Genomic DNA, 45,142 nt, shown 5'->3' with positions numbered 1-45,142 from the left:
AAGCATCCACCGTAAGCGGATCACATGATGCCAACGGCCACCATCAAACCTTCACGCTAAATTGTGTATCTACCCCAACAAATATTTTAGAGCCTGAAAAAAGAGCCTACCCTTAATAAAGGATAGACTATATGTTAAGCATTCGTTAATAACTCAATAATGCGATCTAGGTCATCTCGATCAAAATATTCAATTTCGATTTTCCCTTTTCGCTTTCCTTGTTGAATGTTCACACCTGTACCAAGCCGTTCTTGCAGCTCAGATTCTTTGGACGAAATAAAAACATCTTTTTTCTCTTTCGTTTTCTTTTTAGGTTTATTATTTAATTTCGTAATTAATTCTTCAGTTTGTCGGACATTTAAACCTTCTTTACGAATTTTTTCTGTCACTAACATCAACTGTTCTTCGTCCTTAATTGATAAGAGTGCACGCGCATGCCCCATTGATAGTTCTTTACTATTAACTAGGGCTCTCACCCGTTCTGGCAAGGATAATAAACGAACCATATTCGCAATATGTGGCCGACTTTTACCAAGACGCTTCGCTAAATCATCTTGTCTAATTTTCAACTCATTGATTAAACGGTCAAATGCTTCCGCTTCTTCTATCGGGCTTAAGTCTTCACGCTGTAGATTTTCAAGTAATGCCATCTCCATCATTTGTTCATCTGTCAGTTCACGAACAACTGCTGGAATAGTCGTTAAGCCGGCTTCTTTAGACGCACGGAAACGTCTTTCACCAACCACAATTTCATATCCCTTAATCGCTTGACGGACAATGATAGGTTGCAAAACGCCGTGTTCTAAAATTGAATCTTTTAATTCTTCAATAGCCTCTGTATCAAATACTTTCCGGGGCTGATATGGGTTCGCCCGACATTGACTCATATCGACTTCTTGAACCGACTCAGCATGGTAATCGACATCTTGAAAAATAGAATTTAGTCCTTTACCCAACCCTTTGGCCATTGGCAATCACTTCCTTCGCTAAGTCACTATAAACTTCTGCACCTTTTGATTTTGAATCATACTGAATAATAGGTTCACCATGACTTGGTGCCTCACCTAAACGAACATTTCTTGGTACAACTGAATCAAACACTTTGTCTTGGAAGTATTTCTTTACTTCTTCAATGACTTGTATGCCTAAATTTGTACGTGCATCAAGCATTGTTAGCAACACACCTTCGATTTGCAAATGTTGATTCAATCTTCTTTGAACTAAACGAACTGTGTTAAGTAATTGGCTTAAACCTTCTAATGCGTAATATTCGCATTGGACTGGAATAATCACGCTATCTGAAGCCGTTAAAGCATTTAAAGTTAATAATCCAAGTGATGGTGGGCAATCAATGATCACAAAATCATAATCATGACGTATTGATTCTAATGCCTTGCGTAACCGTAACTCTCTTGAAATTGTCGGTACAAGTTCAATTTCAGATCCTGCTAATTGTATCGTTGCAGGAATTGCATCTAAATTAGGTACTTTCGATGCTACACAGACAGAATGTGCATCCTCTTCTTCTATCAAAATATCATAAATACATGAATCTAAATCGCCTTTGTTGATCCCGACACCACTTGTTGCATTACCCTGTGGGTCAATATCAACTAGTAATACTTTATAATTCAAGTTTGCTAAGCAAGCACTTAAATTCACTGCTGATGTTGTCTTTCCAACGCCACCTTTTTGGTTAGCCATGGAGATTACTTTGCCCATAATGTCACCTGCCTAAATTTAAACATCGATATTAGTATTCTATCACGAAAAGATCATTACGAGTATAATTACCTTAAGTCTTTTCTTATAAGCTTTGTTAAAGTTCGTTGTTGATATTGTGATCCGCTTCCGGTGGACGCTTTCCGCGGGCACGGCTCAAGCCTCCTCGGCCTAAAGGCATGGCCTTCGGGGTCTTGAGACTCGTGCTATTCCCGCAGGAGTCGCCACCTTCGCTTCTCACAATTCAACAACTATGAGTTTATAACAGTAATCATTGAATAAACATCAAAATTTAACATAGCCTTCTTATTAAAAATAGTCTTATATTCAATCCTTCACTAAAATCAATCTTGTATGAAGTGAAAAAAGTCCCATCTTTACATTAAAGATGGGAAAAACAAACTTTGTTCTTTATTTCTTTGGTAATTTAATCGTAATTTGGTAATAATCTTCGTCATCTTCTTCTTTAGTCTCTACATCCATGCCAGTATCTTGCACCATACTAAGCGACTGACGAATCGTATTAAGCGCAATTCTTATGTCTTTGTTAACGCCTTGAACTTTGGGTTTTGATTTTTTCTTTTCGTCAGCCTTTTCTTCCGGATTGAGAATCGAGTCAACTCGATCCTCCGCTTGTTTAACGCTTAATTGTTCTTCAATAATCTGAGATAAAACTTGCTCCTGCAACGTTTCATCTTGAAGTTGAATCAGCGCTCTGGCATGTCGCTCAGAAATTTGTTTATTTAATAAAGCTTGTTGAACCACACTAGGTAATTTTAACAGGCGCATCTTATTTGCAATCGTTGACTGACTTTTACCTAAGCGCTGCGCTAATGCTTCCTGTGTTAGTCCATGTGAATGAAGTAATTGATCATAAGCAATTGCTTCCTCTATGACGGTCAATTCCTCACGCTGTAAATTTTCAATTAAAGCAACTGATGCTGTTTCAGTATCAGTCATATTCTTAATAATAGCAGGTATTGTTTTCCAATCTAAAGTTGATACAGCACGCCACCTGCGTTCACCAGCGATCAATTCATATGATTCACCGTCTTCTAATTGACGAACGACGATCGGCTGAATCATTCCGTGGGTATGAATTGTTTGGGCCAATTCAGCAATTTTATCTTCATCAAAAATCGTTCTTGGTTGATATTGGTTTGGCTCAATACGTTCAATCTCTAAATCAACCACTTCATTCGTCTGAATTTCATTTTGCGAATCGTCTTTCGTTTCCCCTTTGCCAAACAATCTACTTAGCGAACTCATCCTGTTGGCACCTACCTTCTACAACTCTCTTAAGCTATGTAAAAAATGAAATGTTTCACGTGAAACATTTCATTTCTATTACTACTCAACAACTTATTTAAAACCGCTTCAATCTATGCACTCTATTATTATAATACCATAGAATGAATCGAAATATAAAGAAAAACTTCTAAATTATCAATCGCCACTATCCGCCAAAAACTGCATAAATCATTTAAGATTCGATCGGGTCTTTGTTTGGTGTGCCAGGTTTTCTAGGATATTTATTAGATGTTTTTCGCTTCTTGTTGACCAGGACAATATGACGTTCGCTTTGTTCAATTGGTAGTTGAAATTCAGACGTTTCAACTAATTCACCACCTAAAGCTTTAATCGCCATACCACCTTGCTCAAGCTCTTTACTTATATCGGCACCTTTCATCATCATGAATGTTCCACCTGTTCGAACGAGTGGTAAACATAATTCACTTAATACTGATGTTCTTGCAACAGCTCGTGCAATAACAAGGTCAAATGTTTCACGAAATTTGGTGTTTTTACCAAATGATTCAGCGCGGTCATGATAAAATGCAACATCAGATAGGTTTAATTGATCAGCTAAATGATTTAAGAAAGTAATCCGTTTTTTTAGCGAATCGACGATCGTGATTTGTAAATGTGGAAACACAATTTTGAGTGGAATCGATGGAAAACCAGCTCCTGCCCCTACATCACAGATTGATAATGGTTCTGAAGCAAAATCGGTATAAAAAGCAGCTGAAATGGAATCGAAAAAATGTTTTAGATAAACATCTTCTCGATTAGTGATGCCTGTCAGGTTCATCTTTTCATTCCATTCAACTAACACGTCATAATACGTTCGAAATTGCTGTAATTGTGTTTCAGTTAACGAAATACCTTGCGCTTGCAAGGCTTCTTGGAATTGATTTTCGTCCATAAGCACCCTCTATTCATTCGCTGCTACTTTAGCATGCTTACCTTGCTCAAGATAAACGAGTAAAATGGAAACATCCGCTGGGTTAACACCTGATACGCGTGAAGCTTGCCCTACTGATAATGGGCGTACACGCTTCAAACGTTCTCGCGCTTCAGTAGCTAAATTATCGACATCATCATAATCAAGATTTTCTGGAATCTTCTTATTCTCCATTTTACGCATCTTATCGACTTGTTGGTTAGACTTCTTAATATAACCTTCATATTTAACTTGAATTTCAACTTGTTCTTCTACTTCTACTGGTAATTCATGATCACGTGGTGCCAATTGCACGATCGTTTCATAAGTCATTTCAGGTCGACGTAGAAGATCAACAGCTAATACACCATCTTTGAGTGGTGAACCGCCTTTATCTTGGATCGTTTGTTGTACATCATCTGTTGGTTTCAAACGAACCTCTGATAAGCGTTTGATTTCCGCTTCAATTAGTTCTTGCTTGTGATTAAATCGTTCATGACGTTCGTCTGGAATTAATTCCATATCATAACCGATGTCTGTTAAGCGTAAATCGGCGTTGTCATGACGTAACAACAAACGATATTCAGCACGTGATGTTAATAGACGGTAAGGTTCATCCGTCCCTTTAGTTACGAGGTCATCAATCATAACCCCAATGTAGGCCTGTGAACGATCTAAAATAAGCGTTTCTTTATCAAGTGCTTTAGCCGCTGCATTCACACCAGCCATTAAACCTTGACCTGCCGCTTCTTCATAACCACTTGTGCCGTTAATTTGACCAGCCGTAAATAAACCATCGACTTTCTTCGTTTCAAGTGTTGGCCATAACTGTGTCGGTACAACAGCATCATATTCAATCGCATAGCCTGCACGCATGATTTCAGCGTTTTCTAAGCCTGGAACTGTTTCAAGCATTTCTTTTTGAACATACTCAGGTAGTGATGTCGATAAGCCTTGCACATACACTTCGTCTGTTTGACGTCCTTCAGGTTCTAAGAAAACTTGGTGACGTGGCTTATCATTAAAACGTACGATTTTATCTTCGATTGATGGGCAATATCTTGGTCCAGTTCCACGTTCAGCACCTGAATACATCGCAGATTTTGCTAAGTTATCATCGATGATTTGGTGAGTCACTTCACCTGTATACGTGAGCCAGCATGGAATTTGATCTAAGATATACTCCGTTGTTTCATAAGAAAACGCACGTGGTACTTCGTCTCCTGGCTGGATTTCTGTTTTAGAATAATCAATACTATGAGAATTCACACGCATTGGCGTTCCTGTTTTGAAACGAACAATATCAAAGCCCAGATCATCTAACTGTTCAGATAGTGTAATGGTTGGTCGTTGATTGTTTGGACCACTTTGATACTCAATGTCACCAATCAACACTTTACCGCGCATAAACGTACCTGTCGTCACAATGACTTGGTCGGCGTAATAACAAGCTTTCGTTTCTGTTTTAACGCCTTTAACAGCTCCATCTTCAACGAGTAATTCTTCAACCATTCCTTGTCTTAAGGTTAAGTTTTCTTGATTTTCAAGCACGCGTTTCATTTCTTGTTGATATAATACTTTATCAGCTTGAGCTCGCAATGCGCGAACAGCTGGGCCTTTACTTGTATTGAGTAAACGCATTTGAATATGGGTTTTATCAATTGTTTTCCCCATTTGTCCACCTAGCGCGTCGATTTCACGAACAACAACGCCTTTAGCTGGACCGCCAACCGATGGGTTACATGGCATAAAGGCTATCAAATCAAGGTTTAGTGTGAGCATTAGCGTTTTTGCTCCGCGTTTTGCTGCCGCTAAACCTGCTTCGACGCCTGCATGACCCGCACCGATGACAATAACATCGTAACGTCCTGCTTCATACATGACGATAACCTCCTTTAATTATTTTCCTAAACAGAACTGGGAGAATAACTGATCAATGAGTGATTCACTGACATCTTCACCGATGATTTCACCGAGTAATTCCCACGTCCTTGTAATATCTATTTGAACGAGATCTAATGGCATTCCCATTTCCATTGACTCTAGAGCATCATCTAATGCTTCATTCGCTTGCTCGAGTAATTGAATATGACGCACATTCGATACATAAGTCAGATCACCTTGGTCAACTTCACCATCGAAGAACGTATCAGCTATCGCTTGTTCTAATTCGTCAATGCCTTGTTCTTCAATCAGTGATGTTGTAATCACAGGTGAACCTTGGGCTACTTCTCTTACTTCATCCATATTAATTTGTTGGTTTAAGTCTGTTTTATTCACAATCGCAATTGCGTCAAGATCTTTGGCCGCTTCGAACAAGGCTCGATCCTCTTCAGTTAATGGTTCATTGCCATTTAAGACAAGCAAAATTAAGTCCGCATCTTGAAGTGCCTGGCGAGACCGTTCTACCCCGATCTTCTCAACAATATCCTCTGTTTCACGGATCCCTGCTGTATCAATCAGGCGTAACGGAACTCCGCGCACATTGACGTATTCTTCAATGACATCACGCGTTGTCCCAGGTACCTCAGTCACAATTGCTTTATCATCATGAGCTAATATATTCATTAAGGAAGATTTTCCGACGTTCGGCTTACCAATAATGGCTGTACCGATTCCTTCACGCAAAATTTTCCCTTGCTTTGCGGTTCGTAATAGCGTGTGAACTTCATTTTTGACATTTTGTGCCCGCTCTTTTAATAACTCATTCGTCATTTCTTCAACGTCATCATATTCTGGATAATCGATATTCACTTCAACATGCGCAACCGTTTCGATTAGTTGTTGGCGTAAGTCACGGATTAATTGTGATAAACGACCATCCATTTGTTTCAAAGCAAGCGACATCGCACGGTCTGTTTTAGAACGAATTAAGTCCATGACCGCTTCAGCCTGCGATAAATCAATTCGACCATTTAAAAAGGCGCGCTTGGTAAATTCGCCTGGTTCCGCTAAGCGAGCACCGTAACGTAGCACAAGTTGTAAGACACGGTTAACCGAAACCATACCACCGTGACAATTGATCTCAACAATATCTTCACGGGTGAAGGTTTTAGGTGCCTTCATCACGGAAGCCATCACTTCTTCAACTTTTTCATCGGTTTTCGGATCGACTAATGTGCCATATTGAATGGTATGACTATCTACTTGTGTTAAATCTTTATTTGAAAAAACATGATTCGCGATGGCTAACGCTTCATCACCACTTAAACGAACAATCGCAATTGCCCCTTCACCAAGCGGTGTCGAGATAGCTGCTATCGTATCTTGTTCCATAACCTTCACCCCTTTCGCATCAATTTCCTAACTTAAAACAATAACACAAAACAAGTCAAAAGAAAAGAATTATACCGGTTGGTAAATACTGAATAACTCACTTGTTAAAGACTAAACTTGCACCACTTTTTTAATTGCTTGAATCAAACACAGTTTTCTTTGAATCAAATAAACCAAATCTTGCACCAAATCCCAAAAAAATAGCTAACCTCTTGGTCAGAGGCTAGCTACTTTGGTTTTAGTCGTCTAATTCACGTGGACGAATGACAACTCTTCGATTAGGATCTTGTCCGTCTGAGTAAGTTGAAACATCGCTGTGGTCATGAAGAGCCGTATGAATGATTTTCCGTTCATAAGATGGCATTGGTTCGATGAATACGTCTTCTTGATTGCGTGTCGCTTTTTTCGCCAGATTATGCGCTAATTGTTCTAATGTTTCCTTACGACGTTCACGATAACCTTCTGCATCAACAACGACCGTATAATGAATACCTCGATGTTGGTTAACGACTAAACTCGTTAGATACTGTAAAGCATTTAATGTTTGACCGCGTTTACCAATGAGTTTTCCGATTTCATCGCCTGTTAACTCATATTTAATTTCATCATCATCCTGGTGAACATTAATATCGACATTCGAAGTGCCCATTTGTTCAACCATTTGTTGTAAATACGTTTTGCCATCACTGACTAAGTCTTCTCGTTCTTGTACTTTAACGTAAGCACGTTTCGTACCAAATACGCCGAATAAACCTTTCTTACCTTCGTCAATCACTTCAACGGTCACTTGATCTTCATTCAAATCCAATTGATCAAGTGCATTTAGTTTTGCCTCTTCAACTGTTAGACCACTCGCCGTTATTTCTCTCACTTTTTCGATCCTCCATTATTTTTTTCGAATTCACGCATCATTGGTTTACGAATTAATAATGTTTGAGCAATCATAAAGAAGTTACCTACAACCCAGTACAGTGCTAATGCTGATGGGAAGAAGAATGCGAATACACCAATCATGACAGGTAAAACATACAGCATGACTTTCATCTGCGGATTATCGCCAGCTGATGAGCCTGACATCATAATCTTCTGCTGCGCAAATGTTGTTGCGGATGTAATAATCGCTAATATCGGGCTCGGATCACCTAATTGGAACCACAAGAAGCCATAATTACTAATTGCTTCTGTTCTGGAGATCGCATGATAGAATGCGATTAAAATCGGCATCTGTGCAAAGATCGGTAAACAACCTGCTAACGGGTTTACGCCGTGACGTTGGAATAACGACATCGTTTCTTGCTGTAATTTTTGCTGTGTTTCAGCGTCTTTAGATGAATACTTTTCACGAATTTCTTGTAATTCAGGTTGAATCATCTGCATCGCTTGTGTTGATTTCAATTGCTTAATGTTCAATGGTAAGATTAATGTTCTTAATAAAATCGTTACAATCACAATCGCTAAACCGAAGCCATGATTGAAAATATCTTCAGCAATATATGTGATGAGAAACGATAAAGGATAAACAAAGAAACTATTCCAAATTCCTTCGCTTTCTGATGTGATCGGTTCATCAATATTAAAACAACCCGATAGTAAGGTTGTCATGGCAATTAATACACCGATGAGTAATAATCTTTTACTCACTTTCATGTTCCTCCTATCTTTCTAAACAAAGAAAAGCTATTTTACTAAACGTATTTTAGCATTATTCCATAAGTGATACTACAATTTATTAGACTTTTTAGTGACGAATTTTTTTCGTTTTCTTCAATAAATGTTGTAAACTACTTTTAATATCATGATAGCCCATCTCTCGTGTCGGCATTCTGGCAATAATAATATAATCGTATCCTACTTCAATATAAGGTCCTAATTCATGGAATGCCTCACGTAAATATCGTTTAATTTGATTACGCATTACAGCATTGCCGATTTTCTTACCAACAGAAAAACCGACACGAAAATGAGATTGGCCTTCTTTTTTTAATGAATAAATGACGAGTTGACGATTCGCAAAAGAATCACCTTTTTTGAAAATCTCTTGAAACTCTTCATTCTTCTTCACCCGATAAGCTTTTTTCAACCATCATCATCCCAACTGTAATACAATCACTGCTCTATGTTTTAAATCGAGACTTTCGATTAACATGTCACAAAACTAAACTAAAACTAGAAAAAAGACCACTGATCAAGCTTCAGTGGTCTAGACAGATAGAACTTTTCTACCTTTGCGACGACGACGCGCTAGTGTCTTACGGCCATTTTTTGTAGCCATACGTGCGCGGAAGCCGTGCACTTTGTTGCGTTTACGTTTATTTGGTTGGTACGTACGTTTCATATTCTACACCTCCTAGGCGACAAACTTAAACGTTCAATAAGCAGTCCAAAATAGTATATAAAAAGTTTCCCTTGAATGTCAATAGACAAACCAAGTTACATTATAACGTAAGTCTCTGGATAACTCAAATAGAGATTCATTTAAAATATGCACATGTTAATAGTCCTCTAACACTTCAATAAAACTATCCACAGTTAAGCAACAGCTTGTCCAACTTAGATAAAACTATAATATCTGTTAAACAAGATCAGGCAACGCCACTAACTTAACTTTTATATGGAAAATTAAATAACGTAGTACCTATTTCAAAATCTTATTTTCTCTCTTTTAAATACTGCTTTCTAAAAGCTTAGTGTTGATTTTAAACATTCTAGCACATAGTTGTTGAATTGTGAGGAGCGAAGGTGGCGACTCCTGCGGAAACAGCACGTGTCTCGAGACCCCACAGGCCACGCTTTTAGGCCGAGGGATGCACCTGCGTCCTTTAGTAACGCTTCGAAGTAGGCTTCCTCGGTGCAAGTTCCAAAGAAGCTTATTCGATGTAGTTGCCTGGCTCGAGCCGTGCCCGCGGAAAGCGTCCACCGGTAGCGGATCACAATATCAACAACGGACTTAAACTAAATATTAAGTATAAGCAAATTCTCTTTTCACCTAAATCCAGCTCTATATCCACAGCACCTAAAATCAAGCTCCTAACTTTTATCCACACCCCCTGTTTTTAAACTAATTTCTTTTTTTATTATATCCACATTTCTAAACAACAAAACCCACAACATTCACGGTTGTGGATAATATTTATAAAGAGGTATGTTTTTAATGTGGATAAGTTGTTATAACCATTGCAACATCTGGTTTAGTTTGATATGATTATAGTGTTTTTCTAGTGGATAAATGAATAACCAAACATACGTTTTCCACAGACTGTGGACACGTTGTGAATAAATTTACACAGGCTGTTTTTATGGTTATGCACAACAGTGTGGATGTTGTCGATAAATGTTATCATTTGGCATATAATCATAGTTAAACCATCCACAGACTTAATCGATCCATTAAAACATCTTAGAAAGGATGTGAAACTAGCTTGGAAAACATCTCCGACCTCTGGAATCAGACTCTAAACGAACTAGAGAAAAAGGTCAGTAAACCCAGTTTCGACACCTGGTTAAAATCAACAGAAGCAAGATCCATTGAAGGTGATGCAATCTACATTGTAGCCCCTAATGAATTTGCTCGTGATTGGTTAGAAAACAGTTATGCTGAGTTAATTTCTGAAACAGTTTATGACATAACAGGTTCACAATTAACGCCTAAATTTGTCATACCTGAATCTAGCCAATCTAAGGACGAAGATTCTCAACCTATGAAAAAAGTGAATCAAGCAAAATCAAATGAGCAAGATTCCAAAACCATGCTTAATTCCAAATATACCTTTGAAACCTTTGTCATAGGCTCTGGAAACCGCTTCGCACACGCTGCTTCACTAGCTGTTGCAGAAGCACCCGCAAAAGCTTATAACCCACTCTTTATTTATGGTGGCGTTGGTTTAGGTAAAACCCACTTAATGCACGCGATTGGTCATTATGTCATTGAGCATAATCCAGATGCTAAGGTTGTCTATCTGTCATCTGAAAAATTCACTAACGAGTTTATTAACTCGATTCGTGATAATCGCACGATTGATTTTCGTAATAAATATCGGAATGTCGATGTGCTCCTAATTGATGATATTCAGTTTTTAGCTGGAAAAGAACAAACACAGGAAGAATTCTTCCATACCTTTAATTCCTTACATGAGGATAATAAGCAAATCGTCATTTCAAGTGACCGGCCTCCAAAAGAAATACCGACGCTTGAAGATCGACTGCGCTCACGGTTCGAGTGGGGGTTAATTACAGATATTACACCACCCGATTTAGAAACACGGATTGCTATTTTACGCAAGAAAGCAAAAGCAGATGGCTTAGATATTCCCAATGAGGTCATGCTCTATATAGCTAATCAAATTGACACAAACATTAGAGAATTAGAGGGTGCACTTATACGTGTGGTTGCATACTCATCGCTAGTCAATGAAGAGATTGACGCCTCACTTGCCGCAAATGCACTTAAAGATATCGTGCCGCATGCTAGACCAAAAGAAATTACGATTAAGGGCATCCAAGAAGTGATCGCGAATCGATTTAATATCTATTTAGAAGATTTCGCAGCGAAAAAACGGACAAAATCAGTCGCTTTTCCTCGTCAAATTGCGATGTACTTAACACGCGAATTAACGGATTTTTCACTACCTAAAATTGGTGAAGAATTCGGGGGACGTGATCATACGACAGTGATTCATGCTCACGAAAAAATCTCTAAAATGATGGCTGATGATATTCAACTGCAAAGAGAAATAGATGAATTAACCGAACAAATTAAATCAAGTTAATCACATTAAAGTTGTGAATAATGTGGACAACAGTAACAACCTTAAGCACAAGTTATGCACATGTGGATAATCAAGCAATTAGCGATGTTTCGACAGTTTTCCACAAATCCACATGCCCTACTAGTATTATGACTGAAATTATTAAAACAAAATAAATAATATAACACGTATTTATGGGGAGGCACTTATGAAAATCGTCATTAACCGTGACCAATTAATGAAAAGCATTCAAGACGTGATGAAAGCTATTTCACCGAAAACAACAATTCCTATCCTATCTGGAATGAAAATCGAAGCGACAGAAGATGAAGTGACGTTAACAGGTAGCGATTCTGATGTAACGATCGAATCCATTATTCCTAAAGAAGAAGATGGGATCATTCATATTCATGATATAAACCCAGGTAAAATTGTCGTTCAAGCGAAATTCCTACCAGACATCATTAAAAAGTTACCTGATGAAACAGTTGAAATAGAATCGGATGGTGACTTGAATATTTTAATTCGTTCAGGTCAGGCAGAGTTCAAACTAAACGGACAAGACCCAGAAGAATATCCACAACTCCCAATGTTAGAAACCGAAAATAGTTTTCATATGCCAATTGATTTATTAAAAACATTAATTCGCCAAACAAATTTTGCGGTTTCAACATCAGAAACTCGTCCAATCTTAACGGGTGTGCATTTTAAATTAGAAAATGGTGAACTAGAACTTGTTGCAACAGACAGTCACCGTTTAGCTTCACGTCGGGTCTCAATGGAAGAGGACGTAAGCCAATTAGAATTCAAAAACACTGTGATCCCCGGTAAAAGTTTAAGTGAATTAAATAAAATACTGGATGAATCACAAGAATCTATTCAGATTAGCGTAGCGGATAATCAGATTCTATTTAGAACGAAGCATTTATTCTTCTTATCTCGTTTATTAGACGGTAATTATCCAGAAACATCGCGTTTAATTCCAGATCAAAGTAAAACGGAAGTGCATGTCAACGCTAAAGAGCTAATGCAAACGATTGATCGTGCTAGTTTACTTGCAAAAGATAATCGAAATAACATCGTTAAATTAGTGACCCAAGAACAAAACACCGTAGAAATCTCAAGTAATTCACCAGAAATCGGAACAGCAGAAGAAATGCTAAAGACAAATGATATTTCTGGTGAAGAATTAAAGATTTCGTTTAATGCTAAATACATGATTGATGCTTTAAGAGCAATTGATGCTGAAGAAGTTAAAATCAGTTTCACAGGTGCCATGCGTCCATTTATTATTCAACCGACTGATGAATCCGAACACATTTTACAACTCATCACACCAGTTAGAACGTACTAAATAACTTCCAAGTCAACTGAGCCTAAAGAGAACTTTTTAACTCTACGGCTCAGTTTTCTTTTCTTATCGGCAAATTTTTAGTAAAATATATAGTTAGGGAAATTCTAAGCGTAATTCATTAAATGAGGTGACAACATGGCTGAACCAATTGAAATCCAAACAGAAGAAATCACTCTAGGACAGTTTATTAAGCTCGCTAATATCGTTGAATCTGGCGGAATGGTGAAATTGTTCTTACAAGACTTCAATGTCTATGTAAATGGTGAACAAGATCAACGTCGTGGACGGAAACTGTATCTTAATGATGAAGTAGAGATAGAGGACGTTGGCACGTTTATCGTTGCTCGAGAAGATTAAAGACTTAGGGGTCTCATGATGCATATTGAAAATATAACAATTGAACAATATCGTAATTACGATTCATTATCTTTAGAATTTGATAACCAAATCAATGTCATGATTGGGGAGAACGCCCAAGGTAAGACAAATTTGATGGAAGCTATTTATGTTTTAGCTTTTACGAAATCTCACCGAACGTCAAAAGATAAAGAATTAATAAAATGGGACTCAGAGTATGGTAAAATAAAAGGGAGCATCTTTAAAAGAAATCGTACTTTCCCACTCGAAGTGATTTTTTCAGGAAAAGGGAAGAAAGCTAAGTTCAATCATATTGAACAAAAACGATTAAGCGATTATATTGGATCACTTAATGTTGTCATGTTTGCGCCAGAAGATTTGAATTTAGTCAAGGGAAGCCCGCAGGAACGTCGTAAATTTATTGATATGGAATTGGGGCAAGTTCAACCCGTTTACATTTATCATCTCGGTCAGTACCAAAAAATCCTGAAACAGCGGAATGCACTATTAAAAGATTTACAAAGACAATCAAAACAAGATCGCACTATGTTACATATTTTAACTGAGCAATTAATTGAACACGGTAGTATTGTCTTAACTAGAAGACTGCAATTCTTACAAAAGTTAAGAGAATGGGCAGTTCCAATCCATCATGGTATAAGTCGCGGTTTAGAAGAACTCACTATTAATTACGAACCAACCATTGACGTATCAGAGGATACAGATTTGGAAACAATAATAGAAATATATAAAGCCCATTTCACATCGATTGAAGATCGTGAAGTGGAACGCGGGACAACATTAGCTGGTCCCCATCGTGATGATTTAATGTTTGAAGTGAATGGTCGTAATGTTCAAACATATGGTTCTCAAGGGCAACAACGAACAACGGCATTATCTTTAAAATTAGCAGAAATTGAACTCATTGAACAAGAAGTTGGTGAGTATCCCGTGCTATTGCTTGATGATGTATTAAGTGAACTGGATGATCACAGGCAATCGCATTTACTTAATACCATTCAGGGCAAAGTCCAAACGTTTGTCACAACAACGAGTGTTGATGGCATTCATCATGATACGTTGAAGCAAGCTAAAATGTTTAATATTCATAACGGATATTTGAAATAAGAAAGGTGAGGTTTCAGGTTGTTTATTCATATCGGTGATGAACACGTTATACGTTCAAGCGAAGTTGTTTCGATCATTGATTATAACCTCTATCATTCTTCTTCGATTGTTGAAGAGATGATTTTTAATCAACGAAAAGCAGGAAATGTTGTGGAAGTGCCGTTTGAAGAACCTAAGGCAATTGTGATCACAACAGACGAGATTTATTTTAGTTCTTTATCCGTTGCAACGTTAAATAAGCGTTCGCAATTATCTCATATGTTAGATGGAATAGAAGATATAGCGGACGAAACACCGGATTTAAATTAGAGCTCTGATAAGGTTCGTTGTTGATATTGGAATCCGCTTTCGGTGGACGCTTTCCGTGGGCACGGCTCAAGCCTCCTCGGCCGAAAAAACGTGGCCTCCGGGGTCTTGAGACACGTGCTATTCCCACAGGAGTCGCCACCTTCGCTACTCCCAATTCAACAACTAAGTACTTTAAATGATATTTCAAATCAACTCACTAGTTTTAACAGAACTAAAATAAAAGCATGATCATTATGAAAATGAAGGTGAGACAATGTCTATGGAAGATAATTTAATGCAACAAGGGGATTATGGTGCGAGCCAAATTCAAGTATTAGAAGGTTTAGAAGCTGTTCGTAAAAGACCAGGTATGTATATTGGTTCTACGAGTGAACGTGGTCTTCACCACCTTGTTTGGGAAGTCGTCGATAATAGTATTGATGAAGCGTTAGCAGGTCATTGTGACACAATCGAGATCCAAATCGGTAAAGATAATAGCATTACAGTCATCGATGATGGCCGAGGAATTCCGATTGATTTACACAAAAAAGCAGGCAAACCAGCATTAGAGGTTATCATGACGGTCCTTCACGCAGGTGGTAAGTTCGATGGTGGATCCTATAAAGTCTCAGGCGGACTTCACGGCGTTGGGGCGTCAGTCGTTAACGCATTATCCAGTGAATGTGAAGTGTTTGTTCATCGTGATGGTACGCTTTACTACCAAAGCTATACACGTGGCATTCCTGATGATGAAGTGAAAGCTATTGGTGAAACAGATATCACAGGAACGAAAACACGTTTTAAACCTGATCCAGAAATTTTCACGGAAACTGAAGAATATTCGTATGATCAATTATTACATCGTACACGTGAATTAGCGTATTTAAATAGAAAATTACAAATATCATTAGAGGATTTACGTGAAGAAGAACCTCGCCGAGAAGAGTTTTATTTCGAAGGCGGTATTTCAGAATATGTTGAGCATTTAAACCATACGCGTCAGGCATTACACGATCCGATTCATGGTGAGAATGAGCTTGACAATATTACGGTTGAATTTGCGATACAATATAATGACGGCTATGTCAGCAATTTATATTCATTTGCTAATAACATTCAAACAACAGAAGGTGGTACGCATGAGTCAGGCTTTAAGACAGCTTTAACTCGTGTCATTAATGACTATGCTCGCCGCAATAATTTATATAAAGAAAATGATCCGAATTTAATTGGTGATGACGTACGTGAAGGTTTAACAGCGATTATTTCTGTTAAACACCCTGATCCACAATTCGAAGGTCAAACGAAGACGAAACTCGGTAACAGTGAAGTTAGAACCATTACGGATCAGATTTTCGCCGATAAATTCTCACAATTTTTAGCTGAGAATCCAAAAGTCGCTAAACAAATCGTTGAGAAAGGGTTAATGGCTTCACGTGCTCGAATTGCTGCGAAAAAGGCACGCGAGGTAACACGTCGTAAGAGCGCACTAGAAGTATCTAGTTTACCTGGTAAGTTAGCTGACTGTGCCACAAAAGATGCTGATATCAGTGAATTATACATCGTTGAGGGTGATTCAGCCGGTGGTTCAGCTAAGCAAGGTCGTGATCGTCATAACCAAGCGATTCTTCCTTTACGCGGTAAAATCATTAACGTTGAAAAGGCACGCCTGGATAAGATTTTATCGAATAACGAAATTCGTTCAATGATTACCGCTTTAGGAACAGGCATTGGTGAAGAATTTGACTTGTCGCAAGCCCGTTACAAGAAAGTTGTCATCATGACGGATGCTGACGTTGATGGTGCCCACATTCGTACGTTATTATTAACCTTCTTTTATCGGTATATGCGTCCGTTAGTAGAAAACGGGTATGTTTATATCGCTCAGCCACCATTGTATAAAATGACGCAAGGTAAACAAATTTACTATGCGTATAATGATGCTGAAATGGAGCGCATTTATAATGAATTGCCAGCCTCACCTAAAATTAGTTATCAACGTTACAAAGGTTTAGGTGAAATGAATCCGTCGCAATTATGGGAAACAACGATGGACCCAGAAACGCGGACATTGCTTCAGGTTAACTTAGAGGATGCCATGGATGCCGATGAGATCTTCCAAGTCTTAATGGGTGATCAAGTAGAACCTAGACGCGATTTCATTCAACAAAATGCACAATATGTACAAAACTTAGATGTTTAATAAAAGTTCATGAACGTTTGAATGAAACGTTCATGTTCTTCTGTTAGGGAGGTAATTACTTTTGGATCAAGAACGTCCTCAAGTCCAAGAAATTAATTTAAGTCAGGAAATGCGAACCTCATTTTTAGACTATGCGATGAGTGTCATTGTTTCGCGAGCTTTACCAGACGTACGTGACGGGTTAAAACCAGTTCACCGTCGTATTCTGTATGCGATGCACGATTTAGGCATGTATTCGGATAAAGCCTATAAAAAATCCGCACGTATTGTCGGTGAAGTTATTGGTAAGTATCACCCGCACGGTGACTCAGCTGTATATGAAGCGATGGTCCGTATGGCACAAGATTTCAACTTCCGTTATATGCTTGTTGATGGCCATGGTAACTTTGGTTCAGTTGACGGTGACTCAGCTGCAGCTATGCGTTATACAGAAGCAAGAATGTCCAAGATTTCAATGGAGATCTTGCGTGATATCAATAAAAACACAATAGATTATGATGATAACTATGATGGAACTGAAAGAGAACCAGTCGTATTACCAGCACGTTTCCCTAACTTACTTGTTAACGGAGCATCAGGTATTGCGGTCGGTATGGCGACTAATATTCCACCGCACCAATTAGGTGAAGTGATTGATGGGGTCTTGGCTTTAAGTGAAAATCCTGATATCACGATCCAAGAGTTAATGGAAGAGTATATTTATGGCCCTGATTTTCCAACGGGTGGAGAAATCTTAGGTCGAAGTGGTATACGTAATGCCTATGAAACTGGTAAAGGGTCTATTACCATTCGTTCGAAAGCTGATATCTTAGAGGATTCGAACGGTAAACCACGAATTGTAGTTAATGAGATCCCGTTCCAAGTGAATAAGGCGCGTCTAATCGAAAAAATTGCAGAGCTCGTTCGAGATAAGAAAATCGACGGCATTACCGATTTACGTGATGAGTCTGACCGAGATGGTTTACGAATCGTGATTGAAGTTCGTCGTGATGCTAATCCGAATGTTGTCTTAAATAATTTATATAAACAAACTGCCTTACAAACGTCTTTCGGAATCAATATGTTGGCACTTGTTAATGGACAACCAGAAGTATTGAATCTAAAACAGACGTTAAGTCATTACTTAGAACACCAAAAAGAAATTATTACCCGCCGTACTCAGTTTGAACTGGATAAAGCGGAAGCCCGTGCCCATATTTTAGAAGGTTTACGTACAGCGCTTGATTATCTAGACGAGGTCATCACGCTGATTCGTGAATCACAAACAACAGATATTGCTCGGGATGAATTAATCTCTCGTTTTGGTTTATCCGAAAAGCAAGCGCAAGCGATTTTAGATATGCGTTTACAGCGTTTAACAGGGTTAGAGCGTGAGAAAATCGAAAATGAATATCAAGAACTAACTGAATTAATTGCTGAGTTAAAGGCGATCTTGGCTGATGAAAATAAAGTGCTTGAAATTGTTCGAGAAGAGTTACTTGAGCTTAAAGAGCGCTTTAATGACAAACGTCAAACAGATATTACAGTTGGTGGCGCTGATTTCATTGAAGACGAAGACTTAATTCCTGAAGAAACAGTTGTCGTCACTGTCACACATAAAGGCTATGTAAAACGACTGCCTGCAACGACTTATAAATCACAGCATCGTGGTGGACGAGGCATTCAAGGTATGAATATGAATGATGATGACTTCGTGGAGCATTTACTTACGACGTCCACTCATGACACGCTGTTATTCTTCACGAATAAAGGGAAAGTTTACCGAGCTAAAGGTTATGAAATTCCTGAGTTCAGTCGTACTGCTAAAGGCCTTCCTTTGATTAATGTCATCGAAATTGATCAAGATGAATGGGTAAATGCGGTCATTACGGTGAAAGAATATGTGAGCGACTGGTATTTATTCTTCACAACGAAAAACGGTATTTCCAAACGTACGACGCTTGAACAGTTTGCGAATATTCGCCGAGGTGGACTGCGAGCGATTAATTTACGTGAAGATGATGAGTTAATCTCCGTTCGCCTGACTGATGGTAGTAAACAAATGATGATCGGTACGAAAGCAGGACATTTAATCCGTTTTAACGAAGAAGATGTTAGAGTGATGGGACGTACGGCATCTGGTGTTAAAGGGATTTCATTGCGTGAAGATGATGCTGTTGTCTCCATGGATATTTTAGAGCCAGGATCCGAAGTCTTAACTGTTACTTCAAAAGGTTATGGTAAACGTACACCAGAAGAAGAATATCGCATGCAAAACCGTGGCGGTAAGGGTATCTTAACGTGTAAATTAAACCCTCGTAATGGTCATGTTGTAGCCGTAAAACCTGTAACAGGTGAAGAAGACTTAATGATTATGACGATTGATGGTGTTTTAATCCGTATGTCATCAGAATCGATTTCAATGACAGGACGTAATACGCAAGGGGTTAAACTGATTCGCTTAGGTGATGAGGAAGAAGTAGCGACTGTTGCGCGTATTGAAAAAGAAGATGATGATGAAGCGGAAGACGAAATAGAAGATCAAGAAGAAGAAACACTAGAAGACAGTGAATCTCCTGAAGAAGAGTAATAGAGGTGTTAGGTTATGAAAGTGCATCCACAACAAATTGTGCCAGGTTGTTTAGTTACAAAAGATGTCATAGGAAATACGGTGACACCTATTATTCCACGCAATACAGTTGTGGAGCCTATTCATATCCAAGTGCTAGAAAAATTCAGGATTAATGAAGTTGAAGTGGCTAATAAACTTGTCACGGGTGAAGAGTTTGAAGCGAAAGAGTTAACCGAAGAAGAACAACAATCGCTTCAAAAGTTACCATTCTTCGAGCACTTCGTGGATGTCGTTAAAGAAACACGAATAATTTTTGAGAATTGGGATTACCGTACACCACTTGATTCGAAAAAGATTCGTGAGTTAATTTTGCCCTTAACAGAGCAAGCTGAGGATAAGCGTGATGTTATATTAAAACTGCATCATTATAATGATCCGAAATTCTATATGTATTATCATATGGTGGCGATGGCTGTTATTTCAACGTATTTAGCCAAACGACTTGGCTATGATGAGAGTGAACGTCATAGTGTTGCCTTAGCTGCTTATTTATCAGATTTAGGGATGTTAAAGTCTCAAAAAGACGTTTATTTAAAAGAACGGTCATTAGACTATAATGAATATGAACAAATTCAAAAGCATCCTATTGAATCTTACCGTTTACTAGAAAAGGAACCGTTTAACCAAGATGTTAAAATTGCTGTTTTACAGCATCATGAGCGGTTAGATGGCTCGGGTTATCCATTAGGTGTAAAAATGGATAAATTGCATCGCTTTGCGAAAATCTTAGCTGTCGCAGATATGTTCCATGCGATGACTTCTGAGCGAATGTATCGTCAAAAACAATCACCTTATAAAGTCATCGAAGAGATGCGAAAAGACCAATTAACACAATTGGATATGGAAGTACTGAATGAACTTGTTAGGTGTTTTGTTAATTTCGGAAACGGAACTGAAGTTAAACTATCAAATAGTGAATATGGGACGATTGTCTTCACAGATGAACGTTATCCTACTAGACCGCTCGTTCGGTTAAGGAAGGATAAAGAGATTTTAAATCTAATTGATGAAAAAGATTTATATATTGAGGAAATCTTATAGAGTCATTAGCTATATGTAGCTAGTGACTTTTGTTTTATAAATAGTCGATCTTGTTTAAGTCGATACTCACATTTTAAAATTTCTTTAAATTGGCGATGTGGTTGGGCTTAAAATATTGTATAATAAAAACGATGCAGAATTGAATCGAAAAGGATTAATGAGACATGGGGGAACCGAGAATGAAACAAACAAAGACATACCTAACACGCATCCTCGTATTAACGGTGATGGTGTTTAGTTTATTGATGACAGGCGTCACAACAGCGCATGCTGAAATTAATGTTGAAGCGGAATCAGCGATTTTAGTTGATGCAGAAACAGGAAACATATTATTTGAGAAAGAATCAGATATTGCATTACCACCAGCAAGTATGACGAAGGTTATGACAGAATACTTAGTATGGGAAGCTGTCGAGAATGGTGAGATTAGTTGGGATACAACGACAGAGATCAGTGAATATGCTTATTCAATTTCAGCTAATAATTCATTTTCCGGCGTTGGTCTTCGCTTAGACCATGAATACACGGTTCAAGAGTTATACGATGCTATGGCGATTTATTCAGATAATGCGACTACTATTGCATTAGCTGAGCTCATCGCAGGTTCAGAAGGCGAATTCGTTAAGATGATGAATAAAAAAGCAGAGGAAATGGGATTAGAAAATGCAGAGTTCGTTAATTCGACTGGTTTATCTAATAGTAGTTTAGGTGAAAACTATCCAGAGGGAACAAACCCTGACGATAATAACTTAATCTCTGCGAAATCAATGGCTAAGCTTGCTTATCATTTAATCAATGATTATCCAGAAGCCTTAGAAATATCGAGTGTTCCGACGCAAGAATTTGAAGGCAATGAAATGATTAATTACAATTGGATGCTTCCTGGTATGCCAGGTCATATAGCAAAATATACGTATGAGGGCTTAGATGGACTTAAAACAGGTCGTACAGAGTTAGCAGGTCATACTTTCACAGGAACAGCTAAACGTGACGGTACACGATTAATCTCAGTTGTCATGCGGACAGATAGTGTCGAAGAACGTTTCGAACAAACACAGAAAATACTTGATTATGGTTTTAATAGTTTTTCAAATCAAACATTATTTGAATCAGGCCATCAAATCGAAGGTGAGTCAACGCTTCCAGTTGTAAATGGTAAGGAAGAAGAAGTTGAGATTGCGTCTGCTGAACCGATTGAAACGATGGTTCGTGAAGGTGAAGAAGATCAGTACTCAGTTAATTATCAAATTAATGAAGAAGTATTAAATGATGAAGGTGCGCTTGAGGCGCCAGTAGAAGAAGGTTTAGAAGTTGGCGAATTAGTGTTAACATATGATGGAGAACAAAGTTATGGTAATATTTTATCAGATGAGTCTACTAATTCAGTTCCAGTAGAAACGAATGATGGTGTCGAGAAATCAAATTGGTTTATGTTAATGCTACAAGCAATTGGCGACTTCTTTGTTGGACTATTTAATAGTATCAAAGGCTTATTTGCTTAATAACATCTGTTAAATCCGTTGTTGATATTGTGATCCGCTTTCGGTGGACGCTTTCCGCGGGCACGGCTCGAGCCTCCTCGGAAGAAAAGCGCTTCCTGCGGGGTCTCGAGACACGTGCTGTTCCCGTGACGGCCCGGACGGCCTAATGTCGACGTTGGTCACAGGACGTGACCGCTCTTAGTCGACCAGGAGTCGCCACCTTCGCTACTCACAATCCAACAACTCAACACTATTTTCATTATTAATATTTAAGTTTTAACTAACTAAATATAGATTGATAGGTTATAGGGGGAGATCATATGTCAAATGTCGGTACAGATCGTGTGAAACGAGGAATGGCTGAGATGCAAAAGGGCGGCGTCATTATGGACGTTGTGAATGCTGAGCAAGCTAAGATTGCAGAAGAAGCGGGTGCTGTTGCTGTCATGGCTCTAGAGCGTGTGCCATCAGATATTCGTGCTGCAGGTGGGGTTGCTCGTATGGCAGATCCAACAGTAACTGAGGAAGTACTAAATGCAGTGAGTATTCCAGTAATGGCTAAAGCACGAATCGGTCATATTGTGGAAGCACGTGTGCTAGAAGCAATGGGTGCAGATTATATTGACGAAAGTGAAGTATTAACACCTGCTGATGATATTTATCACATTGATAAAAACGATTATACCGTACCATTTGTCTGTGGTTGCCGTAACTTAGGCGAAGCGTTACGTCGAATTGGTGAAGGTGCTTCTATGTTACGTACGAAAGGCGAACCAGGAACAGGTAATATTGTTGAAGCTGTTCGTCATATGCGTGAAGTCCAAACACAAATTCGTTACGTTCAGAATATGGCAAAAGACGAATTAATGGTGTATGCCAAAGAAACGGGCGCGCCGTATGAATTACTCTTACAGGTACAAGAAGAAGGACGTTTACCAGTCGTAAACTTTGCAGCTGGTGGCATTGCAACGCCATCTGATGCTGCGCTTATGATGGAATTAGGTGCGGACGGTGTATTTGTTGGTTCTGGTATTTTCAAATCGAAAAATCCAGAGAAATTCGCCCGCTCAATCGTCGAAGCAACAACCCATTATCAAGATTATGAATTAATTGCTAAGTTATCTAAAGATCTAGGTACAGCAATGCCTGGTCTTGAAACATCAACGCTTGAAGGTAACGATCGGATGCAAGATCGTAGTGAGTAAAGGAGTCTTATCATGGCAACAATAGGTGTATTAGGTTTACAAGGAGCATTCCGTGAACATATCCAATCCATTGAGGCATGTGGTCACGATGCTGTATTAATTAAAAAAGTAGAGCAATTAGAAGCTGTCGATGGGTTAGTTTTGCCTGGTGGCGAAAGCACAACAATGCGCCGATTAATTGACCGTTATGAATTTTTTGATGCCCTTATCCAATTTGGTCAAACTGGTAAACCAATCTTTGGAACGTGTGCAGGCCTTATATTACTCGCTTCGCAGATCGAAAATGATGATGACAATCATTTAGGCTTAATGGATATGACAGTGGCTCGTAATGCATTTGGACGTCAAAAACAAAGCTTTGAAACGCCACTTGAGATTAAAGGTGTGGCAGACGATTTTGAAGCGGTATTTATTCGTGCCCCTTACATTCTTGATGTACACCAAGACACAGAAGTTTTAGCAACCTATGATGATAAGATCGTTGCGGCTAAACAAGGACATTATTTAGCTACTGCATTTCACCCAGAACTGACAGATGATTATCGCTTAATGGCTTATTTTATCGATATGGTAGAACAATCAAAACTTGCTTCTGTCTAAAAAATAAGGTATATTAAAAGCTACAATAATAATGAATCAATTGCGCTGATAGGAATTAGTAGTGGTAAGTGTTTATCTCAGAGAGCTAGTGGTGGCTGTGAACTAGTATAAACAGACCGCGAATCCATCCTGGAGCAGGTGAACTGAATGATGACGTAAGTTTACCCGGAAAACAGTCCCGTTATGACTGTACAAGTTGGAAGGTTAAATCCTTCAACAAGGGTGGCAACGCGGGTTATACTCGTCCCTTTACTGCATGTGCAGTAAAGGGGCGTTTTTTTATTGGATTAACGATATTAGGGAGGTTAAATGTATGTTAGACATGAAGTTTTTACGTGACAATTTTGATGAAGTGAAACAAAAGATGCAAAACCGAGGAGAAGATTTAACGGATCTCGATCAGTTTCTTGATTGGGATGAAAAGCGCCGTGCTTACATCCAAGAATCAGAAGAACTTAAGGCACGTCGAAATGAAGTTTCTAAAGAAATTTCTCAACTGAAGAAAAATAAAGAAGATGCTGATCATTTAATCCAAGAAATGCGTGAAGTAGGCGACCGTATCAAAGAGATCGACAATGAACTAAATGAAGTCGAGACGAAATTAAATCAGTTAATGCTTTCGATTCCAAATGTGCCTCATGAGTCTGTTCCGATTGGTGAAACTGAAGATGATAACGTTGAAGTAAGACAGTGGGGAGAAGTGCCGTCATTTGATTTCGATGTGAAGCCACATTGGGATATTGCAGATGAGTTAGACATTATTGATTTCGAACGCGCTTCTAAAGTGACAGGCAGTCGTTTTGCCTTTTATAAAGGCCTAGGTGCACGCCTAGAACGTGCGCTAATTAACTTCATGATGGACTTACACTCAGACCATCATGGTTATGAAGAAATGATGCCACCACAAATCGTTAATCGCGATAGCTTAACAGGTACAGGTCAGTTACCGAAGTTTGGAGAAGATGTGTTCAAACTAGAAGAATGGGATTATTTCTTAATTCCGACAGCTGAAGTGCCTGTGACGAATTATCATCGTGATGAGATTTTAACAGCTGATGATCTGCCGAAGAAATTCACGGCATTTAGTACGAATTTCCGTAGTGAAGCGGGGTCAGCTGGCCGTGATACACGTGGTTTAATCCGCCAGCACCAATTTAATAAAGTCGAACTCGTTCAACTCGTAAAACCTGAAGAGTCTTATGAGACATTAGAGTCGCTCACAAATGATGCTGAGGAAGTGTTGCAGCAATTAAAATTACCATATCGTGTGATGAATATGTGTACAGGTGATTTGGGCTTCACAGCGGCGAAAAAGTACGACATTGAAGTGTGGATCCCAAGTTATGAGACTTACCGAGAAATCTCTTCTTGTTCGAATTTTGAGGATTTCCAAGCAAGACGTTCTGGCTTACGCTTCCGTCGTGAAGCAAACAGCAAACCAGAATATATGCATACTTTAAATGGTTCAGGCCTAGCAGTCGGACGAACGGTCGCTGCGATTTTAGAGAACTATCAAAACGATGATGGATCTGTAACCGTTCCAGACGTGTTAAAACCATATATGGGCAATGTGGAGCGCATTAGCCAATAAATTAAAAATCCTCCGCTTAAGTTAACTAGTTAACTTAGGTGGAGGATTTATATTTGTCTTATGATAGAGCAATTATTGATTGTGTTGCTCACTAATTTGTAAGAACATTAAGAATATAAATTTCATCGAGATTTTTATCATTTTCCTCTTTATAAATGTTTGTGAGCTGTGGTATACTAACAATCGTTGGTCGACAAAATGCGTCTTAAAGGCGCCTAAGCAAGAAAATATAAATTCTTTTCACAAAACACCTTGCATAACGTCGAACCATATGATATATTTTGTTTTGTGAGTTCACGGAGGAGTACCCAAGTTCGGCTGAAGGGAGCGGTCTTGAAAACCGCCAGGGGGTTTACGCCCCGCGGGGGTTCGAATCCCTCCTCCTCCGCCATATTATTTTTAAAGTAATTGGTTACATGATGTAGCCATTTTTTTATGTCTTTATTAAAAGTTTGAATATTATGATAATAATCACTGTCATATGATTGATGATATAAAAACGCTCTATACGCAGGTCAACGTATAGAGCGTTTTTATTATGATTTAATATATTGTCTAGAAGTTTGAATATGATTGCCAATGCGTTCAAGGATGGGATCCACTGATGTGTTTGGATTGTGTAAATCATAATCATTAATATTAATTCGCATTACTGGGCACGTATTAAAGTTATTAATCCATTCTTCATAACGATCATACATTTCACGCCAGTATTCGATAGGCGTTTCTTGCTCCATTTCACGACCACGATTCTTGATCCGGTCTAATACATCCTCAAATGAGCCTTCTAGATAAATTAAGAGATCAGGATGAGGGAAATATGGTGTCATGACCATTGAATCGAATAAATGCTTGTACGTATTATAATCCGTTGGGGTCATCGTCCCTTTATCATAGTGCATTTTCGCAAAAATGCCCGTGTCTTCATAAATTGAACGGTCTTGGATGAACCCGCCCCCGTATTCAAAGATCCTTTTCTGCTCTTTAAAACGTTCAGCTAAGAAATAGATCTGTAAGTGAAAGCTCCACCGTTCAAAATCATAATAGAATTTATCGAGGTAAGGGTTGTTTTCAACTTTTTCGTAAGATGTACGAAAGCCGATCTTATTGGCTAGCGCTTTCGTCATTGTTGATTTCCCTACACCTACTGTTCCGGCGACAGTTATGACCGCATTTTTCGGGATGCCGTATTGGTTTAGATCGCTCATGATATAAATTCTCCTTTATTAATATGTTGTTGCACAACTGTTAAAATATCATCTAAATCAGACTGGTGTTTAACGAAATCGATTTCGTCTCCGTTAATGCGGATGACAGGTATATCAGGGTTTTCCTTTTCAAAATGATTCATAAATTCTTCGTAGTCTTCAGATAGTTGTTGCAAGTAGTCTGCTTGGATATTTTGTTCAACTTCTCGTCCACGACTTTCAATTCGTTTTAACAAGGTATCAAGGCTAGCGTGTATATAGATCATGACATTTGGTTTCGCTAAGTCTTGTGTTAAGATATTAAAAATCTGCTCATATTTTTCGTATTGTTCTGGTTTTAATGTCCGTCTCGCGAAGATCATATTTTTCATAATATGATAATCAGAAACGACGGGCTTACTTTGATTCAAATAGTGCTTTTCGATGTCTTCGAGCTGCTTGAATCGATTGCATAAGAAGAACATTTCTGTTTGAAAGCTCCACTCTTCAATATTATCGTAAAACTTTCCGAGAAACGGATTTTCCTCAACGATTTCTTTTAGTAAATGATAATAGAAGTGAGTTGCAATTTTATTGGATAATGACGTTTTACCAACGCCGATTGGACCTTCAACCGCAATAAAAGGCGTGTTATTTTGTCTCACGCATGATTCCTCCATTCATGACAAAGTTCGACTAACTGTTATCCATCATACCAAATTTTAATTCGGTGTTGGGATATGAATTGAAATAAAAAATTTTCAATACTCCTATCAACCACCTATACGCTTTTTGCCCCAGTACATAGTTTATAGTATCGAAACAAAAAAGGGGTGAATAAATATGTGGGATGATTGCAATGAATTAGATTGCAAAGACTCAAAATGCGTATGTAAAACCGTACGCAAAATAGCAGATGCGCAAGATGCAGTTGATGACCAAGGTTGTGATGTCGGCTGTAAACAATCAATCGATGACCTATTATCACCAGCATCACCATCGTCAGGAAATGACACAGTACCGTTTATTTTGTATTGTAAAGGATCGTGTCGTCCGTTTGTCGGTAATGGTATTTTACAAGGTACTACAGGAAATAATCGCACTTTCCGTTGCTTTGAATCACCAATATTCCGTGTTAGTAAAATTCATAAGGATTGTTGCGCCGACTTAGAATTATTGTTACCAGTAACTGAAGGAGGATCAACACCAGGTCCTGGAGGGCATGAAGTCTGTAACTACTTCCCTGGTAACTCGATTCGTAACTTACAAAGAACGGGAATCTGTGTAAAAGTTGACTTATGCGATTTCGTTGGTATTTCATGTCTTGAACCAGTACGCGCACTACCTGTTTCTGATTTTAATGCTAATAACTGCGGCTCTTCTCAATCACCATCACAATCACATTCTTAATGTTAAACCGGTTGGTATCATTTGCGATGCCAACCGGTTTTATGTTTAATTAGATACATAGAGGGGTATGTTAAAAAGTGTTGAAATAGTTATCGAAAGCCAATAACGGTGAAAGATAAACAAACTAAAAATTTTTAAAAGACATGTTTGACAAAATACCTATAGGGGTATATACTACAAATGTAACGTCAAACAACAACTTTTCAAACGTATCTCAGAAGGAGGTTGTAAACATGGAATACGATGCAAAAGTTAAAAATAGAATTAAGCGCCTTGAAGGTCAATTACGCGGAGCATTGCGGATGATGGAAGAAGGCGAAGATTGCCAAGAAGTGATTAACCAACTTTCAGCAAGCCGTACAGCACTTGATCGTACCATTGGTGTGATTGTAAGTGAAAACTTAATCGAATGTGTACGTGAAGCTGAAGAAAATGGTGAAAATACAGACGAACGTGTTAAAGAAGCCGTCAATTTACTCGTTAAAAGCCGTTAAGAAATTTAAAAAGCGAAATAAGTTGACAGATTGTATTATAAGCTTTAATATACCCCTTAGGGTATAAAAACCAAATGAAGGAGGATTTTCAAAATGGAAATCGCAAAAACGTTAGACGCAAAAGGTTTAGCATGCCCAATGCCAATCGTGAAGACAAAGAAAGCAATTGATGACGTAGATAGTGGCGAGATTTTAGAAGTGCAAGCAACGGACTCTGGTGCGAAAAGTGATCTAGCTGCATGGACGAAATCATCAGGACATGAACTAGTTGATACCAAAGAAGAAGACGGCGTTTATACCTTTTACGTGAAGAAAGGCTAATGTTTAACGCCTCATTGAAAAGGTTAAAAGACTAATAAGTAAACACTTAAACAAGGAGGATTTTCAAAATGGAAATCACAAAAACGTTAGACGCAAAAGGTTTAGCATGCCCAATGCCAATCGTGAAGACGAAGAAAGCAATTGATGATGTAGCAAGTGGCGAGATTTTAGAAGTGCAAGCAACAGACTCTGGTGCGAAAAGTGATCTAGCTGCATGGACGAAATCATCAGGCCACGAATTAGTTGATACGAAAGAAGAAGACGGTGTTTATACCTTTTACGTGAAGAAAGGCTAAAAAATTTTACACAATCATATACCCTTGGTGGTATAAAGAATTACAGGAGGTTTTAGCATGGCTGAGAAGAAAAAGACAAATATTATCCTATTCAGTGGCGAATACGATAAAGCGATGGCAGCTTATATTATTGCGAACGGAGCAGCTGCCTATGATCACGATGTTACAATCTTTCATACGTTCTGGGGCTTAAATGCCTTAAGAAAAGATGAAAAACTACGTCCACAAAAATCATTTATGGAAAAAATGTTCGGCAAAATGATGCCACGTGGTGCGAAAAACTTACCATTATCAAAAATGAACTTTGCAGGTATGGGTCCAAAAATGATCAAAAGTGTGATGAAAAAGCATAATGCCATGCCAGTAGAAGATCTCATTGATATGGCGAAAGAACAAGATGTCACATTACTAGCATGTACGATGACAATGGACTTACTTGGCATTAAACAAGAAGAGTTAATCGATGGACTCGAATATGGTGGCGTAGCTGCTTATATTGCTGAAGGCGAAGATGGTGCTGTTAACTTATTTATCTAAATTAGTCAGCATGAATGATTTTACAATTATTTACGACACTATAAGTGACAATGTTTGAAAGTGAGGGTCTATTATGAAAGAGATTACCACAGATGAAGTGAAAGAGTTATTAGATCAAGATGCAGATGTAAAAGTGATTGATGTTCGTGAAACGGATGAAGTAGCAGAAGGTCATATTCCAGGCGCTAAAAACATTCCGCTCGGTTTATTGGAATTCCGCGAGAATGAATTAGATAAAAATGAAGACTATGTTATGGTTTGCCGTTCAGGTGGCCGTAGTGGTAAAGCGACACAATATCTAGAAGAACGCGGCTATAACGTCAAAAATATGGCCGGCGGTATGTTAGCTTGGGATGGACCGACAGAAAAATAACGCCCTTAAGTTTTTAGTCTAGTTATAGACCATCATGGCGGTTTTTATAGAGTTAAATCAAAAGCGTGTTTCACGTGAAATATTGAATGATAATGAGGAGGTTTTTGATTATGAGTTTCAAAACACTAACAGTTAATGAATTAGCTAACAAGGTGATGAATCAAGAAGATGTCTTCCTACTAGATGTTCGTAGCGAAGATGCTTTCGAAGACTGGAAGGTTGAAAGCGAGAGTTTCAATTATTTAAACAAACCATATTTCGATCTTGTAGATGGTGTAGAGCCGATTAAAGACGAGGTTCCAGAAAATAAAGATGTTGTCGTTATTTGTGCCAAAGGTAATTCTTCTAAAATGGTTGCAGAGCAGTTAGCAGATGAAGGCTTCGACAATATTTATTCTGTTGAAGGTGGCATGAGAGCATGGAGTGAACACCTAGAACCTGTTAAGTTAGGCGATTTAGAAGATGGAGGCGAATTATATCAATTCGTACGTCTAGGTAAAGGTTGCCTATCTTATATGATCGTATCTGACGGTGAAGCAGCAATTATTGATGCGACTCGTATGGCTGATACGTATATTAATTTCGCAGAAGAAAAAGGTGCAACAATCAAGCACGTATTCGATACGCACCTACACGCTGACCACATTTCTGGTGGCCGTACAATTGCGGATAAAACGGGTGCAACGTACTATCTACCACCGAAAGACGCTGAAGAGATGCAATTAGATTATGCACCAATTCAAGACCAGGAAGAAATCAAAGTTGGGTCATCTAAGATTGATGTTCAAGCGATTTATTCACCAGGCCACACAATTGGTTCAACTTCATTCATCGTGGATGATCAGTACTTGATGACAGGTGATATTCTATTTATCCAATCTATTGGTCGCCCAGATTTAGCAGGTAAAGCTGATGATTGGGTTGGTGACTTACGTGAGACACTATACGAACGCTACAAAGAACTATCAAACGACCTAATTGTACTACCAGCTCACTATTCATTTAAAGAAGAACAAAATGAAGATGGTTCAGTTCAAGAAAAACTAGGTGTTCTATTCGAACAAAATGACGGTCTACAAGTAGAAGATGAGGAAGAGTTCCGTAAGATGGTAACAGAAAACTTACCACCTCAACCAAACTCTCACGAAAGAGTTCGCATGACGAATATGGGTAAAGAAACTCCAGAACTTGAAGAGAAACGTGAAATGGAAGTCGGACCTAACCGTTGTGCTGTAAGATAAATAACTGAATAAAGAGGGAGGTTGTCTCCCTCTTTTTATTTTTCAAAATGAATTACCCTAGGGGGTGTTGGAATGGAATATAGTTTACTGTTTATGCTTGTCATCTTCTTGATTGGCTTTATAGGATCATTTATCTCGGGTATGGTCGGGATCGGTGGTTCGATTGTTAAATATCCCATGCTATTATATATCCCACCACTTTTAGGATTTGCAGCATTTAGTGCACATGAAGTATCGGGTATCAGTGCTGTTCAAGTATTCTTCGCCACGATTGGTGGTGTTTGGGCTTATCGTAAAGGTGGTTATTTAAATAAAGAATTGATTATCTACATGGGTGTCAGCATTTTAATAGGTAGCTTCATTGGTGGATTTGGTTCACGGTTTTTATCGGATGATGGTGTTAACTTCGTCTATGCGATGTTAGCGACCGTTGCTGTTGTGATGATGTTTATGCCTAAGAAAGGTGTGGATGATCAATCATTTGACCAAGTGACATTTAATAAAACATTAGCAGCAACATTAGCGTTCATTGTAGGTGTTGGTGCTGGTATTGTCGGTGCTGCTGGTGCATTCGTGTTAGTGCCAATTATGCTGCTAGTGTTAAAAATACCAACTCGTATGACCATCGCATCATCTTTGGCGATCACCTTTATTTCTTCAATCGGTGCAACGGCTGGTAAATTAATGACAGGACAAGTCTTATTAATTCCTGCCATTATCATGATTGTAGCTAGCTTAATTGCGTCGCCATTAGGTGCAAATGCTGGTAAGAAGATTAATACGAAGTTATTACAAGGTATTTTATCTGTATTAATTTTGGCATCAGCTATCAAAATCTGGCTCGATTTTCTATGATATAATGAAACTCACCTTAGAATAGGTGGGTTTTTTGTATAGGTTTCAAAGGTAAACTATATAAGAGGGTATTATTTGAGTTACATAAAGTGAATGATAAGAATAATCAACTTCTGGAGGATGGTTTACATGCGTGAAACGGAGGATTCGAAGTATATTCAACAACACTTGGCGAATGAACGAACGTATTTAGCCTGGATTCGAACAGCACTAGCAATTATGGGGATAGGCTTTTTAATCGTAAATATTCATTTTTCGACGGGTGCTAGTGTAGGTGGTCAGTCGGATCAGTTAGTTGAAATGATTGGAATCTTATCTGTTGTGATTGGGTTGGTTGCGATTGTTTTTTCAACCGTTCATTATGTACGAAAGAAAAAACAAATTAACGATCAAACATTCACATCTTCCCTTCATCTCGTTTGGTTAATTTCGGCGTTAATGTTAGTTATGGCGGGGCTGTTTTTCGCTTACTTTTATTTATACTAAGTCACGGAGTCATCTCATATTGTTTGTATGGGGTGACTTTTTTATATTGGATAGGCTTACGCGTTTAATTGGTGATTAAACAGATCGGTATGGTATATTATAAGTGTCATTAATTTAAGAAAGTGAGGCGTTATCGATGAATGAAATTACAACAGACGAAGTGAAACAGTTACTTGAAAATAAAGAGGAAGTCAATTTACTCGATGTTCGCGAACCGGAAGAAATTGAACAAGGGCATATTCCTGGCATCAAACATATCCCACTAGGTTCATTAGAAGAACGCAAAGACGAGTTAAGTCAAGATCAGGAGCATGTCGTCATTTGCCGTTCAGGTAACCGTAGTGGTAAAGCCGTTCAATACCTCGAGCAACATGGCTTCAACGCGAAGAATATGGTCGGCGGTATGCTTGATTGGAATGGCCCGGTAGAGCGGTCGTAAATTCGTGAAGCGGGACTATTTTCGTAGAAGAATTTGATTGATATAAAACCAGGCACTTACACTAATAGTGAGTGTTAGATAATCTCGACAGTGTGAAAGAGCAGGATTTATTCCTGTTCTTTTTTTGTGCTTGAACATGATTACCATATTATGTAACATAAAAATAGGCCTTAGGGGGTTAAGTGGAATGGGTAATAAGATGTATAAACAAACACTGAAAATATTAATGACATTTGCAGTAGGGTTCGGATTATTTTTTGGTATAACTATTATATCAGATGTTACTGCTGATACTGATAATGAGAAAACCAATAATGGAAAAACAAACATTGAACAAACAACCATAAAACAGCAAGAAATAACAGAGTTGTCCAAAGAAAAATTTAAAAATGCAAAAAATCAAGAACACCTTAATCCGTTCGGAGATATTCATAGTCAGACTGAACTGCCAGAAAATAAAGTGAAGGATTATATTGATCACATGAGCCACCAAAAAGTTGAGGCTAACGAAAAATGGGGGTTTTATTTAATTACAGATGAACGAATTAAATGGATGATCGAGGCAATACAAGAAAATGATTATAAGCATGGTGAAAGATACATGCATATTTTAAGAGCATGGGAAAGAGACGATTTTGATAGGGTCGATGAACAGCATAATTTTATATGGGAGATGCAAGCCGGTACATTCGGAAAAGCTACAGGGGTTTTAAGCTTAGAGGAAGAAATGAACTACTTAGAATCAGCTGAAAATATAGAATATGGTGAGGAATAAAAGGGGGATTTAATCATGAAAAGAGTTATAACAATATCATTTTTGGTTTTAGCGATGATCGTTGGGGTTAGTTATGGATTTATTGAATCACAGGCAGATAGTCACGAAGATATAACTGAGAGATTTTATAGTGGTGATGTATCGCTTGAAGAACGATTCGCTTATGAATTACATGTTGTCGTGGATGCCATGTTATGTGATTGTGAAGATGAATATGCTCTACCTTTTGGAAATGGTATTCAAACTGCTGTTGAGAGAAGGGTTCATTATTTAGATGCATCTGCAGAAGAAAAAGATAACTTGAAAAAATTGGCGGATGATTTTGTATCCTTACCAGAAAATAATTTAGAGGAATTAGAAAGCCAGATCAATTCAATTGAAGAACAATTAAACCAAGAAACTGACCCTGACGAAATAGAAGAGTTAGAAGCTGAATTAAGTCGATTAGAAACATTACATACTAATAATAAAGATGTTTTAAAAAATGAAATACAAGAAATCCATGATCTTGTTGTTACGATAGATGAGAGAACAAATGGTAGATATTATATAAGTGAACATGAAAGAAAAGGCATATAATAATAAAGCTATTGAAATCTGAAGGAATCATCAAAACAACTTTAAATATAAAACTAAGCAATATATACAATGTCCTTATAAGTTTAACTACAATAAAGTTCTAGCGAAGAAACACACGATCCTTTCGCATAAATCGAAGTTTAAAGCAGCTTGGGAAGGGCTAAAGCCAACTGATATTTTAAGATAAAAGAAATTATTATCTTCTCTGTTTTTAATTTAATAAAACAAAGGTGCTATTTTATGATTTCTAGTCAATCGTTAATTAATCTATCTTGTATAATTTCATTAACTAATCCCCGCACACATCTTACTGTCTCAAATTTCCCTATATTTTACATATCCCCGAATAAAATAATATTTATGTTCATAATAATCAGGGACAAGGAGGATTGTTATGAAACAGATAAAATTTATTTTATTTGCTAGCATACTGTTTTTAGGGGGTATTATGATTAATAATCAAGTAGAAGCTAATTCAAACCAAGAAGAGTACCTTGAAAAAGTTCAAGATGCTAAAGAAACACATGAAAAAATATCAAACTCAAATTTTGTGAATGAGATCAATTTAGAGCTTCAAAAACGTGATGTTAAAGCTTCAGTAGCTACAATAGAGGTGTTTTCATCAGACGATAAAACGGTAAAGATAAAAAGTTCGAAGGTGACACAAGAAAATATTGAGAAAATAGTAAAACAAATTGCAACAGAAAACAATTTAGGTATTTTTAATATTGAAGTCATAAGAGGTTGAGACAAAACCTAATAATGCAAAAGTAACCCCCCCCCCGAACGATTTATTTTTCATAAAAATCGTTCGGGGGTATCTATTTAAATAACGCTCCATCAAAACACTTCATTTAGTTCTACGTGACATAAGCTCAACATCTACTCTGCTAACACAATCGCCGTGTTTCCTTTACCGGGGCTCTATCATATTCATAAAGTGTTGCAGACACTCTATTCTTAGGAGTGTTGATGAGAATCTTAAATTACTGCGCTTTGTGAAATGGTTCAATCAAATTCGTATCTATGGGTTACTGGATTACTTAACATAACCGAATTCAATTTAATTGCGTCATTATATTTTGCCACATTATTAACCCAAAATTGGAGTGAGTTGTTAGTTTAAATTTTTTGGGGGACAGAACCTAAACACTATGTTTTTATAAATAAGTAATCATAGCTACTAATAATAAAGTGAAATTTAACATAGTAAGACCTGCACTTCTCCATCCTCTTCCCAAAAGCGCTATAAAAAAGCCGACAATTGGTAAAAAGAATAAAATTAAATAGTATATATCTTCGATTATCGTAGTCATATATTGATTTAAGAATATAAAAAACAACCAGAATATAACGAACAAAAATGAAATTAGTAGTGAACTTTTGTGTAATTTTTTCTCATAACCTTCGACCCAAGTTCTTGCAACTTGCGTGTAAAAATCGTCTTCTTCTTTTGCAAATCGATTGGTTATAAAAGCATCCATTAATTTAATAGAGCTTTTTGATTTAACGCGTTTAGGTCCTTCTGTTAAATGCGGTGCTAAATACTTTTTTTCAATTAATTGTTCTTCAAACGTTTTCATTAATTTATTAACTTCATTGTGAGTGGATTTTTTTTGTGATTTTATAAAGGTTTTCCTTTTTAATAACTGGTAGGTAAGAAAACGAACAAACCCCAAATAAATTTTAGAATACAGGCTTCGAAACATTCTATTTAACTCATCCTCTCAGTTTGTTTTACTATTAAATCTAATCGTTATAAGATAATAAATCTCCTATGAAAATTGCTATTATTAATAAAAAACAATAACAGATATTCATAGGAGAAACAATGGACATTAGAAAAGATGGCCCCGAATTAATATCCCGGTCAACTTTTAACTGCTTAGTTTTATTAAATTCTCTACTTTTAAGGATGAAGTTTACGGAAAATGCTCTGTCTTATTCAGATAACGCCCTTGTTTGTTAAACAGGAATGACCAAACTTATCAAAAATGTTAAGGCGCTTCACTCCACATTACCATCTCAAAATTAGATTTATTCACTTCACTTATATTTAATACATAAGATTAACTGAATGGAAAACACTATATTGTTTTTTGGACGAGATAATCCATTATATTTATCTAAGTAGAGGTATTTAATATTCTATTCAAATTTGTAATTGATTTTTTATGAAAAATTTAAATTCTTTCTTTTACAGGTAGACTAGTAGGTACATAGCAACGCCTATAAAAAACAGAATAAAGTGAGTTATACATAAACATAACATTCTCCAGCCTTTTCCTAAAATAGCTGATGCAAATCCAATGATAGGGAAAATAAAGATCAAAACTAAATAAATTAGATTTACTAGGGATGTAGACATATGCTGATTGAAGAAAACTACAATTCCTGCGAATAGAATAAATAAAAATAGCATCAGGTAAGAGGTTTTATGAAATTTTTTTTCGTATCCCTCAACCCATTTGTGCGCTACTTGAAGGTAAAACTCATCATCTTTATCTGTTTTATTTAAATCATATGCATTAAAGGAAGATACTAAGGACCTAAAAGATTTTGATTTTACTTTAAGATTTTCGACTGCTTTGTTATTTGAATTATTTGAATGTTTTTTTTCACTAAAATAATCTTCTAATTCTTTTATGAATTCGCTAATTTTTAGATTTCGAGAGTCCTTATGTGATTTAAGAAGAAACCTGCGTTTTAATAACATATATATAACGAAACGACTAAACCACGAGTAAATACGAGGGAGTACCTCTTTTCTAAACAATTTTACCCCCCCTCTAAATAATCTCTTAATTAAATGATTCTCTTTAATTTTAATATAAAAAACATAAAAATTCTCCTAATTAAATTACTCCCCCTCCTGGTAAACTCAACATTTCCTGTTTCGTTCTTTCTTGCGAAGTATGATTTTCTAGGCTATGGAAATCGGTGCCTTCGAATTTGAGTAAGTAAATTAACTATTTTATTGATATGTTAAAATTAACTTAGGAGGGGATAGTATTTGCGAAAATTTTTCTATGATTTAACACTAAAGTACTTGAAAATGACTACTAATCAGTTGCTGAAAAAAATTAACAAAGATAAAAACCGAAAAGAAATCGAATCAACCATGAGAGATTTTGAAAAACAATTCCAGGAGCATGGGATATTAGATGAATCAGGTTTATTAGTTGGCTCTCTTCCAAAACGAAAAGAGCCACTAAGATTAGTTAATGCATTTATTATTGCTCAGAAAAACCCTAATGAAGAAAATTATTATATTCATACTGCTGAAGTGTGGACTCATAAAGAGGATCGAAAAGTTCCAATTATTATTGCTCAGTCTATATCAGCAACTTTTTTGGTTGCATTAGGCGTTCTTCTCGCCATGGACCACCTGGGATTCGAAGTTAGCACATGGATTGGTTTAATAGGATTTATGCCCATTTTAGGAATAATAGCCGCAGCATTCGGTTTAGGGAGGAAACGCTGGATTTGGATCATTATAAATTTTGTATTATCTCAACTGTACAGTTTATTTTACATTATTTAAAATAATGGCAATAATTATAAAGAAACATAGAACAGGGAGTAAGATTACACCACATGCAAAGACCTTAGCGCTAAACTTAGCACTACGGTCATTTTGATTTGCTCTAATTGATCATGCTTATCAGATGTTTTCTAGAGTGAGGCTCTTAACTTTGATAGAAATCATTATTAAAAAGATTATCTCTGTTGAATCATAGATTATTTTCACAAGGATTATGTCGTAAAGACCTTTTTACATATTAAGAAAAAATATTTGTTCTCCCCAGAGTACGACTAAGTTCTCTTATTACTGCTCTTAATACACTTACTCCAATAATCCCTTTTGCTACCAAGGATGAAAAAAGAACTGCAATTAATAGAAGAACTAGAGCGCTAGCTAATGTTCCGTTTGGGTTTCGTTTCCAATCTATATCGTTGAAAACTAACTTCTCTTTAGCGTGTACTCCTTCTTGTACTTCAAATAGTACCTCTAGTGTCAAATAATCCATATCCGCAATATAAGGGAAATCGGTGGAAAATCCCCAATTAAAATCAAAGGAGCTCATCCTTGCTTCTATTACTTTATCGATATCATTTCCCAGAGCTAAATCCAATTCAGCACGAGCTTCAGTTACTTCGTCATACCCTGGCAATAATTCCTCTTTTATGCCATGGATCATTTCTTCGAAAATATTGTCTATTTCATTTTTAAAAGTGTCAGTTTCAATTATCACCGGATCCTCATCTAAATCAAGACTCCACTCGACATTTTTTGGATCTCCCAAAATGATTTCACCCTCTAATTGACCACTTAAGGGCCCAAAGCTAATGTCATAAGCAGTTGAGTAACTAACTCCAGTAGTAGCATCTTTGTCAATAAACTCAAAACTATCACCAAAAGGTGAAGTGATTGTATAATAATCCGCAGGTTCGGGCTCTGGAAGAGTGGATCTCTTAACCTGTGTACGAAAACTTTCAAAATGCTCTAACATATTCGCTGGGCAAAATTTGCCACTCCAGTGGTTGTGGGTGACCACGTTATAAATCGGGATGTTATAATCACGCATTAATTTACGAACTAACACAGCTGCATTCCTTCTTGTTTGTACAAAATCTCCTCCGTTATTTACGCATAATTCAATGCCGATACTATTCCTGTTTCCGTCCCCGGATCCATCCCCAGCATGAAAGCCTGATTCATTTGTAGGCAAGTGTTGATAAATCACTCGGCTGTCATCTACAGTGAAATGCCAAGATGAAAGAGTGCTAGGATTTTGAACATAATTGGAATGCATAAAAGCAGTAGCTCCAGGAGCAGTATTGGCTGTTTCATGAATCGTAATATATCGAGGAAACATAGAATAACCAGGTCGATTATAATTTAAAGTAGGGATAAAGACCTGAGAAATGGAGATATCACCTAAATCACCGCCGATAAAATCAACACTTCCTGTGTCGTCCTCCTCTTCAGGAGAGGTACGAGCTTCCAACCCAAGGGAAGTAAGTGTTTCCGATCCTGCAATGCCGTCTACTGTTAATCCATTCATAATTTGATAGCGTCGAACTGCATCTTCTGTGTTGGGACCGTAAATTCCATCAACGCCGTTGTTCTCAGCATCAATATTTGGATAGAAATTATTATCTACTAAGGCTTGTTGTAATACTCTAACGGACTCTCCAGAATTTCCTGGACTCAAAACAGTACTTTCGGAGATCTCTCCAGAATTTCCATCAATTAGTCCAAGGGAGGAAAGTGTTGAAGGCCCCGCAATGCCGTCTACTGTTAATTCATGAACGATTTGAAACCTGCGAACCGCATCTTCTGTGCTAGGTCCGTAAATTCCGTCCACACCGTTATTATCCGCATCAATATTTGGATAAAAGTTATTGTTAACTAAGGCCTGTTGTAACAAAATTACATCTTCACCTGAATCACCACTTTTTAGCACTGTATCTTTTGTAATAGTCAATTAAAACAACTCCTTTTTAAAATTAAAATTCGGTAATTTGAATTGTTACTTCCTACTTTCAATTGATTGCCCTCCTTTTTGTTCTCATAGTATTTAAAGTGTATTTAAGTAATTAAAAACAACCTCTTATCTTAAATTGCTTTAGAAATACATTAATAATCAATGGTGGAAGATGGCGACCCAAGTAGATACTGAAGTGTTTTAAATTGTGTTAATAATTTAAGTCAGTCCAAAATTATTTTTGCTGTCTATTATATTGTTTAAAGTTATTCACTTTTGAAGATTAAACACAACAAACTTTTATCATTACTTAGGCTTCTTTTTTATTAGTTAAAGTTTAGATTTAACATTTTCTCTTAACTTTGTGATTGCAGATGTTAGCTCTGTGATCTTTTTTTCTAGTCTAATTAATAAATAAATCGTGATCGCAATAGGAAAACCAAAGTTTCCTATTAAGTCATATAATAAATTAACATCCATCTTATAGCCCCCTTTTTAATATAAAGAGAAAGCTTAAAACAAAAGTTTACTAATTATGAAATATTATTTGAAAACAAAAGTACTTAATCATATAATAGAACATATGTTCGATTTTTTGATAAAAAAAGTTGATTACTTGATGATTATTTCTCTTTTGAAATTAAGGAGGAATGGACATGTACGAGGCTTATTATTATGTAGATGAATTTGTTAATCAGAATCCTGAATTATTCGAACAACCGATCATAAAAAGTTTTTTCCAAGATCAAGATCATTTTCTTTTGCTTAAAAAAGCGATTGAGCACAACGATGAAAACGCAAACCAAGAATTAAATCAGCAGTTTATTAAGTTTTATATGACATATAGGTTGGTTAGTTATATATCAGTATTATCTAGAAGGTATACCAATGACTATGATCAAAAGCTAAAAAAGCACCAAGATCGCCATGTCTTAATTCTTGATAAACCAGTGTCAAAAGGTGATGATGCAGCTATTATTGATTTATTTCATGCAGAATATGACGATTATGATTTGCACGGAACTATAACAGACATATTCTCCGATGAGAGACTCATAAATGCGATCAATGAGCTGTCTAACAAGAAAAAACGCATTTTAGAGTTAACGTTCATGGGGCAGTTATCAATTAAGGAGATTGCAGAATACTTCAATGATAGTTCTCAGAATATCTCTAAGCATAAGCGAGATGCTGTTAACAAAATTAAAAGTAAATTGAGTTAACCAGTTGTAGAAAGGGGAGAAAGATATGGAGAACTTCGATGAAAATGTCATCATTCATGAAACGCTGAAGATGATGAAACCAAAAATTAAGAAGAGTATCAATCATACTAGCTACCAAGAACAAGAGGACGTGGAGCAGGAAATCAATTTGAAAGTCGTTGAAGCTGTGAAAAGCGAGAAAATCAAACCGATTGATTTCTGGGAATTTGTTGAGAAGAATAAAAGTGAAAGGACATAATTTTTCCTAATTCCAATGAAGCAAGAGGTAAATGGATTTTGAATTTAAATTACCTGCCTTGTAGTCTGTTGGAAAATTTAATTATCATTTGGTTGTTTTATAAGTAGTAAATCGCTCTTTATATAGTAGATGCGCATCAAAAAAGTTTAAGGAGTGATTATTAATGGCATTAGTTACAAAAGTTATGAATCTTAAACAGGTACAAGATGCTGAACAATCTCATATGGCGTTTCACGATGAACTACAGTATGGTGCAGGACAAAGTACCGTTTCTTCAAATCTAGCAGGAGTATTATTATCATCGTTGAGCACACTGTTTGGTAGAACCGTTGGTACAATATCTACAGTTGCTTATGAGATGGTAAGTATTGCAGATAATCAGAATTCTGATGCAATTGCATCATATGTCAGAGGAGGTGCTATTGCCTTTGAACGTTTAGGTGATTTGTTGAGAAATGGTAACTATATTAATGTAGAATTTCAGTTTGTGAAATTAGATTATTGGAGTAATGCTTCGACACCAGACCACACTTATATGTCTGGGAATGTTCATGACCCAACATCTGCTTATATTATTCAACAAGTACAACAGTCAAATGGTAGTTGGGTTAGTTACACATCATAATATAATTCCAGATAATCAAGCATAAGTATTTGATTTTATGACTGTCGAGAGTCTTGTCTCGACAGTCATTTTTTATGGAAGTATGAAATAAATTACCGAATTTATTTCATATAATAATTATAGTTCCTTCCGTTAGGTATTACAATGCTTATAATTAAACTAAAGTTTAGGATGATTATATGAGAGATAAGAAGAAAATTTTATTGTTAGTCAGTACTATAATTGTTATTGGTTTAACGGTCTATTTTGTAAATGATTATATGAAATACACTACTTTTGAAAATGAGTTTAATACTGTTAAGGATGAATATAATCATGATGAAGAAATAGATATGGTGAGAATCGAGCACAGAAGTTTAGATTCAGAAATGCTGCATGCAAAAAATTTAACTGATCAGAAAAAAATCCATGAAATATCTGAGAACTTTTCTGATATAGAATTAAAAGAAAGTAATCACTATAATCTATCAAATAAAGATCATTACCGAATTGTTTTGCACCATTCAAACTCTCAGCCTTCCACATATATTTCTATATATGAAAATAAAATATTAATAAGTGAACCTTTCATTCATGGTTCTTATGAAGTTATTGACGAAAACAACTTATACACTTACTTAAATAACTCAAGTTTTGATTGGGATGAAGAATTAGAAATAGAAGAGTAAATCAATGCGTGACATGTAAGCGAAAAGAAGAAACGTCATCAGTTAAATCATTATGATCACCTATAATAGTCCTCATGCAAAAATTAGGCGATTTTAAGTTCATCACTTTTAATGTGAAGCGATTTCATATACAATATGAGTACAGAATTTTTAAACAATTAAATAAGTTTGACAACAATTCGAATGAGGTGATGGTCATGAGTGAAAACGTTTTAAAAGGTAGTAACAAACAACACAACTTAAACAATTATGAAGAAACATACCAAAACTTCAGCTGGGATGAAGCGAAAGAGAACTTCACTTGGCATGAGACAGGTAAAGTGAATATCGCATATGAAGCAGTCGATCGTCATGCTGAAAATCCCGATAAAAAAGATCAGGTCGCGTTACAATACGTCTCACCTGACCGCAAGGAATCCTTAACATTTGATCAGTTGAAAAAACAAAGTAATCAGTTTGCGAATGTGTTAAAAGATCAAGGCATTGAGAAAGGTGATCGCGTGTTTTTATTCATGCCGAGATCGCCTGAATTTTACGCGAGCTTCTTAGGTGTTTTGAAAGTCGGTGCGATTGCTGGCCCGTTGTTTGAAGCATTTATGGAACAGGCGGTACAAGACCGTTTGGAAGATAGTGAAGCGGTTATGCTCATTACGACGCCTGAATTATTATCACGTGTGCCTGAAGATCAATTGCCTGACTTAAAGAAAGTCGTCTTAGTCGGTGACTCAAGTGACATTCCAGATGGTTATATCGATTATCATAAAGAAATGGCACAAGCGAGTGAATCATTCGATCTTGAATGGGTTGATTTAGAAGACGGTATGGTGATTCATTATACATCAGGTTCAACAGGTAAACCAAAAGGGGTTTATCATGTTCATAATGCGATGATCCAACATTATCAAACGGGTAAATGGGTGCTCGATTTACAAGAGGATGATGTGTATTGGTGCACTGCTGACCCAGGTTGGGTAACTGGCACGAGCTATGGTATCTTTGCGCCGTGGTTAAACGGGGTAACGAACGTCGTGGTTGGTGGTCGTTTTAGTCCAGAGGCATGGTACGGAACATTAGATGATTATCAAATTTCCGTATGGTATTCTGCGCCAACGGCATTCCGTAAGTTAATGAGCTCAGGTAAAGAGATTGTAGATGACTTTAAATTAGACAGTGTGCGTCATATTTTAAGTGTCGGTGAACCGTTAAATCCAGAAGTCATTCATTGGGGCAAAAAAGCCTTTAATTTACGGATTCACGATACGTGGTGGATGACCGAAACAGGCGCGCAATTAATCTGTAACTATCCAACGATGGATATTCGTCCTGGTTCGATGGGTAAACCGATTCCAGGTGTAACCGCAGCGATTGTAGATGACCAAGGTGAAGAATTGCCTCCGAACCAAATGGGTAACTTAGCGATTAAAGCGGGTTGGCCAGCTCAGATGCGTGCGATTTGGAAACGTCCTGAGAAATTCGAAAGTTATTTCTTAAACGGTTGGTACGTGTCTGGTGATAGTGCTTACCAAGATGAAGATGGCTACTTCTGGTTCCAAGGACGTTTAGATGATGTCATTAATACATCAGGTGAACGTGTCGGTCCATTTGAAGTCGAAAGTAAGTTAATCGAACATGAAGCTGTCGCTGAGGCGGGTGTCATCGGTAAACCTGACCCTGAACGTGGTGAGATCATTAAAGCGTTTGTTGCGCTTAATGAGGGTTACGAAGAATCTGAAGACTTATTAGAAGAAATCCGTCAGTTCGTGAAGAAAGGGTTTGCGGCTCATGCAGCCCCACGTGAAATTCAAGTAACGGACGCCATTCCGAAAACACGTAGTGGTAAGATTATGCGTAGACTCCTTAAATCGCGTGAACTAGGCCTACCAGAAGGCGATACGTCGACGTTGGAAGAATAATTAATGATTTTATTAACAGCACAGTACTCGAACATTATTCCGAGTGCTGTGCTTTTTCTTATGAAACAAGTTTAGATTCCCACAAAATAGGAAACTTAAATAAGTACAGACTACACAATAGAAAAAGGTGATCTTAATGGATGATAAACTCTATACATTTATTG

48 protein-coding genes, 1 tRNA gene and 1 other annotated feature (1 of these 50 running past the window's edge) are annotated in these 45,142 nt (G+C 37.2%); of the genes, 33 read left to right on the top strand and 16 right to left on the bottom strand.

What is annotated here, in order from left to right; genetic code table 11:
• Positions 1–134 precede the first annotated feature (134 nt).
• The 10 genes from FHR85_RS10665 to rpmH form a co-directional block, all read right to left on the bottom strand.
• On the bottom strand, positions 135–968 hold the full coding sequence (locus tag FHR85_RS10665) for a ParB/RepB/Spo0J family partition protein (RefSeq protein ID WP_167263041.1): 834 nt from the start codon (positions 966–968) through the stop codon (positions 135–137).
• Positions 949–1,722, bottom strand: a complete 774-nt coding sequence (locus tag FHR85_RS10660; RefSeq protein ID WP_167263039.1) for a ParA family protein — start codon at positions 1,720–1,722, stop codon at positions 949–951. Before FHR85_RS10660 ends, FHR85_RS10665 begins: the two co-directional genes overlap by 20 nt.
• A 411-nt stretch (positions 1,723–2,133) precedes the next feature.
• Entirely contained in the window at positions 2,134–2,991 is an 858-nt protein-coding gene (noc, locus tag FHR85_RS10655; protein WP_167263037.1) for a nucleoid occlusion protein, read from the bottom strand.
• Positions 2,992–3,205: 214 nt separating this feature from the next.
• Positions 3,206–3,928: a 16S rRNA (guanine(527)-N(7))-methyltransferase RsmG gene (rsmG, locus tag FHR85_RS10650; RefSeq protein WP_167263035.1), complete on the bottom strand. Its 723-nt coding sequence runs from the start codon at positions 3,926–3,928 to the stop codon at positions 3,206–3,208.
• A 9-nt stretch (positions 3,929–3,937) separates the two neighbouring features.
• Positions 3,938–5,827, bottom strand: a complete 1,890-nt coding sequence (gene mnmG / locus FHR85_RS10645; protein ID WP_167263033.1) for a tRNA uridine-5-carboxymethylaminomethyl(34) synthesis enzyme MnmG — start codon at positions 5,825–5,827, stop codon at positions 3,938–3,940.
• 18 nt (positions 5,828–5,845) lie between these two features.
• Positions 5,846–7,222 (bottom strand): tRNA uridine-5-carboxymethylaminomethyl(34) synthesis GTPase MnmE, encoded by a 1,377-nt coding sequence (mnmE, locus tag FHR85_RS10640; protein WP_167263031.1) that lies wholly within the window; start codon positions 7,220–7,222, stop codon positions 5,846–5,848.
• A 238-nt stretch (positions 7,223–7,460) separates the two neighbouring features.
• Positions 7,461–8,093: an RNA-binding cell elongation regulator Jag/EloR gene (gene jag / locus FHR85_RS10635; protein ID WP_167263029.1), complete on the bottom strand. Its 633-nt coding sequence runs from the start codon at positions 8,091–8,093 to the stop codon at positions 7,461–7,463.
• Positions 8,090–8,869: a YidC family membrane integrase SpoIIIJ gene (gene spoIIIJ, locus FHR85_RS10630; protein WP_167263027.1), complete on the bottom strand. Its 780-nt coding sequence runs from the start codon at positions 8,867–8,869 to the stop codon at positions 8,090–8,092. Before spoIIIJ ends, jag begins: the two co-directional genes overlap by 4 nt.
• Positions 8,870–8,960: 91 nt before the next feature.
• Positions 8,961–9,302, bottom strand: a complete 342-nt coding sequence (gene rnpA / locus FHR85_RS10625; RefSeq protein WP_167263025.1) for a ribonuclease P protein component — start codon at positions 9,300–9,302, stop codon at positions 8,961–8,963.
• A 120-nt stretch (positions 9,303–9,422) separates the two neighbouring features.
• Complete coding sequence (gene rpmH / locus FHR85_RS10620; RefSeq protein ID WP_167263023.1) at positions 9,423–9,557, bottom strand: 50S ribosomal protein L34; 135 nt, start codon at positions 9,555–9,557, stop codon at positions 9,423–9,425.
• Between the two features lie 1,084 nt (positions 9,558–10,641).
• On the opposite strand from rpmH, the gene dnaA reads away from it, so the two are divergent.
• The 13 genes from dnaA to FHR85_RS10555 all read left to right on the top strand — a co-directional run bounded on the left by dnaA (position 10,642) and on the right by FHR85_RS10555 (position 26,217).
• Positions 10,642–11,988, top strand: a complete 1,347-nt coding sequence (gene dnaA, locus FHR85_RS10615) for a chromosomal replication initiator protein DnaA (RefSeq protein WP_167263021.1) — start codon at positions 10,642–10,644, stop codon at positions 11,986–11,988.
• A 187-nt stretch (positions 11,989–12,175) separates the two neighbouring features.
• The gene (gene dnaN, locus FHR85_RS10610; RefSeq protein WP_167263019.1) at positions 12,176–13,321 is read left to right on the top strand and encodes a DNA polymerase III subunit beta; all 1,146 of its coding nucleotides are present in this window, start codon (positions 12,176–12,178) and stop codon (positions 13,319–13,321) included.
• 135 nt (positions 13,322–13,456) lie between these two features.
• The gene (yaaA, locus tag FHR85_RS10605) at positions 13,457–13,678 is read left to right on the top strand and encodes a S4 domain-containing protein YaaA (RefSeq protein ID WP_167263017.1); all 222 of its coding nucleotides are present in this window, start codon (positions 13,457–13,459) and stop codon (positions 13,676–13,678) included.
• An 18-nt stretch (positions 13,679–13,696) separates the two neighbouring features.
• On the top strand, positions 13,697–14,806 hold the full coding sequence (gene recF / locus FHR85_RS10600; RefSeq protein WP_167263015.1) for a DNA replication/repair protein RecF: 1,110 nt from the start codon (positions 13,697–13,699) through the stop codon (positions 14,804–14,806).
• An 18-nt stretch (positions 14,807–14,824) separates the two neighbouring features.
• A complete protein-coding gene (gene remB, locus FHR85_RS10595) occupies positions 14,825–15,115 on the top strand; it encodes an extracellular matrix regulator RemB (protein ID WP_167263013.1) in 291 nt (96 codons plus the stop codon).
• Positions 15,116–15,374: 259 nt separating this feature from the next.
• The gene (gene gyrB / locus FHR85_RS10590) at positions 15,375–17,297 is read left to right on the top strand and encodes a DNA topoisomerase (ATP-hydrolyzing) subunit B (protein WP_167263011.1); all 1,923 of its coding nucleotides are present in this window, start codon (positions 15,375–15,377) and stop codon (positions 17,295–17,297) included.
• Between the two features lie 61 nt (positions 17,298–17,358).
• The gene (gyrA, locus tag FHR85_RS10585; protein ID WP_279588358.1) at positions 17,359–19,866 is read left to right on the top strand and encodes a DNA gyrase subunit A; all 2,508 of its coding nucleotides are present in this window, start codon (positions 17,359–17,361) and stop codon (positions 19,864–19,866) included.
• Positions 19,867–19,881: 15 nt separating this feature from the next.
• Positions 19,882–20,949, top strand: a complete 1,068-nt coding sequence (locus FHR85_RS10580; protein WP_167263009.1) for an HD-GYP domain-containing protein — start codon at positions 19,882–19,884, stop codon at positions 20,947–20,949.
• 179 nt (positions 20,950–21,128) lie between these two features.
• Complete coding sequence (locus FHR85_RS10575; protein ID WP_167263007.1) at positions 21,129–22,451, top strand: serine hydrolase; 1,323 nt, start codon at positions 21,129–21,131, stop codon at positions 22,449–22,451.
• Between the two features lie 299 nt (positions 22,452–22,750).
• A complete protein-coding gene (gene pdxS / locus FHR85_RS10570; protein WP_167263005.1) occupies positions 22,751–23,635 on the top strand; it encodes a pyridoxal 5'-phosphate synthase lyase subunit PdxS in 885 nt (294 codons plus the stop codon).
• A 12-nt stretch (positions 23,636–23,647) separates the two neighbouring features.
• Positions 23,648–24,235, top strand: a complete 588-nt coding sequence (gene pdxT / locus FHR85_RS10565; RefSeq protein WP_167263003.1) for a pyridoxal 5'-phosphate synthase glutaminase subunit PdxT — start codon at positions 23,648–23,650, stop codon at positions 24,233–24,235.
• Positions 24,236–24,271: 36 nt separating this feature from the next.
• Positions 24,272–24,487: a binding site (T-box leader), on the top strand.
• A gap of 61 nt (positions 24,488–24,548) precedes the next feature.
• A complete protein-coding gene (gene serS, locus FHR85_RS10560) occupies positions 24,549–25,826 on the top strand; it encodes a serine--tRNA ligase (RefSeq protein ID WP_167263001.1) in 1,278 nt (425 codons plus the stop codon).
• Positions 25,827–26,124: 298 nt separating this feature from the next.
• Positions 26,125–26,217 (top strand) — tRNA-Ser (locus tag FHR85_RS10555).
• Between the two features lie 145 nt (positions 26,218–26,362).
• Here the strand turns inward: FHR85_RS10555 and FHR85_RS10550 are convergent.
• A complete protein-coding gene (locus FHR85_RS10550; RefSeq protein WP_167262999.1) occupies positions 26,363–27,034 on the bottom strand; it encodes a deoxynucleoside kinase in 672 nt (223 codons plus the stop codon).
• On the bottom strand, positions 27,031–27,678 hold the full coding sequence (locus FHR85_RS10545) for a deoxynucleoside kinase (protein WP_341770959.1): 648 nt from the start codon (positions 27,676–27,678) through the stop codon (positions 27,031–27,033). Before FHR85_RS10545 ends, FHR85_RS10550 begins: the two co-directional genes overlap by 4 nt.
• A gap of 178 nt (positions 27,679–27,856) precedes the next feature.
• Between FHR85_RS10545 and FHR85_RS10540 the strand changes: the two genes are divergently transcribed.
• From FHR85_RS10540 to FHR85_RS10480, 13 genes are all read left to right on the top strand, one after another.
• On the top strand, positions 27,857–28,423 hold the full coding sequence (locus FHR85_RS10540) for a CotY/CotZ family spore coat protein (RefSeq protein WP_167262995.1): 567 nt from the start codon (positions 27,857–27,859) through the stop codon (positions 28,421–28,423).
• Between the two features lie 233 nt (positions 28,424–28,656).
• Entirely contained in the window at positions 28,657–28,917 is a 261-nt protein-coding gene (locus FHR85_RS10535; protein ID WP_167262993.1) for a metal-sensitive transcriptional regulator, read from the top strand.
• 93 nt (positions 28,918–29,010) lie between these two features.
• A complete protein-coding gene (locus FHR85_RS10530) occupies positions 29,011–29,238 on the top strand; it encodes a sulfurtransferase TusA family protein (RefSeq protein WP_167262991.1) in 228 nt (75 codons plus the stop codon).
• Positions 29,239–29,306: 68 nt separating this feature from the next.
• Positions 29,307–29,534: a sulfurtransferase TusA family protein gene (locus FHR85_RS10525; protein ID WP_167262989.1), complete on the top strand. Its 228-nt coding sequence runs from the start codon at positions 29,307–29,309 to the stop codon at positions 29,532–29,534.
• Between the two features lie 57 nt (positions 29,535–29,591).
• The gene (locus FHR85_RS10520) at positions 29,592–30,071 is read left to right on the top strand and encodes a DsrE/DsrF/DrsH-like family protein (protein ID WP_167262987.1); all 480 of its coding nucleotides are present in this window, start codon (positions 29,592–29,594) and stop codon (positions 30,069–30,071) included.
• Positions 30,072–30,144: 73 nt separating this feature from the next.
• Positions 30,145–30,444, top strand: a complete 300-nt coding sequence (locus FHR85_RS10515; protein ID WP_167262985.1) for a rhodanese-like domain-containing protein — start codon at positions 30,145–30,147, stop codon at positions 30,442–30,444.
• A 110-nt stretch (positions 30,445–30,554) separates the two neighbouring features.
• Positions 30,555–31,685, top strand: coding sequence for an MBL fold metallo-hydrolase (locus FHR85_RS10510; RefSeq protein WP_167262983.1), 1,131 nt, complete (start codon positions 30,555–30,557; stop codon positions 31,683–31,685).
• A 72-nt stretch (positions 31,686–31,757) separates the two neighbouring features.
• Positions 31,758–32,540 carry a sulfite exporter TauE/SafE family protein gene (locus FHR85_RS10505; protein ID WP_167262981.1) on the top strand — a complete coding sequence of 261 codons (783 nt, stop codon included), beginning with the start codon at positions 31,758–31,760 and terminating at the stop codon, positions 32,538–32,540.
• 129 nt (positions 32,541–32,669) lie between these two features.
• Positions 32,670–33,026, top strand: coding sequence for a YidH family protein (locus FHR85_RS10500; RefSeq protein ID WP_167262979.1), 357 nt, complete (start codon positions 32,670–32,672; stop codon positions 33,024–33,026).
• Positions 33,027–33,162: 136 nt separating this feature from the next.
• Positions 33,163–33,465 (top strand): rhodanese-like domain-containing protein, encoded by a 303-nt coding sequence (locus FHR85_RS10495; RefSeq protein WP_167262977.1) that lies wholly within the window; start codon positions 33,163–33,165, stop codon positions 33,463–33,465.
• 187 nt (positions 33,466–33,652) lie between these two features.
• Positions 33,653–34,240 (top strand): DUF6241 domain-containing protein, encoded by a 588-nt coding sequence (locus FHR85_RS10490; RefSeq protein ID WP_167262975.1) that lies wholly within the window; start codon positions 33,653–33,655, stop codon positions 34,238–34,240.
• 15 nt (positions 34,241–34,255) lie between these two features.
• A complete protein-coding gene (locus FHR85_RS10485) occupies positions 34,256–34,819 on the top strand; it encodes a hypothetical protein (RefSeq protein ID WP_167262973.1) in 564 nt (187 codons plus the stop codon).
• Between the two features lie 394 nt (positions 34,820–35,213).
• A complete protein-coding gene (locus FHR85_RS10480; RefSeq protein ID WP_167262971.1) occupies positions 35,214–35,567 on the top strand; it encodes a hypothetical protein in 354 nt (117 codons plus the stop codon).
• Between the two features lie 412 nt (positions 35,568–35,979).
• Here FHR85_RS10480 and FHR85_RS10475 read toward each other — a convergent pair whose 3' ends face one another.
• Together FHR85_RS10475 and FHR85_RS10470 are read right to left on the bottom strand one after the other, a co-directional pair.
• Positions 35,980–36,528: a hypothetical protein gene (locus FHR85_RS10475; RefSeq protein ID WP_167262969.1), complete on the bottom strand. Its 549-nt coding sequence runs from the start codon at positions 36,526–36,528 to the stop codon at positions 35,980–35,982.
• A 488-nt stretch (positions 36,529–37,016) separates the two neighbouring features.
• Complete coding sequence (locus FHR85_RS10470; RefSeq protein ID WP_167262967.1) at positions 37,017–37,595, bottom strand: hypothetical protein; 579 nt, start codon at positions 37,593–37,595, stop codon at positions 37,017–37,019.
• A 237-nt stretch (positions 37,596–37,832) separates the two neighbouring features.
• On the opposite strand from FHR85_RS10470, the gene FHR85_RS10465 reads away from it, so the two are divergent.
• On the top strand, positions 37,833–38,363 hold the full coding sequence (locus tag FHR85_RS10465; RefSeq protein ID WP_167262965.1) for a hypothetical protein: 531 nt from the start codon (positions 37,833–37,835) through the stop codon (positions 38,361–38,363).
• Between the two features lie 238 nt (positions 38,364–38,601).
• On the opposite strand, the gene FHR85_RS14510 is transcribed toward FHR85_RS10465, so the two are convergent.
• A complete protein-coding gene (locus FHR85_RS14510) occupies positions 38,602–40,311 on the bottom strand; it encodes a peptidoglycan recognition protein family protein (RefSeq protein WP_167262963.1) in 1,710 nt (569 codons plus the stop codon).
• A gap of 330 nt (positions 40,312–40,641) precedes the next feature.
• Positions 40,642–40,791: a YvrJ family protein gene (locus tag FHR85_RS10455; protein WP_167262962.1), complete on the bottom strand. Its 150-nt coding sequence runs from the start codon at positions 40,789–40,791 to the stop codon at positions 40,642–40,644.
• 176 nt (positions 40,792–40,967) lie between these two features.
• Here FHR85_RS10455 and FHR85_RS10450 point away from each other — a divergent pair, with 176 nt between their 5' ends.
• The 6 genes from FHR85_RS10450 to FHR85_RS10425 form a co-directional block, all read left to right on the top strand.
• Positions 40,968–41,534: a sigma factor-like helix-turn-helix DNA-binding protein gene (locus FHR85_RS10450; protein ID WP_167262960.1), complete on the top strand. Its 567-nt coding sequence runs from the start codon at positions 40,968–40,970 to the stop codon at positions 41,532–41,534.
• Between the two features lie 25 nt (positions 41,535–41,559).
• Entirely contained in the window at positions 41,560–41,772 is a 213-nt protein-coding gene (locus FHR85_RS10445; RefSeq protein WP_167262958.1) for a hypothetical protein, read from the top strand.
• 163 nt (positions 41,773–41,935) lie between these two features.
• Entirely contained in the window at positions 41,936–42,397 is a 462-nt protein-coding gene (locus FHR85_RS10440) for a hypothetical protein (RefSeq protein ID WP_167262956.1), read from the top strand.
• A 179-nt stretch (positions 42,398–42,576) separates the two neighbouring features.
• Positions 42,577–43,065, top strand: coding sequence for a hypothetical protein (locus tag FHR85_RS10435; protein WP_167262954.1), 489 nt, complete (start codon positions 42,577–42,579; stop codon positions 43,063–43,065).
• Positions 43,066–43,256: 191 nt separating this feature from the next.
• Positions 43,257–44,978 (top strand): acetate--CoA ligase, encoded by a 1,722-nt coding sequence (gene acsA / locus FHR85_RS10430; protein ID WP_208379662.1) that lies wholly within the window; start codon positions 43,257–43,259, stop codon positions 44,976–44,978.
• A gap of 136 nt (positions 44,979–45,114) precedes the next feature.
• A protein-coding gene (locus FHR85_RS10425; RefSeq protein WP_167262950.1) for a lysine N(6)-hydroxylase/L-ornithine N(5)-oxygenase family protein crosses the window boundary here: on the top strand, positions 45,115–45,142 show its 5' end (the start). The gene runs 1,286 nt beyond the window's last position; the window shows 28 of its 1,314 coding nt (coding positions 1–28); it begins with the start codon at positions 45,115–45,117; its stop codon lies beyond the right edge, outside the window.

Source organism: Alkalibacillus almallahensis, assembly GCF_011761495.1.
GTDB lineage: Bacteria > Bacillota > Bacilli > Bacillales > Alkalibacillaceae > Alkalibacillus > Alkalibacillus almallahensis.
The sequence above is the reverse complement of the archived record's forward strand: the minus strand, read 5'-3'. Positions and strand labels throughout refer to the sequence as shown.

Bases quoted from the DNA above. Each gene is read 5' to 3' on its own strand.
- dnaN (WP_167263019.1), top strand. From the start codon at position 12,176: ATGAAAATCGTCATTAACCGTGACCAATTAATGAAAAGCATTCAAGAC.
- rsmG (WP_167263035.1), bottom strand. From the start codon at position 3,928: ATGGACGAAAATCAATTCCAAGAAGCCTTGCAAGCGCAAGGTATTTCG.
- FHR85_RS10505 (WP_167262981.1), top strand. From the start codon at position 31,758: ATGGAATATAGTTTACTGTTTATGCTTGTCATCTTCTTGATTGGCTTT.
- FHR85_RS10475 (WP_167262969.1), bottom strand. From the start codon at position 36,528: ATGTTTCGAAGCCTGTATTCTAAAATTTATTTGGGGTTTGTTCGTTTT.
- mnmG (WP_167263033.1), bottom strand. From the start codon at position 5,827: ATGTATGAAGCAGGACGTTACGATGTTATTGTCATCGGTGCGGGTCAT.
- yaaA (WP_167263017.1), top strand. From the start codon at position 13,457: ATGGCTGAACCAATTGAAATCCAAACAGAAGAAATCACTCTAGGACAG.
- FHR85_RS10435 (WP_167262954.1), top strand. From the start codon at position 42,577: ATGAGAGATAAGAAGAAAATTTTATTGTTAGTCAGTACTATAATTGTT.
- FHR85_RS10455 (WP_167262962.1), bottom strand. From the start codon at position 40,791: ATGGATGTTAATTTATTATATGACTTAATAGGAAACTTTGGTTTTCCT.
- FHR85_RS10500 (WP_167262979.1), top strand. From the start codon at position 32,670: ATGCGTGAAACGGAGGATTCGAAGTATATTCAACAACACTTGGCGAAT.
- FHR85_RS10525 (WP_167262989.1), top strand. From the start codon at position 29,307: ATGGAAATCACAAAAACGTTAGACGCAAAAGGTTTAGCATGCCCAATG.
- rpmH (WP_167263023.1), bottom strand. From the start codon at position 9,557: ATGAAACGTACGTACCAACCAAATAAACGTAAACGCAACAAAGTGCAC.
- FHR85_RS10520 (WP_167262987.1), top strand. From the start codon at position 29,592: ATGGCTGAGAAGAAAAAGACAAATATTATCCTATTCAGTGGCGAATAC.
- FHR85_RS10510 (WP_167262983.1), top strand. From the start codon at position 30,555: ATGAGTTTCAAAACACTAACAGTTAATGAATTAGCTAACAAGGTGATG.
- spoIIIJ (WP_167263027.1), bottom strand. From the start codon at position 8,869: ATGAAAGTGAGTAAAAGATTATTACTCATCGGTGTATTAATTGCCATG.
- FHR85_RS10450 (WP_167262960.1), top strand. From the start codon at position 40,968: ATGTACGAGGCTTATTATTATGTAGATGAATTTGTTAATCAGAATCCT.
- noc (WP_167263037.1), bottom strand. From the start codon at position 2,991: ATGAGTTCGCTAAGTAGATTGTTTGGCAAAGGGGAAACGAAAGACGAT.
- FHR85_RS10490 (WP_167262975.1), top strand. From the start codon at position 33,653: ATGGGTAATAAGATGTATAAACAAACACTGAAAATATTAATGACATTT.
- FHR85_RS10530 (WP_167262991.1), top strand. From the start codon at position 29,011: ATGGAAATCGCAAAAACGTTAGACGCAAAAGGTTTAGCATGCCCAATG.
- FHR85_RS10580 (WP_167263009.1), top strand. From the start codon at position 19,882: ATGAAAGTGCATCCACAACAAATTGTGCCAGGTTGTTTAGTTACAAAA.
- FHR85_RS10660 (WP_167263039.1), bottom strand. From the start codon at position 1,722: ATGGGCAAAGTAATCTCCATGGCTAACCAAAAAGGTGGCGTTGGAAAG.
- FHR85_RS10485 (WP_167262973.1), top strand. From the start codon at position 34,256: ATGAAAAGAGTTATAACAATATCATTTTTGGTTTTAGCGATGATCGTT.
- FHR85_RS10540 (WP_167262995.1), top strand. From the start codon at position 27,857: ATGTGGGATGATTGCAATGAATTAGATTGCAAAGACTCAAAATGCGTA.
- FHR85_RS10550 (WP_167262999.1), bottom strand. From the start codon at position 27,034: ATGAGCGATCTAAACCAATACGGCATCCCGAAAAATGCGGTCATAACT.
- FHR85_RS10575 (WP_167263007.1), top strand. From the start codon at position 21,129: ATGAAACAAACAAAGACATACCTAACACGCATCCTCGTATTAACGGTG.
- acsA (WP_208379662.1), top strand. From the start codon at position 43,257: ATGGTCATGAGTGAAAACGTTTTAAAAGGTAGTAACAAACAACACAAC.
- pdxS (WP_167263005.1), top strand. From the start codon at position 22,751: ATGTCAAATGTCGGTACAGATCGTGTGAAACGAGGAATGGCTGAGATG.
- FHR85_RS10535 (WP_167262993.1), top strand. From the start codon at position 28,657: ATGGAATACGATGCAAAAGTTAAAAATAGAATTAAGCGCCTTGAAGGT.
- pdxT (WP_167263003.1), top strand. From the start codon at position 23,648: ATGGCAACAATAGGTGTATTAGGTTTACAAGGAGCATTCCGTGAACAT.
- FHR85_RS10480 (WP_167262971.1), top strand. From the start codon at position 35,214: ATGAAACAGATAAAATTTATTTTATTTGCTAGCATACTGTTTTTAGGG.
- FHR85_RS10665 (WP_167263041.1), bottom strand. From the start codon at position 968: ATGGCCAAAGGGTTGGGTAAAGGACTAAATTCTATTTTTCAAGATGTC.
- FHR85_RS10440 (WP_167262956.1), top strand. From the start codon at position 41,936: ATGGCATTAGTTACAAAAGTTATGAATCTTAAACAGGTACAAGATGCT.
- gyrB (WP_167263011.1), top strand. From the start codon at position 15,375: ATGGAAGATAATTTAATGCAACAAGGGGATTATGGTGCGAGCCAAATT.
- FHR85_RS10495 (WP_167262977.1), top strand. From the start codon at position 33,163: ATGAATGAAATTACAACAGACGAAGTGAAACAGTTACTTGAAAATAAA.
- recF (WP_167263015.1), top strand. From the start codon at position 13,697: ATGCATATTGAAAATATAACAATTGAACAATATCGTAATTACGATTCA.
- serS (WP_167263001.1), top strand. From the start codon at position 24,549: ATGTTAGACATGAAGTTTTTACGTGACAATTTTGATGAAGTGAAACAA.
- mnmE (WP_167263031.1), bottom strand. From the start codon at position 7,222: ATGGAACAAGATACGATAGCAGCTATCTCGACACCGCTTGGTGAAGGG.
- FHR85_RS10515 (WP_167262985.1), top strand. From the start codon at position 30,145: ATGAAAGAGATTACCACAGATGAAGTGAAAGAGTTATTAGATCAAGAT.
- FHR85_RS10445 (WP_167262958.1), top strand. From the start codon at position 41,560: ATGGAGAACTTCGATGAAAATGTCATCATTCATGAAACGCTGAAGATG.